The 57,671-nt window shown below is 38.4% G+C and carries 51 protein-coding genes, 1 tRNA gene and 1 pseudogene (1 of these 53 running past the window's edge); 26 read left to right on the forward strand and 27 right to left on the reverse strand.

Translation table 11 applies throughout. The annotated features are described in order from the left end of the window. Positions 1-81 precede the first annotated feature (81 nt). Positions 82-675 carry a hypothetical protein gene (locus tag N7931_RS05745; protein ID WP_262792580.1) on the reverse strand — a complete coding sequence of 198 codons (594 nt, stop codon included), beginning with the start codon at positions 673-675 and terminating at the stop codon, positions 82-84. Between the two features lie 198 nt (positions 676-873). On the opposite strand from N7931_RS05745, the gene N7931_RS05750 reads away from it, so the two are divergent. From N7931_RS05750 to cyoE, 6 genes are all read left to right on the forward strand, one after another. Continuing rightward, positions 874-1,299, forward strand: coding sequence for a hypothetical protein (locus tag N7931_RS05750; protein WP_262792581.1), 426 nt, complete (start codon positions 874-876; stop codon positions 1,297-1,299). Between the two features lie 317 nt (positions 1,300-1,616). Next, positions 1,617-2,531 carry a ubiquinol oxidase subunit II gene (gene cyoA / locus N7931_RS05755; RefSeq protein WP_262792582.1) on the forward strand — a complete coding sequence of 305 codons (915 nt, stop codon included), beginning with the start codon at positions 1,617-1,619 and terminating at the stop codon, positions 2,529-2,531. Between the two features lie 2 nt (positions 2,532-2,533). Further along, positions 2,534-4,528 (forward strand): cytochrome o ubiquinol oxidase subunit I, encoded by a 1,995-nt coding sequence (cyoB, locus tag N7931_RS05760; protein WP_262792584.1) that lies wholly within the window; start codon positions 2,534-2,536, stop codon positions 4,526-4,528. Next, positions 4,525-5,154 carry a cytochrome o ubiquinol oxidase subunit III gene (gene cyoC / locus N7931_RS05765; RefSeq protein ID WP_262792586.1) on the forward strand — a complete coding sequence of 210 codons (630 nt, stop codon included), beginning with the start codon at positions 4,525-4,527 and terminating at the stop codon, positions 5,152-5,154. The genes cyoB and cyoC overlap by 4 nt, the downstream gene beginning before the upstream one ends. Continuing rightward, positions 5,154-5,513, forward strand: coding sequence for a cytochrome o ubiquinol oxidase subunit IV (cyoD, locus tag N7931_RS05770; protein ID WP_262792588.1), 360 nt, complete (start codon positions 5,154-5,156; stop codon positions 5,511-5,513). The genes cyoC and cyoD overlap by 1 nt, the downstream gene beginning before the upstream one ends. 29 nt (positions 5,514-5,542) lie before the next feature. Continuing rightward, positions 5,543-6,430 (forward strand): heme o synthase, encoded by an 888-nt coding sequence (cyoE, locus tag N7931_RS05775; protein WP_262792590.1) that lies wholly within the window; start codon positions 5,543-5,545, stop codon positions 6,428-6,430. 201 nt (positions 6,431-6,631) lie between these two features. Here the strand turns inward: cyoE and N7931_RS05780 are convergent, their stop codons facing one another. The 3 genes from N7931_RS05780 to N7931_RS05790 all read right to left on the reverse strand — a co-directional run bounded on the left by N7931_RS05780 (position 6,632) and on the right by N7931_RS05790 (position 9,170). Then, complete coding sequence (locus N7931_RS05780) at positions 6,632-7,234, reverse strand: DNA-binding response regulator (RefSeq protein WP_262792592.1); 603 nt, start codon at positions 7,232-7,234, stop codon at positions 6,632-6,634. Positions 7,235-7,244: 10 nt separating this feature from the next. Beyond that, positions 7,245-8,354 (reverse strand): sensor histidine kinase, encoded by a 1,110-nt coding sequence (locus N7931_RS05785; protein ID WP_262792593.1) that lies wholly within the window; start codon positions 8,352-8,354, stop codon positions 7,245-7,247. A 114-nt stretch (positions 8,355-8,468) separates the two neighbouring features. After that, complete coding sequence (locus N7931_RS05790) at positions 8,469-9,170, reverse strand: hypothetical protein (RefSeq protein WP_262792595.1); 702 nt, start codon at positions 9,168-9,170, stop codon at positions 8,469-8,471. Between the two features lie 264 nt (positions 9,171-9,434). Between N7931_RS05790 and N7931_RS05795 the strand changes: the two genes are divergently transcribed. The 5 genes from N7931_RS05795 to N7931_RS05815 all read left to right on the forward strand — a co-directional run bounded on the left by N7931_RS05795 (position 9,435) and on the right by N7931_RS05815 (position 17,680). Continuing rightward, the gene (locus N7931_RS05795) at positions 9,435-11,924 is read left to right on the forward strand and encodes a GGDEF domain-containing response regulator (RefSeq protein ID WP_262792596.1); all 2,490 of its coding nucleotides are present in this window, start codon (positions 9,435-9,437) and stop codon (positions 11,922-11,924) included. Between the two features lie 36 nt (positions 11,925-11,960). Then, positions 11,961-13,736 carry a thiamine pyrophosphate-binding protein gene (locus tag N7931_RS05800; RefSeq protein WP_262792598.1) on the forward strand — a complete coding sequence of 592 codons (1,776 nt, stop codon included), beginning with the start codon at positions 11,961-11,963 and terminating at the stop codon, positions 13,734-13,736. Positions 13,737-13,893: 157 nt separating this feature from the next. Continuing rightward, positions 13,894-15,999 carry a TonB-dependent receptor plug domain-containing protein gene (locus N7931_RS05805; RefSeq protein WP_262792599.1) on the forward strand — a complete coding sequence of 702 codons (2,106 nt, stop codon included), beginning with the start codon at positions 13,894-13,896 and terminating at the stop codon, positions 15,997-15,999. After that, entirely contained in the window at positions 15,999-16,853 is an 855-nt protein-coding gene (locus N7931_RS05810) for a citrate/2-methylcitrate synthase (RefSeq protein ID WP_262792601.1), read from the forward strand. The genes N7931_RS05805 and N7931_RS05810 overlap by 1 nt, the downstream gene beginning before the upstream one ends. 17 nt (positions 16,854-16,870) lie before the next feature. After that, positions 16,871-17,680 (forward strand): hypothetical protein, encoded by an 810-nt coding sequence (locus N7931_RS05815; RefSeq protein ID WP_262792603.1) that lies wholly within the window; start codon positions 16,871-16,873, stop codon positions 17,678-17,680. Here the strand turns inward: N7931_RS05815 and N7931_RS05820 are convergent. The 5 genes from N7931_RS05820 to trxA form a co-directional block, all read right to left on the reverse strand. Then, entirely contained in the window at positions 17,664-19,214 is a 1,551-nt protein-coding gene (locus N7931_RS05820) for a sensor histidine kinase (RefSeq protein ID WP_262792604.1), read from the reverse strand. The genes N7931_RS05815 and N7931_RS05820 overlap by 17 nt on opposite strands. Before the next feature lie 5 nt (positions 19,215-19,219). Beyond that, positions 19,220-20,185, reverse strand: a complete 966-nt coding sequence (locus N7931_RS05825; protein WP_262792605.1) for an ABC transporter substrate binding protein — start codon at positions 20,183-20,185, stop codon at positions 19,220-19,222. Between the two features lie 257 nt (positions 20,186-20,442). Further along, positions 20,443-20,519, reverse strand: a tRNA-Arg gene (locus N7931_RS05830). A 152-nt stretch (positions 20,520-20,671) separates the two neighbouring features. Then, positions 20,672-21,934: a transcription termination factor Rho gene (rho, locus tag N7931_RS05835; RefSeq protein ID WP_262792607.1), complete on the reverse strand. Its 1,263-nt coding sequence runs from the start codon at positions 21,932-21,934 to the stop codon at positions 20,672-20,674. Between the two features lie 196 nt (positions 21,935-22,130). Then, positions 22,131-22,460, reverse strand: coding sequence for a thioredoxin TrxA (trxA, locus tag N7931_RS05840; protein ID WP_262792608.1), 330 nt, complete (start codon positions 22,458-22,460; stop codon positions 22,131-22,133). A 107-nt stretch (positions 22,461-22,567) separates the two neighbouring features. Here trxA and rhlB point away from each other — a divergent pair, with 107 nt between their 5' ends. From rhlB to N7931_RS05860, 4 genes are all read left to right on the forward strand, one after another. Continuing rightward, positions 22,568-23,839 carry an ATP-dependent RNA helicase RhlB gene (rhlB, locus tag N7931_RS05845; RefSeq protein ID WP_262792611.1) on the forward strand — a complete coding sequence of 424 codons (1,272 nt, stop codon included), beginning with the start codon at positions 22,568-22,570 and terminating at the stop codon, positions 23,837-23,839. A gap of 38 nt (positions 23,840-23,877) precedes the next feature. After that, positions 23,878-25,371 (forward strand): guanosine-5'-triphosphate,3'-diphosphate diphosphatase, encoded by a 1,494-nt coding sequence (gene gppA / locus N7931_RS05850; protein WP_262792612.1) that lies wholly within the window; start codon positions 23,878-23,880, stop codon positions 25,369-25,371. Between the two features lie 287 nt (positions 25,372-25,658). Further along, positions 25,659-25,871, forward strand: a complete 213-nt coding sequence (locus tag N7931_RS05855; protein ID WP_262792613.1) for a DUF2061 domain-containing protein — start codon at positions 25,659-25,661, stop codon at positions 25,869-25,871. Next, positions 25,862-26,062, forward strand: coding sequence for a DUF4250 domain-containing protein (locus tag N7931_RS05860; protein ID WP_262792614.1), 201 nt, complete (start codon positions 25,862-25,864; stop codon positions 26,060-26,062). Before N7931_RS05855 ends, N7931_RS05860 begins: the two co-directional genes overlap by 10 nt. On the opposite strand, the gene N7931_RS05865 is transcribed toward N7931_RS05860, so the two are convergent. Further along, positions 26,043-26,621 carry a hypothetical protein gene (locus tag N7931_RS05865; protein ID WP_262792616.1) on the reverse strand — a complete coding sequence of 193 codons (579 nt, stop codon included), beginning with the start codon at positions 26,619-26,621 and terminating at the stop codon, positions 26,043-26,045. The two genes, N7931_RS05860 and N7931_RS05865, sit on opposite strands and share 20 nt — an antisense overlap. A gap of 526 nt (positions 26,622-27,147) precedes the next feature. Between N7931_RS05865 and N7931_RS05870 the strand changes: the two genes are divergently transcribed. Further along, positions 27,148-28,968 carry a DEAD/DEAH box helicase gene (locus tag N7931_RS05870; RefSeq protein ID WP_262792617.1) on the forward strand — a complete coding sequence of 607 codons (1,821 nt, stop codon included), beginning with the start codon at positions 27,148-27,150 and terminating at the stop codon, positions 28,966-28,968. Positions 28,969-29,160: 192 nt separating this feature from the next. On the opposite strand, the gene ybaK is transcribed toward N7931_RS05870, so the two are convergent. The 8 genes from ybaK to N7931_RS05910 form a co-directional block, all read right to left on the reverse strand. Beyond that, the gene (gene ybaK, locus N7931_RS05875) at positions 29,161-29,628 is read right to left on the reverse strand and encodes a Cys-tRNA(Pro) deacylase (RefSeq protein ID WP_262792618.1); all 468 of its coding nucleotides are present in this window, start codon (positions 29,626-29,628) and stop codon (positions 29,161-29,163) included. 12 nt (positions 29,629-29,640) lie between these two features. Beyond that, complete coding sequence (locus N7931_RS05880) at positions 29,641-29,973, reverse strand: hypothetical protein (RefSeq protein ID WP_262792620.1); 333 nt, start codon at positions 29,971-29,973, stop codon at positions 29,641-29,643. After that, on the reverse strand, positions 29,960-30,619 hold the full coding sequence (locus N7931_RS05885; protein ID WP_262792621.1) for a hypothetical protein: 660 nt from the start codon (positions 30,617-30,619) through the stop codon (positions 29,960-29,962). Before N7931_RS05885 ends, N7931_RS05880 begins: the two co-directional genes overlap by 14 nt. A gap of 210 nt (positions 30,620-30,829) precedes the next feature. Beyond that, positions 30,830-31,522, reverse strand: a complete 693-nt coding sequence (locus tag N7931_RS05890) for a PspA/IM30 family protein (RefSeq protein WP_262792622.1) — start codon at positions 31,520-31,522, stop codon at positions 30,830-30,832. Between the two features lie 18 nt (positions 31,523-31,540). Further along, positions 31,541-31,954: a YjfI family protein gene (locus N7931_RS05895; RefSeq protein ID WP_262792623.1), complete on the reverse strand. Its 414-nt coding sequence runs from the start codon at positions 31,952-31,954 to the stop codon at positions 31,541-31,543. Positions 31,955-32,104: 150 nt separating this feature from the next. Then, complete coding sequence (locus tag N7931_RS05900; protein WP_262792624.1) at positions 32,105-33,829, reverse strand: polyamine aminopropyltransferase; 1,725 nt, start codon at positions 33,827-33,829, stop codon at positions 32,105-32,107. Between the two features lie 26 nt (positions 33,830-33,855). Then, a complete protein-coding gene (locus tag N7931_RS05905) occupies positions 33,856-34,758 on the reverse strand; it encodes a DUF350 domain-containing protein (RefSeq protein WP_262792626.1) in 903 nt (300 codons plus the stop codon). A 19-nt stretch (positions 34,759-34,777) separates the two neighbouring features. After that, positions 34,778-35,764 carry a hypothetical protein gene (locus tag N7931_RS05910; protein ID WP_262792627.1) on the reverse strand — a complete coding sequence of 329 codons (987 nt, stop codon included), beginning with the start codon at positions 35,762-35,764 and terminating at the stop codon, positions 34,778-34,780. A gap of 110 nt (positions 35,765-35,874) precedes the next feature. On the opposite strand from N7931_RS05910, the gene glnE reads away from it, so the two are divergent. The 5 genes from glnE to N7931_RS05935 all read left to right on the forward strand — a co-directional run bounded on the left by glnE (position 35,875) and on the right by N7931_RS05935 (position 41,241). Then, on the forward strand, positions 35,875-38,790 hold the full coding sequence (gene glnE, locus N7931_RS05915; protein WP_262792628.1) for a bifunctional [glutamate--ammonia ligase]-adenylyl-L-tyrosine phosphorylase/[glutamate--ammonia-ligase] adenylyltransferase: 2,916 nt from the start codon (positions 35,875-35,877) through the stop codon (positions 38,788-38,790). Position 38,791: 1 nt separating this feature from the next. Further along, complete coding sequence (locus tag N7931_RS05920; RefSeq protein ID WP_262792629.1) at positions 38,792-39,541, forward strand: NUDIX hydrolase; 750 nt, start codon at positions 38,792-38,794, stop codon at positions 39,539-39,541. Positions 39,542-39,572: 31 nt separating this feature from the next. Then, complete coding sequence (locus tag N7931_RS05925) at positions 39,573-39,779, forward strand: DUF3565 domain-containing protein (protein ID WP_262792631.1); 207 nt, start codon at positions 39,573-39,575, stop codon at positions 39,777-39,779. Positions 39,780-40,102: 323 nt separating this feature from the next. Then, positions 40,103-40,498 (forward strand): metal-dependent hydrolase, encoded by a 396-nt coding sequence (locus N7931_RS05930; protein WP_262792632.1) that lies wholly within the window; start codon positions 40,103-40,105, stop codon positions 40,496-40,498. 467 nt (positions 40,499-40,965) lie between these two features. Further along, complete coding sequence (locus N7931_RS05935; protein WP_262792633.1) at positions 40,966-41,241, forward strand: hypothetical protein; 276 nt, start codon at positions 40,966-40,968, stop codon at positions 41,239-41,241. Between the two features lie 229 nt (positions 41,242-41,470). On the opposite strand, the gene glpK is transcribed toward N7931_RS05935, so the two are convergent. Continuing rightward, entirely contained in the window at positions 41,471-42,943 is a 1,473-nt protein-coding gene (glpK, locus tag N7931_RS05940; protein WP_262792726.1) for a glycerol kinase GlpK, read from the reverse strand. Between the two features lie 137 nt (positions 42,944-43,080). Here glpK and glpD point away from each other — a divergent pair, with 137 nt between their 5' ends. Next, complete coding sequence (gene glpD, locus N7931_RS05945; protein WP_262792634.1) at positions 43,081-44,625, forward strand: glycerol-3-phosphate dehydrogenase; 1,545 nt, start codon at positions 43,081-43,083, stop codon at positions 44,623-44,625. On the opposite strand, the gene N7931_RS05950 is transcribed toward glpD, so the two are convergent. Together N7931_RS05950 and N7931_RS05955 are read right to left on the reverse strand one after the other, a co-directional pair. Then, positions 44,622-45,176 carry a TMEM165/GDT1 family protein gene (locus N7931_RS05950; RefSeq protein ID WP_262792636.1) on the reverse strand — a complete coding sequence of 185 codons (555 nt, stop codon included), beginning with the start codon at positions 45,174-45,176 and terminating at the stop codon, positions 44,622-44,624. The two genes, glpD and N7931_RS05950, sit on opposite strands and share 4 nt — an antisense overlap. A 251-nt stretch (positions 45,177-45,427) precedes the next feature. Beyond that, positions 45,428-46,330, reverse strand: coding sequence for a class I SAM-dependent methyltransferase (locus N7931_RS05955; protein WP_262792638.1), 903 nt, complete (start codon positions 46,328-46,330; stop codon positions 45,428-45,430). A 161-nt stretch (positions 46,331-46,491) separates the two neighbouring features. On the opposite strand from N7931_RS05955, the gene N7931_RS05960 reads away from it, so the two are divergent. From N7931_RS05960 to N7931_RS05970, 3 genes are all read left to right on the forward strand, one after another. After that, positions 46,492-46,974 (forward strand): CreA family protein, encoded by a 483-nt coding sequence (locus tag N7931_RS05960; RefSeq protein WP_262792639.1) that lies wholly within the window; start codon positions 46,492-46,494, stop codon positions 46,972-46,974. 84 nt (positions 46,975-47,058) lie between these two features. Beyond that, positions 47,059-47,406, forward strand: coding sequence for a ribonuclease E inhibitor RraB (locus tag N7931_RS05965; protein WP_262792640.1), 348 nt, complete (start codon positions 47,059-47,061; stop codon positions 47,404-47,406). Positions 47,407-47,614: 208 nt separating this feature from the next. Then, positions 47,615-49,744 carry a phosphatase PAP2 family protein gene (locus N7931_RS05970; protein WP_262792642.1) on the forward strand — a complete coding sequence of 710 codons (2,130 nt, stop codon included), beginning with the start codon at positions 47,615-47,617 and terminating at the stop codon, positions 49,742-49,744. Positions 49,745-49,828: 84 nt separating this feature from the next. On the opposite strand, the gene N7931_RS05975 is transcribed toward N7931_RS05970, so the two are convergent. Genes N7931_RS05975 through N7931_RS05985 form a run of 3 tightly spaced genes read right to left on the reverse strand, consistent with a single transcriptional unit; the run spans position 49,829 to position 54,160 of the window. Further along, a complete protein-coding gene (locus tag N7931_RS05975; protein ID WP_262792644.1) occupies positions 49,829-52,690 on the reverse strand; it encodes a TonB-dependent receptor in 2,862 nt (953 codons plus the stop codon). Next, on the reverse strand, positions 52,677-53,660 hold the full coding sequence (locus N7931_RS05980; RefSeq protein ID WP_262792645.1) for a FecR family protein: 984 nt from the start codon (positions 53,658-53,660) through the stop codon (positions 52,677-52,679). Before N7931_RS05980 ends, N7931_RS05975 begins: the two co-directional genes overlap by 14 nt. A gap of 11 nt (positions 53,661-53,671) precedes the next feature. Then, the gene (locus N7931_RS05985) at positions 53,672-54,160 is read right to left on the reverse strand and encodes an RNA polymerase sigma factor (protein ID WP_262792646.1); all 489 of its coding nucleotides are present in this window, start codon (positions 54,158-54,160) and stop codon (positions 53,672-53,674) included. Between the two features lie 253 nt (positions 54,161-54,413). Between N7931_RS05985 and N7931_RS05990 the strand changes: the two are divergent. After that, positions 54,414-54,719 (forward strand): annotated as a pseudogene (locus N7931_RS05990) (GreA/GreB family elongation factor); the annotation flags it as partial. Between the two features lie 146 nt (positions 54,720-54,865). Here the strand turns inward: N7931_RS05990 and N7931_RS05995 are convergent. The 3 genes from N7931_RS05995 to N7931_RS06005 form a co-directional block, all read right to left on the reverse strand. After that, on the reverse strand, positions 54,866-55,735 hold the full coding sequence (locus N7931_RS05995) for a YicC/YloC family endoribonuclease (protein ID WP_262792647.1): 870 nt from the start codon (positions 55,733-55,735) through the stop codon (positions 54,866-54,868). Between the two features lie 153 nt (positions 55,736-55,888). Further along, positions 55,889-57,517 carry a ubiquinone biosynthesis regulatory protein kinase UbiB gene (gene ubiB, locus N7931_RS06000; protein ID WP_262792649.1) on the reverse strand — a complete coding sequence of 543 codons (1,629 nt, stop codon included), beginning with the start codon at positions 57,515-57,517 and terminating at the stop codon, positions 55,889-55,891. Next, positions 57,514-57,671, reverse strand: partial view of an SCP2 domain-containing protein gene (locus N7931_RS06005; RefSeq protein ID WP_262792650.1) — the 3' end only. Its footprint extends 466 nt past the window's final position; the window shows 158 of its 624 coding nt (coding positions 467-624); its start codon lies off the right edge, out of view; the stop codon is at positions 57,514-57,516. Before N7931_RS06005 ends, ubiB begins: the two co-directional genes overlap by 4 nt.

Below are 57,671 nucleotides of genomic sequence, written 5' to 3' on the forward strand. Positions count from 1 at the left end.
CATTTGTGTAGCTCACTACACGTCAATCGCTATGCCTTGGATAAATACCAAACAAACTGCTGCAAAATTGTACTCAAAAGATCAACAGACCCTAGCTCTTCTCACTATTATTATTGCAATCAAACCAATACATGCAATAGCAACTGCCAATGGAAACAAAACTGTTGTTACTGAGTAGCTTTCCAGCGCTGCTATCACTAATAAATTTCGGGTTAAAAACAAGCTAAAAAAGAAAATGCTTTCTTGCTCTGGGTACTGGTATGCTTTACGAATAGTAGGAGCAAAACCTAATAGGTCAATAATGGTTAAGAGGATAACAGACCACAAAGGTTGCTGCGAAAAATACCAGAGTGGAATAGCAGCCAGTGCTGCTATAAAAAAACTCCAGTCAAGCAATGTAATTTGCACATCTGCTCTGTTTTTGTATGCCAAAAACGCAATAAATATCGTAATACAGCCTGAGATACCTATCGGCCATGCGCCAATTCCGCCTCCGGCATCCATTTGAGCAAAAAATATAATTAATGTCGTTAATCCCCAGATCACCCAAGAGAATACATGCGGTGTAATACTTTTATTTAAAATGCCTTTTATGTACGGAATAAAACCATACAGAGTTAATAAAAGTGCCAGTACGCTCAATCCAATTTTAATATTTAACTCTATATCTGACATACACTTAGCCTAAAAATAATACAATTTCTTTGATCTGGATTAATTAAATATTGAACAGTTTAGTTTCTTTGATATAATTTATTTGGAAATTTCAGTAAATATTGAAACTTCAATAATCTTTGTTTAAACAATCGTTTGTTATTAGTGAATGATAAGCTGTAATTAACACTGAGTTATCGATTATTTTATAGGTTTAAGATGTTGAATACACCATTTATGCTTAGCAAAAATAGCTTGATTGGCCTTGCCCAACAAGTATTTTGCGCACGCTTAAATAAAGCCGAGCGTGGTGTATTATTAATGGCAAAACTCATGCTACTTAACTCTTTGATTATGTTAAGTGGTGGTGCGGATAGCTTAGTCAGTCTTGAAACCGGCCTGTTAGATCAATCTTTTTACGATCCTCTTTTTTACAATTATTCCGAATTTTTAGCCGATCCAAACCTTGCCAGCCAGTTATTTTTTGGCTTAATTTGCATTACATTTGTATTGGTATTTAGAAAACGCTTAGGTTTATTTTTAAATAAAGCCGCTTTTACGTTTCGTCAAAATCCAATTAACCAACCAGTGCACCATGCACACGGTTGCCGTGCTCCACCTGCTTTTTTGGTTGTTTGTAACTAAACACTTAATTGCAGTTTGGCATTTCTCTTTTATAACTAGCGCACTGAGCTGTGTGAGCTGCAATAAACGTTTTAATTATCAAACAACTACCCTTTCGCCCCAAGCTTTCTTGTACGCTTTGTTCGCTTAAATTTCAGTTATCTATTTAAAAAATCGAATAAACCGTATACGTCACCTTGGGGATCTTCCGGCTTAGCCGATCACTAGCGTTGCTTTATGTTTGATTAAATTTAACTGAGTCCACTCAGCTAATCAGGATTTTTGTGCTTTTAATCAGCAAAGCAGCAATTATTAACTCTAGGTTTTAGGATAGTCCCTTGTTAATTCGTAACCTTTGCAAACTTGCTTTAGCTGCTATGGCTTTGACTTTGTCTGGCTGTAGCGGTGGCATACTCGATCCCAAAGGGCAGATAGGTATAGATGAGAAAAATTTAATTATCATCGCTACTGTACTTATGCTGCTGGTTGTTATTCCCGTCATTGTGATGACTTTGTATTTCGCTTGGAAATACCGAGACAGCAGAACAGATGAAATTTATGCACCTAAGTGGGCTCACTCAACCAAAATTGAAACTATTGTTTGGATTATTCCAATTATTATTGTGGCAGTTTTGGGGGTTATTACTTGGCAATCAACTCAAGATCTCGACCCTTATAAGCCGCTTGAAGGTAAAGGGGAGCATTTGGTAGTTGAAGTTGTTTCACTTAACTGGAAATGGTTATTTATTTATCCAGAGCAAGGCATTGCAACGGTTAATGAGCTTGTTTTTCCGGCTAATGTGCCTGTGCAGTATAAAATCACTTCTGAAAGCACAATGAACTCCTTTTTTATTCCACAACTTGGCAGCCAAATTTATTCAATGGCCGGAATGGAAACCAAATTACATTTGATTGCAAACGAAGCCGGTAGTTATGACGGTTTTTCTGCAAACTATAGTGGTGCAGGGTTTACCGGAATGGAATTTAAAGCGATTGCGACTCAAAGCGAAGCCGACTTTGATACTTGGGTTGCTCAGGTTAAAGCCGAAAAAACCTTATTAAATAAAGCGAGTTATCAAACACTTGCTGAGCCGTCAGAAGATCATCCTGTTACTTATTATGGCGATGTTGAGCCGGGGTTATTCCATTCAATTGTGATGAAGTATATGCAAGCTCATGACGATATGGACAAGCCACATCAGGCTATGCATCAGCATTCTGCCAATCAGTTACACAGTGAACACGAGGAATAATCATGTCGTTGTTAGGAAAATTAACTCTTGACGCAATACCGTTTCACGAACCTATTTTGGTTGGTACTTTTATTGCTGTCGTTTTAGCTGGTTTGGTTGTGGCTGGCTTAATTACTAAATACAAAAAATGGGGGGTTATCTGGAATGACTGGATTACCTCTATCGACCATAAACGCTTAGGCGTTATGTATATTATTGTTGCGTTGATCATGCTGCTGCGTGGTTTTTCAGACGCAATTATGATGCGAACCCAATTAGCCGCGGCAACCAATGGTGCAGCTGGCTATTTACCACCAGAACATTACGACCAGATTTTCACCGCGCATGGTGTCATCATGATTATTTTTATGGCAATGCCATTTATGATTGGTTTGATGAACATTGTATTGCCACTGCAAATTGGCGCGCGTGATGTTGCCTTTCCTTTTTTAAATAATTTAAGTTTTTGGTTAACCGCTGGCGGCGCTATTTTAATTAATGTGTCTTTATTTGTCGGCGAGTTTGCTAAAACCGGTTGGGTTGCGTATCCGCCATTGTCTGAGTTGGCATACAGTCCCGGCGTGGGGGTCGATTATTATATTTGGGCACTGCAAATATCCGGACTTGGCACACTGTTAACCGGCGTAAACTTTTTAGTGACTGTATTTAAAATGCGTGCGCCCGGTATGACCTTAATGAAAATGCCAATTTTCACTTGGACTTGTACTTGGGCCAATATCTTAATTGCTGCCTCATTTCCAATTTTAACTGCGGTGTTAGCTATGTTAACGCTCGACAGATATTTAGGATTCCACTTTTTTACCAATGCCGCAGGCGGCAACGCCATGATGTACATCAACCTGTTTTGGGCTTGGGGACATCCAGAAGTTTATATTTTAATTTTACCTGCTTTCGGGATTTTCTCTGAAGTAGTTTCCACCTTTGCCGGTAAACGATTATTTGGCTATAAATCGATGGTTTATGCCAGCGGTGCAATTTCAATTCTGGGTTTTATTGTTTGGCTGCATCACTTTTTTACTATGGGTTCAAGCGCCAATGTAAATGCATTTTTTGGTGTGATGACCATGGTTATTGCGGTACCAACCGGGGTTAAACTGTTTAACTGGTTATTTACCATTTATCGCGGCCGTCTACGTATTAGTACCCCTATTTTATGGACTTTAGGCTTTATGGTGACTTTCACTATTGGCGGTATGACAGGGGTATTATTAGCTATTCCGGGCGCAGACTATGTGCTGCATAACAGCTTATTTTTAATTGCGCATTTTCACAATACGATTATTGGTGGTGCAGTATTTGGTTATTTAGCTGGTTTTGTTTTCTGGTTCCCGAAAGCAATGGGCTTTAAGTTAGATGAGCGCTGGGGTAAAGCCTCTTTCTGGTGCTGGTTAATCGGCTTTATTTTTGCGTTTGTCCCGTTATATGTTTTAGGTTTCCTTGGCATGACCCGCCGTTTAAATCACACCGATAATCCTGACTGGAATATCTGGCTATACATAGCTTGTGGCGGTGCGGTTATTATTATGTTCGGCATTCTTTCGCAGTTAATTCAGTTATTTGTCAGTTTTAAAAACCGCAAAGCTTTAGCTGATACCACCGGCGATCCTTGGAATGGTCATACGCTTGAGTGGTCAACTGCGTCACCTCCTCAATATTACAACTTTGCCAAAATTCCGCAGGTTCGAGATATTGATACTTGGACAGACTTTAAAGAACAAGGCAAAGCTTATCAAACTGAGCAAAGCTATAGCCCAATTCACATGCCCAAAAATACCCCAACCGGCGTGTTAATGGGTATGAGTTTAACGCTATTTTGTTTTGCGATGATCTGGCATATCTGGTGGCTGGCAGGATTAGGTTTTATCGCCGCGATTACTTTCTTTATCAAACGCTGTTATTGCAACGATGTGGATTATTACGTTCAACCAGATGAAATTACGGCTATTGAACAAGCCCATATTAACCAAGCCAGAGCAGCTCAGGAGGCAAGCGCATGAACTCAATCGCAACTAACTTTGATGCCATAAAAATTGATGATACGCACGATCACGCACATGAGCATCATGATTCAGGCGGTAATACAGTATTTGGTTTCTGGTTATATTTAATGACCGACTGCTTATTGTTTGCCTCGTTTTTTGCCACCTATGCCGTGTTATTTATGAATACCGCTGGCGGTGTATCCGGTAAAGAAATATTTGAACTGGACTTTGTGGCTGTTGAAACCGCCGCACTGTTATTAAGTAGTATCACCTTTGGTTTTGCGATGATCACAGCGCACGCGAAGAAAAAGTCACTGACTTTACTTTGGCTCGTTGTCACTTTTGCATTAGGTGCAGTATTTATCGGGATGGAAGTCTATGAGTTTCATCACTTAATTGAGCATGGCAACGGCCCGCAGCGCAGCGCATTTTTAACCTCATTCTTTTCATTGGTTGGCCTGCACGGGTTGCACGTAACCGCTGGTTTAATCTGGATGACGGTCATGATGCTGGAAGTCAGCCGCCGCGGGCTAACCAGCCAAACCACGACTCGCTTAAATTGTCTGAGCTTATTCTGGCATTTTTTAGACGTGGTCTGGATTTGTGTATTTACCGTTGTTTATTTAATGGGAGCTATGTAATGAGCCACAGTGAATCCAAAATTATCGAGCAGCTTCATTCAGATCATCACCATGAGCAAGCTCATGGCAGCGTAAAGTCGTATTTAATCGGCTTTGCCTTATCTGTGATTTTAACTGTTATTCCATTTTATGTGGTTATGACGGGGGATTTTTCAAAAACCACAACACTTTGGACCATAGTAACGCTAGCCATAGTACAAATTTGGGTGCATTTAAAATATTTTCTGCACCTTAACTTTGTGACTGAAGATGGCAAAGCCAGCTCAATGTCGTTTTTATTTAGCGCATTGATCATAGTGATGGTTGTTGGATTATCGGTTTGGATTATTTATGAATCCAACGCCATGATGATGTATTAAAAGCTTTAGTTGTTTGTAGGAGCTACCCTATGTTTCGCCGTTATTTATCTGTGACTAAACCCGGCATTATATTTGGTAATTTAATTTCTGTTATTGGGGGGTTTTTACTCGCCGCTCGCGGAAATATAGATATTAGCCTAATGCTGGCTACCGTAATTGGTTTATCTTTGGTGGTTGCATCTGGCTGTGCGATTAACAATTTAATCGACAGAGATATTGACGCAGCCATGCAGCGAACCCGCAGCAGAGTGACAGTAACCGGCGAAATGTCTGGGCTAGCAGCTTTTGCTCACGGCATTGTATTAGGCGTAGCAGGTTTTACCCTGCTCGCAATTTACACTAATCCGATCACCGTATTTTTTGCCGCTTTTGGCTATTTTATTTATGTCGGCGTTTATAGCTTGTATATGAAACGCCACTCCGTTTATGGCACTTTTGTTGGCAGCTTTTCTGGTGCTGTTCCACCTGTTGTCGGTTACTGCGCTGTCACCGCACAATTTGATATGGGCGCACTCATATTGCTGATAATGTTTAGCTTATGGCAAATGCCTCACTCATACGCCATCGCTATCTTCCGTTATCAGGATTATAAAGCTGCCAACATTCCCGTTTTACCTGTCGTAAAAGGGATTAATAAAGCCAAACAACAGATTGTTTTATATATCGCAATTTATGCCTTGGTAGTCATGCTATTACCACTCAATGGTTATACCGGCGCAGCGTTTATGGCTGTTGCCTGTACCACCAGCTTTTGGTGGTTGATGATGGCATTAAAAGGCTACCGTCAAGATATTGAAATTACAGGTTGGGCACGCAAAGTATTTGCATTTTCAATTGTAAACATTACCGCACTTTGCATTGCGATGGCTGTCGATTACCACACCACTCCGTCTACGCTGTTAGCGATGACGGGATAAAACACACACGATAAACATTAACCGTAACTAAGGAGGTCGCAACAGCAAAAACAAGTTCAAAAAATTAAATTAAAGTTATAAAAAGCCAATAAAGTAAATGAAACCAAAATCCGGTGCCTGCCTGCACCGGATTTTTATTTTTAACCTATCAATTTTATGTTGTTACGATTTGCTAAATGGCAATCAGCATAATAACCCATGTTAAATCCAACCTTTTTGTTTAGCGATCCGGGCTGCATCAACTCGGTTAACCGCGTTTAATTTTGCAATCGCGTCTGATAAATAGTTACGTACTGTTCCTTGCGATAAATACAGTTTGTCGGCTATTTCGGCAGTTTTTAATCCTTCAGATGCCAGTTTAATTGCTTTGCTTTCTTTATCTGATAGCGGGTTATGATCATCTAAAGCCATTAAGGCCAGTTCGGGATCTATTACCCTTCCACCCTGTGAAATTTTTATCAGTGCACTCACTAAATAATCCGTTGGCGCTTCTTTTAAAATAAAAGCTTTCACTCCTAAGTCCAGTGCTCGTTTGATATAACCCGATTTTGAAAAAGTGGTCATAATCGCTACTTTTATTTGTGGGTATGTTTGCTGAACAATTTGTGCTAGCTCTAAACCAGACATTTTGGGCATTTCAATATCGGTTAAAATAATATCGGGCTGTGTTTTGTTAAGTAACTCAAGCGCTTGTTCGCCATTTTGCGCCTGCCCAATGACTTGAATATTAACTTCTAGCGACAATAAGCTACAAATTGCGCCCAATACTAATGCCTGATCTTCCACCACTATAATATTCATCATCAGTCCTTGTTTATTTATGCGTATGCGGCAAATTCACCAATAGCTGCACGCCTTGTTTAAACTGAATGTTTAACTCGCCATTTAATTGCTCGGCTCTGGTTTTCATTCCTTCAATGCCATTTCCGGCAATGATTTGTTTAACTGTGCCGTTATCAGTAATTGTTAACTTAACCTTATCTTCTGTCTGAATAAGCTCAATCAATACCTGATTACCATTACTATGCCTTAAAATATTGGTGATCCATTCACGACACAGCATGATCAAACTAGATTCAAGTTTGGCTGATAACTCGGTTATATCCAGCGTTAATTGAGTTTTAAATCCTAATTGATTTAGCCGTGTGGTTAACTGAGTTAAATGAGCCTGTAAACCTTGTTGTTTTAATCCGCTTACCGCATGGCGCACCTCAGATAAACTTTGTCTGGCTAATTCCGCTACTTCTGCAATTTCTTTATGTGCCTCTGAATATTGAGATTTTTCAATTAACTTTTTTGCCAATTCAGATTTAAGTGCCAGCGAAGATAAAGAGTGCCCTAATAAGTCGTGCATATCACGGGCAATTCGTTCGCGTTCTGCAATGGTAGATAACTGCTCGATCTGCTCATTTTTTTTGTCTTGCTCAGCTTGATGAAGATGCTCTTTTTGGCTAAAAACGCCAAAAACCATCAAACCCAAAGTGACAACAGCCGACGTTGCCAGATAAAACGGACTATATAAGTCAAACCAATACACGCTAATGACTTGCCCAGCTAAATTTAGGCCAAGTAATAATAAGGCAGCGCTAATTCTAAAATAATAACCAGCTAAAAACGCGGCATAACCAAATAATGCATTTGCTCCGGGATGAAAATAGGCGGTGGCAGTAGATAACACAATAATCCCAATAATAGGATAAGCCACTGTGTAGCCTTTTTGGTAAATCGCTAAAATATACAACCCAATAAATAGAGCATAATTCACACAAGCCAAAATCACTTGTGCTGTTGTATATTGCCCAAAATTAGCCACTAAGCTAATAAAATAAAACAGTGAAAATATTAACGAAAAATATCCCCATTTAGCGCCAGTGGTATTGGCAACCGAGCTGCTAATGGCAACTAATTTTTGAATTTGCATCATAGTTGTGCTCTTAATTATTCTCTTAATTATAAAAAGAGGACACAGGAAACAGCCGGTATCACTGCTACCAGCTATTTCTGCTGAGACTGGTCTGAAAATAAATACCGGCTTTAACTACTCAGCCTGCCCTAGTAAACTTTTTGCCCAGCCATAGTCGGCATCTACCGCGAGTGCCTGTTGCCAGTTTTGTTTAGCTTGTTCGGTATTTCCCAACTGCTGATTAACCAACCCTTGCCATGTATAAGCTTCGGCATAACCCCACTGATAAGTTAAGTTTTGCTCACTGGCATACGCTTGCGCCGCACGCTCAAACAAACTCAATGCGGCATTAATATCACCACCAAACATAACTGGTGTTGTATATTTGCTAATCCCCTGTACCAATAAAACCCTTGGATTATCGGGAGCAAGTGCTTGTGCCTGTGCTAATTTTTCTCCGGCTTTAGGGCCATAATAAGCGGCTTTTTGTGGCTCTATTGATATTTTGTATCCATAAACCTGAGCCAATAAAGCTTTAATTTCTACATTGTCAGGTGACTTTTTATCTAACGCTTCAAGCGTATTGATTGCCTGCTCAATTGTATTGTTGGCTAGTTCAGTCTGTCCGGTCACATTGGCACTTAATGCCAAACGATATTGAGCTAAAGCTAAGTCATATCCAGTTAAAGTATTGACCATTTTTTGCAATTGGCCGACATTTACTGTAGCTGTAGCGTCTTCAATTTTTTGCACCTCAGCCTGACCAGCTACTACTAAGTTAGAACATAAAACAGCAGAAAAAATAATAGGTTTAATGCAAGATTTAAAAGTTGTCATGTCTGTCTCCTGTTTGTGAATGACAGACGTATTATTAACCTCTTCAAGCTTTGTTTTTAGAGTCATTTGTCATCAGTTTCAGGTGACAAATGTCATATAAAATCCCTTCAGTAGAATTAGACATATAATATTATCTTTTATTACAAGGTGTTATGCTTGGTCTAATTAATTTTTCATTAACTTGAGTTCAAAGGTTGATTATTCAACTCACTTACTACTAAACTCAGACCACAATAACAAATAAAACAGAAAGTTGGTTAGCTTTTGATCATATTAATTATTTTAAAAGATGAAATAGCTAGATTTAAAACCCAAGATTTACTAGAGGAAAAAGGGCATCAAGTTATTTCAACATCTAGTAGTGTTGATGGTATTTCATTTCTAAAATCCAAATATGTAGACTTTATAATTACTGAAGTAGAAATTGGAGAAATTGATGGTTGGCGCCTCTCTCGGTTTGTAAGAACTGGGATTTTAGCAACTGATGCCGATGTTCCTATTTTATTAGTCACAGAAAACCATAGCGGCCGCTTGGCAGAAACAACAGCTCAGCTATTTGATATTAATAAAGTTATTTCTTTTCATGAATTACCACTCATAAATTCTATTGTTGACTTAGTTAATATAGACAAAGCAAACCTTTTAGTATGCCCTAGCATTTTAGTCATTGAAGATACCCAAGATACAGCTAACTTGATTAAACGAATTCTTCAACATAGATTTACCGTTAATATTGCTGAAGATGGGTTAGTTGGATTAGATGCCTATCGACATAAAACCTATGATATCGTTTTATTAGACATTCAATTACCAGGTTTATCCGGTGAACAGGTTTTAGACGAAATAATAAAAATTAATCCAAAGCAAGTCGTCATAATTATGACTGCTCATGGAACTGCTGACTTGGCAGAGTTAGTATTGGTAAAAGGTGCAGCAGATTATATTCAAAAGCCATTTAAAGCAGAACAACTGAGAAAAGTTTGTGATATTGCAGCCAAGCGAGAAGATTTTTTAATTTCAAACCAACAATTTTTAGCTAATTCAAATGCGCTTAAAGCAGAACAACAAAAGTACGATTCGCTTGCCAAAACACATTACCGAGTATTGGATAATTTAACCAGTATTGTGATGGAGCTAACACCGACAGGCCGAATTAGTTTTTTAAATAACGCTTGGCAAAGTAAAACAGGCTTTTTAGTTTCTGAATCTATTGGGAAATATTTCGTTGATTTTATAGATAAAAGTCATTCCCACTTAATCTCATACATAGAAGAAAGTATTCAATCGTTATTAAATAAACAAACCAACAATAATTCTATAGAGTTAAAACTTAAGCACAAACACCATGTACATTTTTGGTGTGAGATTAACTTAGCGCCATACTATGACGAAAATAATAAACTGGCAGGTATCGCTGGCTCTATTGATGATATTAGTATTAGGAAAAAAGCAGAAGATAACCTAAAGCATTTAGCACTTCATGATACCCTGACTGGTTTACATAACCGTTATTATTTTGATAACGAATTAAAAAAAGTATCCAATATTGCATTCCACTCTAAACAAAGCTTTCCATTACTTTATATCGATTTAGACCATTTTAAGGTAATTAATGACACTCAAGGGCATAATCAAGGTGATTTAGTTTTAAAAGAAATAGGAAAATTATTAGCCGAAAGTGTCACCAGCAAAGACATTTTATGCCGGATTGGGGGAGATGAGTTTGCCTTATTACTAGCAGATACATCCTTGATGGAAGCTGAAAGTATCGCAAACCAATTTTGTAACGCAATAGCAAATACAAGCTTTCAGTTTGAAGATAAGATTTATAAAGTCAGTTGTAGTATAGGTATAGCAGATATAAACGGACAATTCCCTGATAGCGATTTATATTTACAACGCGCAGATATTGCTATGTATGCAGCAAAAGAAAAAGGTAGAAATCGAGTTCATGTTTTTCAAGATAATGACCAAATTACAGATGCCTTAAAGCAAAGCTTTGACTGGGTACAAAAAGTGCAATCGGCATTAATTGCAGACCAGCTTATTATGCATTTCCAACCTGTGCTAGATTTAAAAACTAACCGAATTGCTTATTTCGAAGCTTTGGTCAGATTAATAATCGATAATCAAATTGTATACCCTGGTCAATTTATTCCGCCTTTAGAAAAAGCGAAGGATATGGATTTACTAGACAGACATGTGGTGGGTAAAACCATTTATATGATGAAGCAATATCCAGAATTAAAATGTGTCGCAATTAACTTATCCGCCCAAGCATTTACTGACGATAAATTTCTAGAGTATGTGGAAGAAAAATTAACGTATTACCAAATTGAACCATCACGTATTATTTTTGAATTAACGGAAAGTGCTAGCCTTTCTAATATTACAGGAACTCAAAGGATTGTTAACAAGCTTAACCAACTAGGTTGCAGCTTTTCTATTGATGATTTTGGCACAGGCTTTAGTACATTCACCTATTTAAAACAACTTCCGGCACAAAGCGTCAAGATCGATGGCTCATTTGTAAAAGATATGGAGCATGACCCTATTGATGCAACCTTAGTTAAAGCCATTCATGACACTGCCGTAGCACTTAATAAAAAAACAGTTGCTGAGTTTGTAGAAAACGCAGAAATTTTAAATAAGCTACGCCGGATAGGGGTTCACTACGCACAAGGTTTTTATATTGCTAAACCAATGGATATAAAAGCTTTAATTGACCAATTAGCTGAAAAAGAAAATATTTAACCTATTCCTATTTATAAAAATAATAAGAGGTAAACAGTGGGTGATTCAAATACTCAAGTAAATGATAAACAATTAATTATCTCTGATTATGCAGATCTGATTCTTGAATATTTACGCCAATTGAACGTTGAATATATCTTTGGTGTGCCAGGTGGTGCAATTGAACCTCTTTTTAATGCATTAGCTCGTTCGGCAAGAAATGGAGGCCCTAAAATAATCATTGCTCGCCATGAATGTGCTGCCGCTTTTATGGCTGATGGATACTATAGAGAAACAGGTAGATTAGGCGTTGTGTGCTCAACAACAGGCCCAGGGGCAACGAATTTAATTACAGGTGTTGCATCAGCTTCTGTTGATAAAAGCCCAATGTTAGTAATAACGGCTCAAACAGCCCTGCCAAAATTTGGTAAACATGCATTGCAAGACTCAAGCGAAACTGCGATTGACACTGTTAGCATATTTAGGAGCTGTACAAAATTTAACACCCTGATTTCTCATGAACAACAATTAGAAAGTAAATTAATATCTGCCTTAATGAATGCAATGCAAGCCCCTAAAGCCCCCGTCCATTTAAGTATTCCATCTGATATTTTGCGTTTACCTTATAAGCAAGAGTCACCCAATATTCATTTAAATTATCTAACGAGCCAAACTTCATTTGAAGATATATTTGCTGTTGAACAGCTTATAAATCAAGTACTAAGCGCAGACAATATTGTCCTTTTTGTTGGGCATAACTGTGAGCATGCCTATGAACAAATTGAAATGCTGGCAGAGGTACTCAACGCCCCCTTCGCATCTGGACCTATGGGGAAAAGGTGGGTAAACGAAAAGCACCCTTTATACCGTGGCGTATATGGCTACGCCGGCCATCAATCTGCAAAAGATTTGTTCAAAAACCCTAACATACAACTTATTCTAGTATTTGGAGCAAGTATTACAGAAACAGGTATAGGTGGTTTACCACAAGATATCTTAAATGAGAAACTCATTCATATAGATACATCTGCAGAAAGCTTTAGTCGCACACCAATGGCTAAATTACATGTTTGTGGTAATTTAGCCGGAATAACTAACCGCTTACTCAATAAAATATCTCAATATAGCTGGAAAAGAACCTGGCAAGGAGTTGAATTTGAATGTCATAAAAATGCCCTAGGAGGATTTACCAGTTTACTCGAAGAAGAAAAAACACTAAGTAATGATACACCAATAAAACCCCAACGCCTGATGGGATTTTTATCGACTAAAATGCCTGATTCCACACGTTTCTTTATCGATGCTGGTAACGCATGGGCTTGGGCTACACACTACCTTATAACGCCATCCAATACTGGAACTTATCGAGTAGCGATGGGTTTTGGTAGTATGGCTTGGTCAATCGGAGCAGTTATAGGATCCGCAATAGCACAGAAAAATGCCCCCCATGTATGCATCGTAGGGGACGGTGCTTATCAAATGAGCTCGCATGAAATTGGCGTAGCAGTACAATACAAACTCCCTGTTTTATTTATTGTATTAAATGATGCCGCATATGGAATGGTAAAATTTGGCCAAAAAATGAGTCAAGCAGAATCGATCGGTTGGGACCTTAATTTTGTTAATTTTTCAGAGCTCGCTAAAGCACAAGGAGCCAATGGTTATATCATTGAATCACCAACACAATTAAATGAACTCGATTTACCCAAATTATTTTCAGATACTAAACCAACGCTGCTGGACATTAGAATAGATAAAGATGAAATACCTCCGATGATGGATAGAGTAAAAAGCTTAAATCAAGATACCGTTTTTTTAACATCATCCCAATAACTTTATTAGTTTGATATTCAACGGTTTGAAAATAATTTCAGTGTGTTTACCTTAAATGGCTATACTTACTTTAAACCTGACACAATTCAAAAAATGAGCTGGTATTAGGTATTAAATTGCCTATTAATTTATAAAAATAATAACTATAGGAACAACAATGAAATTCAAACTACTTACTACCGCTACTTTGCTGTTACTACTCCCCAATACGTACGCTGATGTTTACAACGATACCATAGATGAATCTGCAGATTTTTTTGATGACTTTTACGGTAGTGAGCAAATGGTTGAAATTGCAACCGGTATAAAAACTCAAATATATAAAGCACCTGCTGTTGCAACTGTTTTTACTGCTGAACAGATAAAAAATATGGGCGCAACGGATATTGATGATGTGCTGGAGACAGTTCCTGGCTTGCATATATCCCGAAATGCTATCGGCTATAACCCAATTTATTCATTCAGAGGGATCTATTCTTCAAATAATGGGCAAGCTCTAATGATGATTAATGGCACCCCTATTACGAATAGTTTCACAGGAAACCGTAACCAAGTATGGGGTGGGATGCCAGTTGAAGCAATCGCTCGAATTGAAGTAATGAGAGGCCCCGGTTCGGCTATTTATGGCGCAGACGCTTTTGCCGGAGTAATCAATATTATTACTAAAAATGCAGATGATATAGCGGATAACCAAGTTGCTTACAGAGCCGGGACGTTTGATACTCACGATGTTTGGTTAACTTTGGCTGGCCATAGTGGCAATTTTAAATATGCTAGTATTTTTGAATACCATAAAACAGATGGCTCGGACAAAATAATAACAGCTGACAGGCAAACCTTAAATGATATAGCACATGGCACTTCGGTTTCAAATGCACCCGGCCAAGTTAGCCGCTATACCGAAAACTATGATTATAGAGGCGAACTCAACTATCATGATTTAACTATCAGAGCGGGCATACAAAAACGTTTACGTGGGATAGGGATAGGTTTAGCTGAAGCTTTAGATCCAAGCAGCCGACAAAGTAGCACCCGTTGGAATTTTGATATCTCATATGATAAACAATTAACACCTAATTTTGAGTATCAAATAAAAGCCAGCTATTTTGATACAACACAGGAAGTAGAAAAAGATTATATTATTTATCCATCAGGTTATGCTAATTCCTATCCTGATGGATTAATTGGTAACCCTGAAGTATTTGAACGCCATAAACGTTTAAATTTTAATGCTCTCTATTCTGGATGGAGTACACATAAAATTAGATTTGGTATGGGTTACCATAATGCTGATTTATACAAAACTAAAGAAACCAAAAACTTTTCTTTTGGTGCAAATGGCGAAAATATTCCACCCGGGTCCCCCCTGCAGGATGTCTCAGATACTGACTATATTTTTTTGAAAGAAAGAGCACGGGATAATACATATTTATTTATTCAAGATGTGTGGAATTTTACTAATGACTGGGAATTAACTACAGGTATACGCTACGATCAATATTCAGATTTTGGTTCAACAACTAACCCTAGGCTTGCTCTTGTCTGGTCTACATCACTCAATTTATCTACTAAACTTCTATATGGAAAAGCATTTAGGGCCCCATCATTTTCAGAGCTAGGAAATATCAATAACCCATCTCAATTAGGCAACCCTAATTTAAATCCTGAAACAATTGAAACTACAGAACTTGTTTTTGATTACCATCCAGCAAATAGTATGAGTGCAATAGTAAGTTTTTATCAATATAACTGGGATGAGATAATAATTCTAATTCCAGACAATGACGAAGAAAATATACTCACCTCACAAAACTATGGGAAACAAAGTGCCCAAGGTGCGGAACTTGAACTTAACTGGAAATATAACGATATATTAAATATCTCAATAAATTACGCTTATTCTGATGCTAAAAACGATTTAACAAATCAAAAAGTTTTATATGTTCCAGCACATCAGTGGTTTATTCAAACAGAGTTGAACCTTTCAGAAAGCCTACATTTGAATATCAGAAATAATATAATTCAAGATCGTCAACGAGCACTATCCGATTCTAGAAAAGATATCGATGACTATTTGCTGACAGACTTGGCTTTAAGATGGTCACCAGTAAATATCCCTATAGAGCTTGCTCTTATTAGCAAAAACATTTTTAATGTCGACGCAAGAGAGCCTTCCTTAAATCGAAAGGAAGTAGTCTATTTACCCAACGATTTGCCTCTCCCGGGACGGACTTTATTTGGCGAAATAAGATACAGGTTCTAATGACTAAAAATACCTCCCCCCAAAATAATGATTTACCCCATACTCAAGATTTTGTTTATGCAGGTAAAACGCAGACAAGTATATTGTTAGAAACTGCATCAGATAAAAATCCGTATATTAGTCAAAAACATTACTTACATGGTTATGAACTAACCGATTTAATTAAACAAAAAAGCTTTATTGATACATTAATTTTATTATTTACAGGTGAGTTACCTACACTGAAGGATAGCCAGTTATTAGAAAGATTAATGATAGCTTTGATTAATTTAGGGCCAAGACATCCTGCAGTAAAATCAGCTATGGTAGCCGGCGTAAGCAAAACTAACCCTGAACATTTATTACCAATTGGCTTATCCGTTTTAGGAGGTCAGAAAAATGGGGCTTTAGAAGTTTCTGAGTCAGTTAATTTTATTTATCATCATGTCGAATCTTGTCCTGAATCTGTTATCGAATCAATTCTAAGCCAGACAGATTTAACCAAAAATGAAGGCGAAATTCATCTCGCACCAGGTTTTGGTAATCAATATGGTGGATGTGACGAACACTGCTTAGCCCTGAGTCAAATAGTATTTGAGCCTTACTTTACACAACCCCCTGAGAAAAACACTATTTTGCAATGGGTTAAACAATTTTCATTGTTGCTCAATAAGCAAAACCAAGGATTATTAAAAACCGGATTAGCGGCAGCTGTTTTTTGTCAGCTAGGTATACCAGCCAGGGAAAGTATTGGTTTATTTCAACTCATCTGCGCACCTGGTATTTTTGCTCAAGGAGTAGAGCAAACCCACAAACCAATAACAGCAATGCCCATGCTTACAGATGAACAGCACATATATCCATCAAAACTATAACCTAAAGAATACAAAATATGGCAAACTCAGACTTTTGGGATAAACGAAATCAAACTATTCACAGTAATGTTGGACACTGGCAAGGTGGCAAAGATGTAACAATTGAAGGCTACTCTTTAATACATGAATTAATGGGAAATGTATCTTATATGCAGTTGCATATCTTAAATGCAACTGGAAAATTAGTTGATAAAAATATAGCCGATTGGATAGAAGTTTGTTTTATGGGCTTGAGTTACCCCGATAGCCGTATTTGGTGCAATCAAATAGCATCCTATTCCGCAGATACTCATTCTAGTGTAGTCGCAGCGGCAGCCGCCTCGATTTTAGCGGCAGATTCCCGCGGTTATGGTGGTAGCCATGCCAGAAAGGTCAGTATGTCTTTTCAGAAACAAGCATTTAATCAATTTAAATCCGGTTTTTCATTTGAAAAAATTATTGCTCAAGCCAAATTCAAAAATGGTAAACCTATCATCGTCGGCTTTGCACGTCCTATCGATAGAGAAGATGAACGCCTAAAGCCTTTTGCACAAATCCAAAAAGCATTATTCATTGTTGAAGGTGAATATCTTAAATTTGCTAAATTACTCAGCAAATATTTATTTACTCATTATAAGCTGTCGATCAACTGTGGTGGCTATGCTTCAGCTTTTTTACTCGACCAAGGATTTAGTCCCGAAGATGGCTATAAAATTAATTCTTTTTCAGTAATAAGTGGGGCCATTGCTTGCTACCGAGATCAAATTCCCCACTCTCCAAATTCATTTTTACCAATGAAATGTTCAGATATAGAATATATTGGAACACCTATCAGAAAGGTAGAATAACAGAGAAACAAGAACCTTCACCTAGTTTACTTTTTAGTTGAATTTGTCCACCCATTAATTCAACAAACTTTTTGGAAATAGCTAACCCTAAACCCGTACCACTAAATTTTCGATTTTGCCCGCCATCGACTTGACGAAATTCTTCAAAAATATAACTTTGCTGTTCTTCACTTAAACCAATCCCTGTATCTGTGATTTTAAAAATTAAATATTGTGCTGATTTAGAAATAACTAAACTGACTTCACCATTTTCAGTAAATTTACAAGCATTACTTAACAAGTTTATCAGCACCTGCTCCAACTTATCTTTATCAGCAAAAAACTTAAAGTTTTTAACTTGAGAATTAATGACTAGCCTATTTTTATTTTTTGCTGCGAGTGGCGGTATAACATCTTTAATATCTGCAACAATTCTATCTATATTTAGTTCAATCAATTGCAAATCTAGCTTGCCAGCCTCTATTTTCGCAAGATCCAAAAGTGAGTTAATCATTGCTAATAATCGTTCTGCATTTTTAGTGATCTTGTCCATATCGTCCAGCAGTTCAAAATTTTCATCTAGCATTAATGATTCATTAATTAGCTCCCCATACCCTAAAATAGACTGGATAGGAGTTCTTAGCTCATGGCTCATGTTGGCCATAAATTCTGTTTTATGCCGACTAGCAGTTAAAGCTGAGTCTCTTGCCTGAGTTAATTCTCGAGTTCTCAGCTCAACTTCTTTTTCTAAAATATCTTTATGCGATCTTAATTGTTCTTCATGCTCAGCTAATACCCTCATCATATTATTATAAGAGTGAGCCATATTACGAACTTCTTTAGCTCCAGTTTCGTCAGCATAAGTATGCTCTGATGTTTTTTGAGCGTGAGCCATTGCTTTTGCTAGCCGATCTAATGGGCTGAATAGCCTAACTAGCGCAATATAAAGCAAAACGGAAAGCGCTGCGCCCGACACAATGCCAATCAAACTAATCGTGAATGTGATTCTGTTTTGAGCTTCAACCAAATTTTGTTTACTATATATAACCTGCGCATAACCAATAATCTCTTCTTGGTGAGTAGCATTTAAATAATCTATCTGAGATTCATTTTCTTCCCCATTATTTGTATTCAAAAAAACTGGAGAAGAAATCAGCCAAAATTGATTCGTTTCAAAAGTAATTTGAGCGTTCTCCAAGTTCGACACTGCCGCTTGTATTGGAAAATCAAAGGATCCACCAAAAATGAAGTTACTTTGACCATCTCCAAGTATAATACGAGCGGCTAATACTGATTGGAATCCTAGAACTTGCTCCATTGCTGACTGAGCATTTTCTTTAGAACCTGACAATATTGGGTAAATACTTTGATTAGCTAACCCCTGTGTAATTTGATACGCATTTTTAAGCATCAGTTGCCTAGACTGCTGATTAACCGCTTTTGTTGTGACAATACTTAAGATCACCATCATCAAAATAATCCCAGTAACCACGATTGCTGTAGCTTGGCTTTTAATACTTAATTGAGAATTCATAACATAAACAAATGTTTTCAAAATAACTATTCAGGAAATGTAAAAGCAAAATTAGCCTTTTGTTTATTACTATAATTTAAACCAAGATGAGCCGCTGTCCTTAGATTAACAGCAAGCTTAATTACCTTCATCGGTTTAACAATTGGCTTTTGTTGCACATCTAGTTGATTTAGTAAGTTTACTAACTCCATTCCAATAAATTTATTATCTGGTACAGCAGCAAACAATGCACCTCGGCGAGCATGGTTTGGCTTACTTGAAAATACAACAACTTTATGACTCCAAGCTTTTTCTAAAATAATAGGAACAATAATCTTATCATTTGCAGTAATGGGATCTAACGGTAACCAAATAGCTGTATCTGCTAAATTTGTAACTGAAAATAGATTATCGTATGCTTGAACAGCTTCTTGAATATTATTCACGCGAATAGCTTCTAACTGATATTCCATTTGAATAGCATCATTTTTGGCTTGCTCAACGTTCCAAGAAGAGGACGAGCTGTATAAAACAATAATTTTTTTTACTGTTGGAGCTAAGCTCTTAAGAGAAGAAAATAGACTTTTAGGCGAAGCAACTAAACTAATACCGGAAAGTTCATCAGGTTGGATCGGCAATGCACCAACCACAACAGACTTGCTTTGATTTATCTGCTTAGCAACAATCCAACCACCTTTACCTAAAGCAATTACTTTATGAGTTTTAATTTGTTTTTTAACGAACTCCGTTTCAAATTTATTAGCTAATTTTAGTTCTGAGATTTGGCCAGGAAACCCCTCTGCAATACCATCTCTAATTTGATTAAAGATTTCATCGTAAGGAGGTTTTACAACAGGGTATACAACTGTTAATTCATCGGCTTTTAGTTGCAAGCTAAACAATAAAAATGTATTGGATATAAAAATCACAAACCATTTAAATAGACTAAGCCACAAATTAACGCGAAACATATAGCTTGTAAAAACCCAAGGAAGGAAAGTTAAATAATTCAAAACTACACTATTTAACCAAATTAGATATTATTTTTTTATTTTTCATTATATTAAAGTCTTTAAAACACATACAAGATACCAATAAAAATAGCATTTAATCACTACAATACAAGGCATAAAATGTAGATATAGTTAGACCTTAATTATCCATGTGTTAATACAAGCTTTCAAGAATAGAGCCTTAATAATAAATATATTGAAAATATAGCTAATGAGCTTGCAATAGAGATTTAAGACACAAATTTAAAAATAAGAAATGGCGCGCCCGGAGAGATTCGAACTCCCGACCAAGTGGTTCGAAGCCACCTACTCTATCCAGCTGAGCTACGGGCGCATTTTGAGGTTAACTCGAATAAGTTAACTGAAGCTGATTCTATCTATAATCTGCTAAGTTTCCAGCTTTTTTTGAAAATAAGCGGTTAACTGCTTAAAAATAAAGCGATTAAATCTCAGACTTAATCGCTTTTAAATTTTTATATCGGCAAATTACTTTTGACGTCTCATTGCATCAAAAAATTCATCGTTGGTTTTTGTCATTGATAATTTATCAATTAAAAATTCCATCGCATCTGTTTCTGTCATTTCATGAACTATTTTGCGTAAGATCCACATTTTTTGTAGTTCATCTTGACTGGTTAACAGTTCTTCACGACGCGTGCCTGAACGATTGAAGTCAATGGCTGGGAATACACGTTTTTCCGCAATTTTACGGTTTAAGTGAATTTCCATATTACCTGTACCTTTAAACTCTTCGTAGATCACTTCATCCATTTTAGAGCCGGTATCAATTAATGCAGTTGCAATAATAGTTAAGCTGCCGCCTTCTTCAACATTACGTGCAGCACCAAAGAAGCGCTTCGGTTTGTGCAGTGCGTGTGCGTCAACACCACCGGTTAATACTTTACCTGATGATGGAATAACAGTGTTGTATGCACGCGCTAAACGAGTAATTGAGTCTAATAAAATGACAACGTCTTTTTTATGCTCAACCAAACGTTTAGCTTTTTCAATCACCATTTCAGCAACTTGTACGTGGCGGCTGGCTGGTTCATCAAAAGTAGAGGCAACGACTTCGCCTTTAACCAAACGCTGCATTTCTGTTACTTCTTCAGGTCGCTCGTCAATTAACAATACCATTAACTGGCACTCTGGGTGGTTAGCTGCAATTGCCTGTGCAATATTTTGCAGTAACATGGTTTTACCTGCTTTAGGCGGTGCAACCACTAAACCACGCTGACCTTTACCAATTGGCGAGGCTAAATCTAATACACGGGCAGTAATATCTTCGGTACTGCCGTTGCCTCGTTCCATGCGTAATCTTTCATTAGCATGTAGCGGGGTTAAGTTTTCAAATAAAATCTTATTACGCGAGTTTTCTGGCTTATCAAAGTTAACTTCGTTAATTTTTAATAATGCAAAATAACGCTCACCTTCTTTTGGTGGACGAATTTTACCGGCAATAGAATCGCCTGTGCGTAAGTTGAATCGGCGAATTTGCGAAGGAGAGACATAAATATCGTCAGGCCCCGCCAAAAACGACGAATCAGCAGATCGTAAGAAACCAAAACCATCTTGCAAAATCTCTAAGACACCATCACCAAAAATGTCTTCACCACTTTTAGCGTGTTTCTTTAAAATTGCAAAAATAATATCTTGTTTGCGCAAACGCGCCATGTTGTCGAGTCCCATAGACTCTGCAAGTTGAACAAGCTCGTTAATGGGTTTGTTTTTGAGTTCCGTTAAATTCATATTGGTGGGTTCTTATCTCAGAGACTGGCTGAAACAGTACAAGTACATAAATGATTTGATTAAAGTTTTAATGGAGTTTTCGGGAAGTTGGGAGTATTCCCAAAACAACTGTATGATAAGTTAGCACTTAAAGGAAAATAGATCCAGAAAAAAGAAGCTCTTTTTGAGCTTCTTTTCAAATTAATTTAAAAACAACTTATAAACTTTCGTCTAACCATTGTTTTAATTGTGTTTTAGACAAAGCGCCTACTTTAGTTGCAGCTACGCTTCCGCCTTTAAATAATAATAAAGTAGGGATACCACGAACACCATATTTAGCTGGTGATGCGTTGTTTTGATCAATATTTAGCTTACCAACAACAACTTTATCTTGATATTCAGTCGCAACTTCATCAAGAATAGGCGCAATCATTTTACAAGGGCCGCACCACTCTGCCCAAAAATCGACTAGGACTGGCTTTTCAGAATTAATTACATCTGTTTCAAAGCTTGCGTCTGATAAAGTTAAAATAGCTTCAGAGCTCATTGAGTTCTCCAGGTTTTGACGGCTTTTGCCGGTGAAAATAAAACAAAGTGTTTTTTTAATCGATTCAGATTCTTTTTGCAAGCTTAAACTGATATGCTTGGAACACTATGACAATACAAACACACTTATCACAGGTTGAATTTGCATCACTTTCGATGCACCCAAAAGTTCAACAAGCGTTAGCAGAAGCTAACTATAAACACTGCACTCCAATCCAAGCGCAGAGCTTACCTTTAGCTTTAGATGGACAGGATGTAGCCGGTCAAGCACAAACTGGCACAGGCAAAACAATGGCTTTTTTGGTTGCAGTTTTCAACCAGTTATTAAAGCGGGAAGTCCCGTCAGATAAGCCAGCCAGCCATGTTAGAGCAATTATTTTAGCGCCAACCCGAGAGCTAGTTGTACAAATTCATAAAGATGCAGCCTTGCTTGCAAAACATACAGGCTTAAAACTGGCACTGATTTATGGCGGTGACGGATATGACAGCCAAACTCAGCAGTTAGAAGCAGGTGCAGACATTGTAATTGGCACAACCGGACGTATTATAGATTACTATAAGCAAGGTCTAATTAATCTAAGCAATGTTGAAGCAGTTGTCTTAGATGAAGCCGACAGAATGTTCGATTTAGGCTTTATAAAAGATATTCGTTTTTTATTCCGCCGCATGCCGCAGCCATCCGATAGATTAAATTTATTATTTTCTGCCACCTTATCTATGCGAGTGCAGGAATTAGCGTATGAACACATGAATAGCCCAACTCATGTGCATATTGCGCCTGAAGAAATGACCAATAAACGGATCACCGAAGAGCTATTTTATCCGGCAAACGAACATAAAATGTTGTTACTTCTGACTTTAATGGAAGAAGAATGGCCAGATAAAGCAATTGTATTCTCTAATACTAAACATGGCTGCGAAAGCATTTACCAATGGTTAAAAGCAGATGGTCATCGTGTTGGCCTATTAACTGGCGATGTACCGCAGAAAAAACGTTTGAACATTTTAGAGAAATTTACCAAAGGCCATTTAGATATATTAGTAGCCACAGATGTAGCCGCCCGCGGGTTACATATCCCATTGGTTACGCATGTATTTAACTACGACTTACCGGATGACAGAGAAGATTATGTTCATCGAATAGGTAGAACAGGCCGCGCAGGTGCAACAGGCCATGCAATTAGTTTTGCCTGTGAAAAGTATGTTTATAACTTACCAGCAATCGAAGAATACATAGATCACAGTATTCCGGTTTCTAATTATGATGCCAGCGCGTTATTAGACGATGTACCAACGCCAAAAATATCGCCAAAACGCAAAATGCAACGAGGTCGCCAGTCGGTTAACCGTAAACCGCATCATAATAAAACAAATAGATAGCACTTTATGTTGTAATTTTAAAAGGAAGCCAAGCCTAAATGCCAGAGCAAAATTATCCGGTGTATGCCGCCATTGATTTAGGTTCAAATAGTTTTCACATGTTAATTGTTCGCTCGGTTGAAGGTAGCGTTCAAACAATCGGAAAAATAAAACGCAAAGTTCGTTTGGCTTCTGGATTACAACAAAATGGAACACTTGACCAAGCTGCAATGTTAAGAGGATGGGATTGTCTATCTTTATTTGCAGAGCGGCTTCAAGACTTACCGGTTCAAAATGTCAGAATTGTAGGTACAGCGGCGCTTCGCCTTGCGACCAATAAAGCTGAGTTTCTACAAACCGCAGAACAAATTCTTGGACACCGAATAGAAATTATCAGTGGCGAAGAAGAAGCTAAGCTGATCTATGTTGGTGTAGCACATACCTCTGGCACCTCTAAAACCAAATTAGTCATAGATATAGGTGGAGCAAGCACCGAAATTGTTGCCGGTGAGCGCTTTGAACCTAAAGTGGTTAATAGTTTAAATATTGGCTGTGTTACTTTCCGCAACCGCTTTTTTGCCGATGGCAGTATCACCTTACGTAATTTTGAATTAGCCAGCGAAGCTGCGCAGGCTGAATTAAGTGGCAAAATCCAGCCTTATATGGCTTTTGGTTGGCAAGCTTGTTTAGGCGCATCCGGTACACCCCAAGCGATTCAAGAAATTTTAATTGCTCAGGGTGAAAATGAAATGATCACCCTCGACAAATTACAAGCCCTTAGGCAAGCCTGTATCGATTGCGGCGATATAGATAAATTAAGCCTACCTGGATTGTTAGAAGAAAGACGTCCGGTATTTGTCAGTGGTTTAGCCATTTTAATCGCCCTGTTTAAAGCTTTTCATCTTGATTATATGGTGGTTGCTGGCGGTGCACTACGCGAAGGTATAGTTTATGGAATGATCCCTTGCCTGCAAAATCAGGATATTCGCAAACGTACTTTAACCAGTTTTATAGAAAGATATCGCCTCGATAAAGAGCAAGCATTAAGAGTGCGGGATATGGCTTTAAATATATATGATCAGCTACATATTCCTTGGTCGCTTGAACAACATGACAGTAAAGCAATTCTTGAAGCCGCGGCCATACTGCATGAAGTTGGTTTAACCGTTGACTTTAAATTTGCCAGTAAACACGGCGCTTATATTTTATCAAATACAGCGATTCCGGGGTTTAGTTTAGCTCAACGAAAACTATTAATTTCACTGGTACAAAACTATCGTGAAGATATTTTTATAAGCGAATTAAACCGACAAACCATGACAAGCCCAGTGTTAGCCGGGCAGTTAGCACGTATTTTGCGGCTTGCCGTTATTTTAACCATGCGCCGCAAAGACGAAGTTTTACCCAAAGTAAAAGCCAGTAGTCACCATATTAATGAGCTGGATATTCAATTTGAACAAAACTGGCTGGCAAATCATCCATTAATGGAAAGCGAATTAAAACAAGAGCAAACTTATCAAAAAATGGTTAACTGGCAACTTAGCTTTAGTTAACAGCGTTGCTATTAAATTTTGAATAGCTACTCATATATACTCATCTGTAGTTCGTTTTTTTGCCCGCTGACTCCTGTGATTTAATGGCGCAAGCGCCGCTTCACAAAGCGATTTACATCGAACAAACCTTTATACAAATACTACGAGTTGAGCTTTATATGAATAAAACGCTTTTTCCGATAATCCACATCGAATTAATCTGTTTTTAAACTTAAATGATAATGACTACTATTAACACATAGAGTTAATTAACTCTTCAATATTAAGTTAACCAAGAGGTCACTATCATGATTAAAACAATTACTTTCGCAATTATGCACTTTTCAGTCGCTTTTACAGTTGCTTGGATTTTAACCGGAGATATTGTTGTAGGCGGTGTTGTTGCTATGGTTGAACCAGCCGTTAACACAGTTGCTTTTTACTTCCACGAAAAAGTTTGGACTCGTATTAAAGCTAAAGCACCCGCTCAAATAACACCTAAGGAAGCAGTATGTATTTAACTAAATTTGAAACTATGGATATAAACTTATTGTTGTCTATGGTGAATATGAAACTACGCAACGACTATGCAAATCTCGACGAGTTGTGTATTCAAAACGAAATTAATAAACAAAAGTTATGCGAGCGTCTAGCGCAAGCTAGTTTTGAATATCATCCAACATCTAACCAGTTTAGGTTGCAATCAGCATAAAAGTGGCAAGCGCAAATAAACTGGTATAGCTTGCTCCGGCAACTACACACAGCCAATTAAAGCTGGTAAATTTATGATTTGCCCAACCTGTTGGATCATGCTCAGTATAATTAATTACTTTTTGCATTTTCACTATTGGTAGCAATGCACACACCGCAGACAAAACACCTAACCAAGTTAAATAAAACACCCCAGAGCTAATCAGAGCCACTGCACTTATCGACAATAAAATACAAGCCGCAGCCAAATGCCATGCACTAAAGCTCATTCTCACTTTTTCTTGTTTTGCTTTATTTTGAATACAATTAAATAAAACTGGCAAATAAAAAAAGCTGAAGATAGCTCTAACCAGCGGATTACATTGCGCATATTTAGGATTATGTTGCTTTACCACACTCCAGTTTTTATAACTCCAATAAATCGTATAAAAACCAAATGTTATCATTAGTAAGGCAATTAACTTTTTAATTGAAACAACATAAAAAGTGTTATTAGCATGTCGCTTTTTATTTAAGCTATAAGCATGCGCTGGTGGAAAATAAGCGGTTTGTTGAGGCATAGTAATATAAAACCTTAAAGGATTTTAAAATCAAAAATAACAACAAAAAATTAACACAAAGATTATAAGCACAACATCTAATTTACTCAACCTAAAAAGACAATTCTAAAAGCTTCAACTTATCTTTATTTTTGATTAAAAAACCACCACCTTTGCTTGCAAAGCAAATTTAAATCTGTATAGTGCGCACTCCCAGCCAATGGCTTTTCCAGTAAGGCAGATGATCTGCCCATCCATGAAGCACAGCATAAGTTGCCTGCACATGAGCAAAAGTAAAAGTCGCGCTGGTTCGTCGAGGTAGTAACGCTGCCCGTGTAACTGGTTATTCTGCGTCTGATTAAACCTGAATACCACAGTAGTTTGAAAGTGAATGCCCGAACAAATAGCGAGCATAGTTAAAGCTACAACCACAACTGAAGACTGAGAGATGTTTCTCTTTATTCGAGATCCTTCAAGGGGATGTCTTCGTACGCGTTTACCTCAGTCATAACCTGGTGTTATAAGCACCAATTGATAGAGAATATATATGCAAAATAATGAGTCTACAGTTCTATTTAACGAACTGGGTTTACCTGCACCAATTTTACAAGCAATCGAAGCGATGGGGTTTACTCAACCAACTCCAATCCAAGCACAATCAATTCCTGCTTTATTAGCGGGTAACGATATTCTTGGTGAAGCTCAAACTGGTACAGGTAAAACCGCAGCTTTTGGTTTACCTTTATTAGCCAAGCTAGACGCCAGCGTACGTGAACCTCAAATGTTAGTAGTTTGTCCAACCCGTGAATTAGCGATTCAGGTTGCTGATGCGTTAACTGAGTTTGCCAGCCAAATTAAAGGTTTAAAAGTTGCTACGGTTTATGGTGGTCAATCTTATACGCCTCAAATTCGTGATTTACGTGCAGGCCCTCAGGTTGTCGTTGGTACACCAGGTCGTTTAATGGATCACATTGATAAAGGTCGCTTAAAGTTAGATAACTTAAAAGCGTGTGTTTTAGATGAAGCCGATGAAATGTTAAACATGGGCTTTTTAGAAGACATTCAATGGATTTTAGAACACGTACCAAGCGATACTCAAATGGCGTTTTTCTCTGCGACTATGCCACCGGCTATTCGTAAGGTGACTCAACAATTCTTAAAATCACCAGTGCATGTAAAAATTGCCGTGGTTAGAGAAGCCAAAGCCAATATAAGCCAACGTGCATGGCGTGTTAACCGCATTGGTAAAACAGCAGGTTTAGAGCGTTTGGCTGAAACGTTAGATTACGATGCAATGATCGTATTTGTGCGCACCCGTAACGATACTTTAATTTTAGCAGAGCACTTATTAAGCAAAGGTTTCCCTGCTGCTGCATTAAATGGTGACATGAATCAAAGCGACCGTGAACGTATTGTTGACCAGTTAAAAAATGGCAAAGTATCTATTTTAATTGCAACTGACGTTGTAGCCCGTGGTTTAGATGTACCAAGAATCAGCCATGTAATTAACTACGATTTACCAACTGATGCAGAATCTTATGTTCACCGAATTGGTCGTACAGGTCGTGCTGGTCGTAGTGGTGAAGCCATTTTATTTGCAAATAGCCGCGAAATGCGCAGCTTATTCCGTTTAGAGCGTGCAACTGAAGGCAAAATTGAAACATTTGAAATGCCAGATGCAAAACAATTGGGTCAAGTACGTATGGAACGTATGCAAACTCAATTAAAAGCAACATTCGAGAATCAGGATCTAGCTAAGTTCCGTGACGTAGTTGCCAGCTTTACAGCTGATAATGAATGGAGCGCAGAAGATTTAGCAGTTGCCTTATTATTCCAACAGCAATTAAAACAACCTTTATTCCCACAAGCCGATCCGGTTGATAATGGCCGTGACCGTAGAGACCGTGGCGATCGCCAAAATACCCGCGGTCGCGGTGATCGGTTTGAGCGTGGAGATCGTGGTGCTCGCCGTGGTGATCGCAACGAAAGAGGCGGTGATAGAGGTTCAAGAGCAGATCGTGGTCAACGCAGAAACCCAGGTGATTTTGATACTTTCCGTTTTGAAGTTGGACGTGAGCACGGTGTTGGCCCAGGCGATATCGTTGGTGCGGTAGCAAACGAAATTAACATCGACAGCAGCAATATTGGTCACATTAAATTATTTGATCAACACGCTTATGTTGATTTACCAAAAGGCATGCCAAAACCGGTGTTCCAAAAACTTCAGCAAGTTGCTATTCGTGGCCGTAAAACATCGCCATCAATCGCATCTGAAAAAGAAGTAGCAATGGCAGCTAATTCAGAGCGCAGAGCGCCTCGCGGTGAGCGTGGTTCACAAGCGCGTCGTGAGCGTCGTCCATTTAACTAAATATCAATTTAGTTAATATCAGACTTAGCTGATACTCAATATTAAAAAAGGCTTTCAATTGAAAGCCTTTTTTATATCAAAAATCATTTATTTCTCTATAACAAAGAAATAGTAGAAACGAATTTAAAGCGAAATCTCTAACACTTGTAATTCATTTTGATCATACATTTTTAAATTAAGACAGAAAAAGAGTTATGATGTAATTTCGGAGAAATGAGCAAAAGTAAGTTTCAATAAATCCTGTGGGGTGAGTTCAATTTCTAGGCCTCGTTTGCCACCACTCACAAACATGGTTTCAAGCTTTTGAGCTGACTGGCAAATAAACGTTTTAAGTCGCTTTTTTTGTCCCAGCGGGCTAACGCCCCCTAACAAATAACCGGTTGTGCGCTCAACATCAGTAGGGTTAGCCATGACTGCTTTTTTACTTCCGGCCGCTTTGGCAAGTAGCTTTAAATTTAATTGCTGATTTACCGGTAAAATTGCTACAACTAAGTCTTTAGTATCTAACTGAGCCAATAAGGTTTTAAATACATAAGCGGGTGCTACCGCCAGTTTTTCGGCCGCCTCTAAACCATAAGAGGCGCTGGCAGGATCATGCTCATATTGATGCAGATTAAATTTAATTTTTTGTTTTTGGGCAAGTTTGACTGCGGGGGTCATAGCTGCAAATATCTACTCTAAAACCTGACCGGCATGATGAGTTAATTCCTGCATTACCCGCTTTTTAATTTCAAGCTGTTCAGTGGCCGCAATGCCATAACGTTCAGCTAATAATTGATAATCATCGCCAGATAAAGACACAGTTAATCTTGGCCGTTTAGGCCGTTTAGTGACTGGCAACTCAAGTATTTTTCGGATTTGATCAGATGGGCCTAAACCTGCATCTAACGCTTCTTTTCTGATCACATATTGTAGTTTTTCGTCCATATCAAAAGCAACCTGAACCGCTTTGATTGCTTTGTTACTACTTGCCCATTTTTGTTTATCGTTTTTAGGGGTTGTCACTCGCCTCTCCTGGGTAAATCTCTACAATTTCAGATATTGGCAAATGAATCGTTAATAACACATCGGTATCGCCATCCTGCCAAACTTCAACTTCTACAGAAAATGACTCATCACTGCTGGTTAAACAAAAATAATCCAAAGCTTCGCTACCATCCTCTTCTTCCAGAGGGGGTTTACCCGGCCTAAAGTCCTGCTTATAAAAATAACCACGTTCAGCAAATTTACGTTGAAAATAAACTGGAGAAACCCAGTTCGCAAAATCGTGCTGCTCGTTTTGCAGTGCCAGTTCTGTATTGGTTGTTTCGTCAAAAATATCTGAAAATTGCTCTAAGTCAAATAAAGCTGAAACTTGATCGTGATTAATTTTAATTGAAACATTTAACCACTCTTCATCGTCTTGCAACACAGCTAAATATACCTGAGTATTACTTTGCCCAAGCAATACAAATTCAGTATAGCCAGTATGTTCAAACTGATAAGTATGTGTTTTTTCTACCCGAAAGCTTTGTTTCCGTAATAACTCTGGCAGGGCAAAAGAATCAGAAAAACCTATCACATCACCTACTTTCAATGCTTTGGGATGCGATACCTGCCTGCTTTCGGTTTGTGTATCTTTATTGGAGAACCAGCGACTAAACAAGCCCATTTTTATTCCTAATTAAAGCAAACGCTATAAATTATTAAAGTATACCCTATGTCATTCAAGATGCGAGAGAAGCTTGCTTTAAAAGCTTAGCTTTACAAAACATTTGGGCTTTTCTGAATTCATCCAGAAAAGCCCAATACAGTTCATCATTCGCAATATGCTGTACCATTGGATTTTTACGATAAGTTAAATCAATGTACAGTCGTGATTTTATTGCTGCTGTTTCGCTTTAATTCTGTCTAATACAGAATTAGCCGATGAAGCTTGATCACCAATCCCAGCCGCTTTTAATTTAGCTTCTAACGAAGCATCGCCAGATTCAGCTTCTAACTGCTCAGATGCTTTTAATCTGTCATCAAAATTTTGCTGTTTAGCTTTAATGCGCTCTAACGACTCTTTCGCATTTAATAACTTACTATTACCAGAAACAAAGTTATCGGTAATAGCAGCCGTTGCTTTGTGCACGCTGTCAGTTGTTTTAACCACACTTAACTGGCGTTTGTAATCAGCAACCTGACGCTCAGACTTTTTAATTAACTCTTTTAAACGAGCAACACTCGCGGTAAAGTTTTCAAGTGCACTTTGCTGAGCGCTTAACTCAGTTTCTAAACTCGCTACTTTTTCCGCTACTTCTAATGCTAATGCTTCATCACCTTTATTTAAAGCTTGTGCAGCATAACCTTCGTTTGTGCTGATTTCACGCTGAATACGTTCAACTTCACGTCCGGCTTGCATTTGCTTCGCCATCACATCGGTTAAATCGCGTTTCGCTTTGGTTAAATGATTTTCCGCATCTCGTATTTCTTGTTCAAAAATACGAGTTGAGTTTGCATCAACAATGGCTTCACCAGCTTCGGTTACACCACCGCGGATCGCTGTGATAATTTTTTTAAAAATACTCATGGTTTAATACTCCGCCGGTTAAACTAAAAATTCACTAAAGTCGTCAATCACATCAATCGCATTGTCGCTTAAAACTGCCAACTCATGCTCAATTTCAGCTAAGCTGGAAGTAATCGCCAAAGCGCCAAAAACGGCATATTTATCATCAATTTTTGCAAATGAAGACAAAGGCATTGGCATATTCATTTCTAACATGGTTTCCATCATTGCCAGACGTTTGTCTGTTACAATTTCAGATTCGTCCCATAAATAAGTAATACATAAAATTTGATCATCAGTAACCGATACAAAAATGGGCAATTCTTCGCGTCCGATAATACTGATTTGCAGTACGTCAACTTCACCCGCAATTGGCTGGCAATCAAAGCTGTGACCAGTGACAGAGCCATCGCCCAAATCATTTAGATACTGCGCTATCTTATGAATATTCATTTTTTTCCTCTGTTAGTCTGTATTAAATTACCTAAACTCTGAATCATAGTAACTTGCAAAGTTCCGGCAAATAACAAGACATAAAATGTCTACGCTCTAACTTTAGCCAAAAGACATAATATGTCAACCTTTAATTTGTTTAATTTTGAATCAGTTTGATTCTGTTTTCCCCGATGTAATTCTGCCGCGTTCGGTTTGCCACGCATTAAAATGATATTCAAACAAAACTTGCGATCCTAACTGGTTCACTTTAATTGTTTGATAGTCATCATAAAAATGAGCCGGAAACTCAAAACTAGCTTGAATAATGTTAGCGGTTATCCAGTTCATTCCCTGTGGTAATGTAGAGTTTTGTTGCAGCCTTTGCCTTGCTGATAAACCTTGCTTCACCCCAATAGTCCAACCCCATTCGCCAAAACTCGGCACATTTTGATGATATTGCTCAACCGAGCTAAATCCAGCCTGCTTGAGTGTTTTACCAATAGCAATAAACGCCTTTCTGGCATGATAAGGTGAGGTTGACTGAATAACCAAAGCACCGTCAGCATTTAATAGCTGATTCAGCCTTAAATAAAAGTAATTAGTATAGAGTTTATTTAAATCAGGGTGATTTGGATCGGGCAAATCGACAATAATCACATCATAATTTTTGCCATCTGCCAGTAATTTATCAACCGCATTAAATGCATCATCTATTTTAATATCTACTGTCGGGTTTAAAAAAGCAGAGCCGGTTATGTTTTCAATGCGTTTAGCAAGCCTTGGTTTTAAATGCGCCTGCGGATGAGTAAATAGATCAACAACCTGATCATCTAAATCAATCAGTTCAATCGAATCAGGCTGCCACTTTAATATTTCACGAACCGCTAAGCTGTCACCGCCGCCAATCACCAAAATATGCTTTTGTCTGGCAGCAGCAGCCATGGCCGGATGAACCAGCATTTCGTGATAAATATGCTCATCTGCCGACGAAAATTGCAAACGCCCATTTAAAAATAAATTCACCACTGACGGAATTTCAGCACCTAAATAGCGCTCGGTTAACACCACTTGCTGAAACTGAGTTTGGGTTTGATAAACTGCTTTATCCAGATACAGCATATCGGTAAAGTTTTGCATCCAGCGATCACCAGATTTAGCCAGCATTAAAATAATCGCTAATAAAATAAAATGAAAAACCGCCAATACTTTTTTAAAACCAATATGCGGCCAAAATACAATGAGCACAATTAATCCGGCAATCCAGTTTAAACTGGCTGTTAATACCGCGGCCTGATTAATCTCCAGCGTCATCATCCATAATACCCAAATAGCAGCCCCAACACCGGCACCAATATAATCGGCGCCATAAATAGTGCCGGCATTATGAGTTAAGTGGCGCTGATATAAATGCTCGCGAACACGGGCAATGAGCGGAATTTCCATGCCGATAAACAAGCCTAAAATAGCGGCAAAAATATAAGGGCTATAACGCGAAAATTGATAAATGCCTTGCATAAACCCGCCTCTTGGCAAGGCATCGGCAGGAATACCATAAGTATCGGCTAATAATTGAGGCAAACTAAAACTAAACCCCACCATAGCCGCAATCATTAATACCGCACTACAACCAATCAACGCGATGATGCTTTCGAGCCAAGCAAATCCGGTATAGGCATTTTTTATTTTACGGGCAGCAAACGAGCCTAAACCCATAAAAACAATCATTAAACCTATGGTGGTATAAATGGCATGCTCAACCGCACCTAATACCCGACCAGCATAATGAGACAATAAATATTCGTAAATTAGGCCACACCCGGCAAGTATGGCCATAATAGAAATGATAAGCGCATCCAATAAAAACAGGCGCTTATTAGACAGGTTATTTTGCATTATTGGTTTAAATATAAATTAAAATATTACGCCATTAATGCAGTTAAAATTAAGGCGATAGAAACCACAATAGCAAACTCCGCTGCTGCCACACCTATATTATCCTGCTTATCAACTTCGGCGCTGGTGTCTATCCCGATTAAAATAATTCTTCTGGCAATTTTGTTTAATACAAAAATTAAAATCGTCATTACCAGCGAAATGCTAAACCAGCCAATTAGGTTAGTCACAATACTGGTTGGCTCGTAAATTAAAAAATAACTTGCCGCTTTTACCGCAAAAGCCGTTGCCAGCATGTGGCCGGCATGACGAATGGCCACCGCGATTTGACCATTTTGCAAAGCTTCCTGAAACGAGGCATTTTGATTATTACGAGCATAATTTTTTTCTCTAATCCGGGTAACCGCAACTAATACAGTTTGCGACACAGCAAAGCCGGTTAATACCGCAACTAAAGTGTAAATATTAATGCCTTCAACCCATAATAAAACCGAACGAATAATAATAGCCGTCGCAATCACCGCAGCGGCATCTACTATTGCGACCGCCACGTTTTCAGCCAAAATGGCTTCAACTTTATTAATTCGATTTAATGAGATTTTATCGTGAATATAACGGCCAATTTTAATTAAAATTAACCCCACCAAACCGTATGAAGCAACCCCAACGGCTTCCGTTAAATAACTATTGGCAGACTCACCCGTTATTGCGCCGGTTAAGACAATCCCCATCGCAATAATGCCACCAGCCATGCTAATACCAAAGGCAAAGTTATCTTTTTGCGATAGCTCTTCGGTTGAATTTACCTTTGCCCACAAGCCTGACACTAAGCGCATTGCCGACAACAAAACAATCGCAATTGCTAAATCAATTGCTAATAAAGTAATCAGCTCAGGTCTGATATAACTAAATACATTTAAACTATTCATTGTTTCATCCATTTGTTAATTATTTACCGCCAAAACCGCCACGGCTAAAACTGCTTGAGCTACTACGAAAACTTGAGCTGCCAAAACTTGAAGACTTTTTAGGGGTAGACCCTAACCCACTGCTTGGTTTTTTCTGATAACTGCTCTGGAATCTTTTAGTGGCACTTTGTGCTGTTCGACTTGCCGATGAAACACTGGTTGCACCGGTTCGGTTTTTAGCATAAGCGCTAGAAAACTTTTGCCCTGAGAAAGACTTTTTCGCTTTTTCTTCAACATTATATTGCTTGCGAATTTGATTAGGGGACGAATAACGATAACGGCCATAATCATTATAATAACTATAATCGCGTCGCCCTGCCCAGTCGTGATAATTCACCCGGCCATAACTGGTTAGGTTGCTGAATAAAGCATACATGCCGTACCATTCCCAAAACGACATACCGTTACTACCGGTTGACCATTGCCCATAAGCAGGGTTGCCCACTAACTGGCTGCCAGCGCCAAAATCTTCGGCCTGATTAGCCTGCAAACTGGCCGCGCGGCTCACCGCATTAACTCTAGGCAATTCACCACCACTTAAATCAGCTAACACATTAAGCGGATCAGATAACGCGTCATTAAATAACTCGGGACTGGCTGCTTCGTAAATATTTTCAAGCTCCGCCAAGCGCTCCTCTTTAGACTGAAATAACTGCGGCTGTTGTGCAGCGCTTTGATATCTGTCTAACAAACTGGTGTACAAAGGGCCAGAGGTTGTCGCATCTCGTGCCATTTCATTTACTATGGTTTGCATTTGTGGTTTTTGATTTTGCAAATGCGCTGCATATTGTTTGATTAAATTTGCATTGCGGATCTGGCCGGATTCAATTCGCTGAGCCAGCTTTTGAATCTGCATTTGCGAAAATTGGATCTGATTTTCTATCTTGGCATCTAAAGGATCACTACATCCCCAAATTCCTAATAAGATGAATAAGATCAAAATTTGGCGAATCAGTGTTGCGCCCATACTATCCCCTGTTTTTTTATTGAGATAATGTTATTTTTTACGTACTGTACAGAGCCAAACTCTGTAGTCAATAATCAATCACAAGCAATAACAATTAAAGGTACAAGCCTATGGCTTCAAAAATAACCAATTTATTCACTCCTTGTGCCACGCATCTATCTGAAATGCCAGCAGAATTACAACAAGCAGCGGAACAAGCCTGGCAAAAAATTATATATCGACATAATCAATTTGAACAGCTTAGTCCTAAACTACAGGAAAAAATAAAATGGCACTGTGCGCTCAGCGATTTTATTTGTGACGCGATTTTAGCCGAACCCGACTTTATCTTAGAACAGTTAAATAACCCGTTATCGCCCGAGCAGCAGTTTAGTCAGGCAAAACAAGATTTTGTTCAAAAATGCCAGAATATTAATGATGAAAACAGCTTACATAAAGTTCTGCGCAAATACCGCAAACAACAAATGATGTGGATTGCGTGGCAAGATTTTAACGCAAGCATTAATTTAGATCAGGCATTTGAATTTATTTCTGATTTAGCCGATCAGCTCATTAGTCAGGCATTAAACTGGTTATATCAAAATTTATCATCCACCTTTGGTACCCCAACCAGCGCAGCAATTGACGATAATACGCCGGGGCAAGAGCAGCCATTTTTTGTATTGGGTATGGGTAAATTAGGCGGTGGCGAACTGAACTTTTCATCCGACATAGATTTAATTTTTTGTTACCCAGAATCAGGCCAAACTCAAGGCGCAAACCGCAGTTTAAGTAACCATGAGTTTTTTACCCGTTTAGGCCAAAGGTTAATTAGCTCGCTGCATCAGGTCACTGTAGACGGATTTGTTTACCGAGTTGATATGCGTCTGCGCCCTTATGGCGACAGTGGCCCTTTGGTTATGAGCTACAACATGCTTGAAGATTATTATCAGGAACAAGGACGCGACTGGGAAAGATACGCAATGCTAAAAGCGCGCGCCATTGTCCCTGAACAATGGCAAAACCATCCTGAGTTAGATTATTTAAATCAGTTAATTCGCCCATTTGTTTACCGCAGATATATTGATTTTTCCGCGATAGAATCATTACGCAAAATGAAAAAATTAATCGCACAGGAAAACCGCCGTAAAGGTTTGCATAACAATATCAAACTGGGTGAAGGTGGCATTCGTGAAGTAGAGTTTGTGGTGCAGGCATTTCAGCTTATTCGCGGTGGCCGCGAACCTGAGTTAAGAACCCGCTCAACCCGCAAGGCGTTAACCCGCTTATTAGAAGCTGGCGAACTAAACCAGCACGAAATTGATTTATTGACCGACGGTTATTATTTTTTACGAAAAGCCGAGCATGTTTTACAGGCAATTGGCGATAAACAAACGCAAACCTTACCGGAAAACGAACTGGATAAACACAGGCTGTGTTTTGCAATGGGATTTAACGACTGGGATTCGTTTTATCAGGCATTGAGTTTACGCATGAGTCAAATTCATCAAATTTTTAATGATGTAATTCGTGATGAAAACGAAGATGACGAAGAGTCAGTTAATTTTGATTATTGGATTAATAACTTAAATGACGAAATTGCGATTGAACAACTCACGCAGGATTACCCTAATTTAGATGCTCCGGCTTTTTGGCAGCAAATAAAAGATTGCCAGCAACACACTGAAAAACGCGCAATTGGGCCAAGAGGCGCAGAGATAATGAATAAACTCATGCCTCGCTTAATTGAGTTATGTTTGCAAGCTCAAGAGCCAGTAACCACTTTATCACGAGTTCGAGAACTCATTGTCGCTATTTGTACCCGCACCGCTTATTTAGAGCTGCTATACGAAAATCAGGCAACCTGTAAACAACTATTAATTTTTTTACAAGCCAGCCCGTGGATTGCACAGCAACTTAATAAACAAGCTTTTTTATTAGACGAACTGCTTGATCCGCGTCAGCTTTATCGCGAACTAGACGCCAACCAATATAAACAGGATTTACGCGAGCGTTTATTACGGATTGAAGAAGACGATTTAGAGCAACAAATGGATGCGCTACGCCAATTTAAACATGCCTACCAATTACGAATTGCAGCGGCAGATGTGATGGGCTATTTACCATTAATGCAGGTAAGTGATCATTTAACTTGGCTGGCTGAGGCAATTTTAGAACAAGTCGTTAACCTTGCGTGGTGGCATGTGGTGGATAAACACGGCGCGCCAGAATCACTCAATGGCGGAGATAAAGGATTTGCCGTATTAGGTTATGGCAAATTAGGCGGGCTGGAATTTGGTTACGGCTCTGATATGGATTTGGTGTTTGTTCATAACCGCAGCAGCGACGAGCAAACCAAAGGCGAAAAATCGATAGGGATCACCCAATTTTATATTCGTCTTGCGCAGCGAATTATGCATATTTTTTCAACTCAAACACCGGCAGGTATTTTATACGAGTTAGATTTGCGTTTACGTCCGTCTGGTAATTCCGGCTTATTGGTCGCAACCATTAATGGTTTTAAAAATTACCAACAAGAAGAAGCTTGGACATGGGAGCATCAGGCATTAATCAGAAGCCGCGCAATTGTTGGTGACGAGGATTTAGTTGACGCGCTCAACCAAATTCGTAATCAAATTCTGACTAAAGAGCGGGATTTAACCAAATTAAAAACAGATGTGACCGAAATGCGCAGTAAAATGTTCAGCCATTTAAGCCAAGGCAGCGAAGGCTGTTTTGATTTAAAACAAGGCCGAGGCGGCATTACCGATATTGAATTTATCACCCAATATATTGTTTTAGCTTACTCTCATCAGTATCCGCAGTTAACCAAATGGTCGGATAATATCCGAATTTTAGGTGTTGCTGCCGAAGTTGGCGTGATCAGCGAAGCTGAAGCAGACAGCTTAATTGAAGCCTACAAGCAATTTAGAAATGAAGGCCATAAATTAGCACTAGCACAGAAAAAAGTCGTAAGCGAAATTGCACCATTTACCGAGGCAATTGAGCAAGTTCAGGCCATTTGGCACAGATTATTTGAGGTTTAATTTGTTTAGTTTTGAGTTTAATACATTTGGTGGTGTTCATCTTAAATTAACCGAAACAGAGCTGGATGCAGAGCAGTTTTCAGCTTTATTAATTCCGTTAATTGAGGAGTTTAAACAGGCAGATAAAAAAATTATCTGGCTAACGTTAGCAATTGAATACGCAGAATATATTCCACTTTGTACTGAGTTAGGCTTTGAGTTTCATAACTGCCTGCCAAACCAAATCACCTTAATTTACAAACTGCAAAACAATGCTTATGCGCCTTTTGTACCGACTCATACGGTAGGGGCTGGTGCGGTTGTAATAAACCAAAATAATCAAATTTTAATGGTCAGAGATAACTTTGGCCATTATCGCGGCTTTAAATTACCCGGCGGTCATGTTGAACTAGGCGAAGATATTCAGCTTGCCGCCGAAAGAGAAGTTTTGGAAGAAACAGGCGTTGTTGCAAAATTCAGTCAGGTAGTTGGTTTTGTACACAAACACCCGTACCGATACGGTAAATCTAACTTATATTTTATTTGCCAGTTAACCGCAGTCACAGCAAATACCAGCATTCAGGATGCTAACGAAATTGCGGAAGTAAAATGGTTAGATATTAATGAGTTTATTGCCGACAATACCCAAAGTGAATTTGTCCGTCAGGTTGTTCGCCAAGTACAAACGGCAACCGGCACAGGTTTAAAACTCACCCCCAGCGCAAAAACCACAGAAAAAGGCATTGAAAAACGCGATTTATTTATTGTGTAAACGCCTAACAATATGCATAGATAACAACAAGATGAAACAAAAAATTGTGGGATATCATTTAGATGAAGAAAATGACTGGGTCGCAGAACTGGCCTGCGATCACTTTCAGCATGTTCGCCACCAACCGCCTTTTATTAACCGCCCTTGGGTTGTTAGCGCCCAAGGGCGTAAACAAATGTTAGGGCTAGAGCTTAACTGTAAAAAATGCGACGAGGGCGCACCAAAAGATAAGCTTTAAATGCAGTGGCTCATACTTAATCTGACCGTTTTGATTGAACGAGACGCAGATATTAATTATTGATTGGATGTCGGCTTTGCAAGTTAAAGCGGTTTAATGTGAGTAATCATTCAATTATCTCGACCCAACCTACTCGGGCTTATAACTACCCGACAATCTATTGCTTTTGAATTGTAGGGTGGTTTAGCTGCGAAGCAGCGTAAGCCACCACATAAAACTGTTTCGCCAAAAATGGCGACCCTATATTTGGCTCGCTTTGGTGATAGGCTTGTTTTCTGCCCTGAGAATTGTTGTTGCGTTTTGGTTAATTAAGACTTAAGTTTATGAAATTATTTAATTTAAAACCAATTAATTCCAAATTTGCCGCATATGGCGGCCTTAGGTACTTTGTTATGTCTCCAGGCACACATCTACTTTTTAGCTGGGTTAGCACCGTCGAATTATTAAAAAATAGAAGAGAGCGTGCAGTTGTATCGGTTGCGGGAATAACTCCTGATATTGATGGTATCGGCATAATTGTTGATAAAATCACGGGAAGCACAAACTTTTACCTTAGCCATCATCACTATTTCGGGCACTCTATTTTCGCAGCTTTTTTAATTGCTATGCTGGCGGTATACATTTCCAAAGTGCAGCGAACTATGGTTTTCTTTCTTTCATTTATCTTAGTTCATGTTCACATTTTATTTGATGTAATAGGTTCTAAAAGGCCCCGATAGTTATCAATGGCCAGTATATTATTTATTTCCTGTATTACCTGATTTTCACTTAACTTGGTCAGGTCAATGGGAGCTTAATTCGTGGCAAAACCATTTGGTTATGTTAGTTTTGATTCTAATCAGTGTATATTACGCTGCAACTAAAAAAATAACGTTTTTTGAAGTTTTTAGTAACAAATTAAACCAAGAGGTCTTCAATATATATAAAAAGTACGTGCAACGAAGTACCTAACAACACCATCATGCGGCGTTGAACCTGTATAAAAAACCATTGTGTAATTTTAAGCTTGATTTATGTACAACAAATAGATTTAAAACGCGTTTTGCTACGTAAAACCTTGATAGATTAACCATTAAACAGTAAAACTTTTCGACGTAGCGAACGATAAATTTTTGAGGACGAGGTTTTTCTACAGTCTCGTTATGCGTAAAACACAACGATATAGAAAGCATAAGGATATATAAGGATGAATATAAAAACTCTACAGCTACTGGCTATTGCTGTGTCGATTACTGCTTGTGGTACTTTAAGCAATGGTGGTGTAACCACCGCCTCGTCAGCAGAAGCTCAAAAGGGCTGCCTCTATGCCAGCAAAGAGTATTCGGTTGGTGAGCGCTTGCAGTCTAAACAAACTGTTCTCACTGAATCCGGCGATGTAGAGATAAGGGACTACCCTGACGGCGATTGGTTACTGTGTACGCAAACTGAGTCGGGAGGTTACCGATGGATAAAGGACAATTAGGTTAGGTCGAACGAAGTAAATCCCAACATTTAATACAAAATGTTGGGATTCGCCTAGGCCCATTCTAACCGACCAAATATGCAAAATGTGAGTTAGGTAAATGTCAATTTTGCACCAGCCTACTGACGTTTAAAATTTATTCGAAGGCGTTCGTTTCTAGCACAAAGCTGCCTATCATGTTTAACAACTCAAGTTGTGATTTATTTGATTAAACTTCACTCACTTTACATTAAAACTGCCTAACGCTCTCAACCGCTTTTAGCCATTTGTTGTATAACTTATCTCTGAGTGAGACTTTAATTGCCGGTTTAAATGAATCCTGCATTTGATATAACGCGGTTATTTCATCCAAAGATTGATAAATGCCCGCACCTAAGCCTGCTAAATAAGCAGCCCCTAAAGCAGAGGTTTCAACCGATTGTGGGCGGCTCACTTCCACCTGTAAAATATCAGCCAAACATTGCATAAACCAAGCGTTATTCGCCATACCTCCATCCACTCTGATTGAGTCAATTTGAATGCCGTCGCTTCTTATACAAATTTGTAAATCACGGGTTTGATAAGCGACCGATTGCAAAGTGGCGCTCACAATTTCATTAATCCCGCTTGAACGAGTTAATCCTAATAAAGCGCCTCTGGCATCGGGCTGCCAATAAGGTGCGCCAAGGCCTGTAAACGCGGGGACTAAATAAACGCCATGTTGATAATCAATCTGGCTGGCAATAGCATCCGATTCGTTTGCAGTGTTAATCAACTTTAACTCATTTTTTAGCCAGCTTACGGCTGCACCAGCAATAAAAATACTGCCTTCAATTGCATAGCAGGTTTTACCTTTTAAGCGGTAACCCACCGTGGTTAATAACTGATTATTAGAATGACAAATATTTGCGCCGGTATTGGCCATTAAAAATGCACCTGTGCCATAGGTGCTTTTTGCCATGCCGGGATAAAAACAATTTTGTCCAAACAAAGCGGCTTGCTGGTCACCCGCCACGCCATTAATTGGAATAGCCTGACCTAAAATATCGGTTTCGGTTGTACCAAAGTTATCCGCAGAATCTAATACCTTGGGTAAAATCGTCGCTGGAATATCAAAAAGCTGTAGGAGTTGATCATCCCATTTTTGCTGTTTGATATTAAATAACATAGTGCGAGACGCATTAGTTGCGTCTGTAACATGCTGTTTACCTTGAGTAAATTTCCATATTAAGTAGCTATCGACCGTGCCAAACAACAATTCACCACGCGCAGCCATTGCCCTTGCACCTTTTACATTATCTAAAATCCAGCGGATTTTACTGGCTGAAAAATAAGGATCGAGCAGCAAACCGGTTTTATCATTGATTAACTCGCTATAACCCTGCTCAATTAAATTTTGACAATCGGCGGCGGTTCTTCTGTCTTGCCATACAATCGCATTGTATATCGCTTTACCGGTTTTTTTATGCCAGATAATGGTTGTTTCGCGCTGATTGCAAATACCTATACTGGCAATTTTTACCTGAGCCTGATTAATCACCTGCTGGCAAACAGCTAAAGTGCTTGTCCAGATTTCTTGCGGATCATGTTCAACCCAGCCATTATGTGGATAAATCTGGTTAAACTCTTGCTGCGCAACCTCAACTACCAGCCCTTTTTGGTCAAAAATAATGGCTCTTGAGCTGGTTGTGCCTTGATCTATCGCCAAAATATAATCTGTCATCATGCGTATACTCTTAGCTTTCATACCATAACTTTAGCAGAGTTTAAGCAAAACAATTTCTGCCAAATGTTTGCTATTAAACAATTTACTGGCTCATACTTAATTTATTTTAAGGTTCAATACGGCTGTTTAAGCTAATGCAAATAAACCAAACAGAGCTTAATGATATTGTATGGGATCTAATCGTTATTGGCGGCGGAATTAACGGTGTCGGGATCGCTAATGATGCTGCCGGACGAGGGCTTAAAGTATTGCTTTGTGAGCAAGGTGATTTAGCCTCAGCAACCTCATCGGCCAGTACCAAATTAATTCACGGCGGCTTGCGGTATTTAGAATATTATGAATTTAGGCTGGTAAAAGAGGCACTTGCAGAGCGTGAAGTTTTATTAAATAAGTCACCTCATATTATGTGGCCTCTGCGGTTTTATTTGCCACATCAAGCCAGTTTACGTCCGGCATGGTTAATTCGCCTTGGCTTATTTTTATATGACCATCTAGCAAAAAGAGACAGGTTACCCGCCTCTAAATTCATTCGGTTTGACAAAAATAGCGTGCTTAAACCTAACTTTAAAAAAGGGTTTGAATACTCAGATGTGTGGGTAGATGATGCTCGTTTAGTCGTATTAAATGCCATGTCCGCCGCTCAAAAAGGGGCGACTGTTTTAACCCGCCATCAATGTGTTAAAGCAAGCCCTTTACAATCTGGTTGGCAAGTTCAGCTTGCCGATTTAACCTCTGAGCACACACCTAAACTCATCAACTTAACCGCCAAAGCATTAGTGAATGCAGCAGGCCCGTGGGTTGAAAATTTATTTGGGCAGGTATTTGAACAAACATCGCCGCAAGCGGTGCGTTTAGTAAAAGGCAGCCATATTATTGTGCCTAAAATACATCAGCAGGAACAGGCTTATATTTTACAGCATACAGATAAACGCATTGTATTTGTGATTCCATACGAACAGGATTTTTCATTAATCGGCACAACCGATGTTGATTATCAGGGCGATCCGGCGGCGGTGAATATTGATCAAAACGAAATTGAATATTTATTAACTGTGGTTAATCAACACTTTAATTGCAAATTAGGCTTAATAGACATTGTCCATACTTATTCTGGTGTCCGCCCATTAATCGCATCCGCCATCGCACAGCACGAACACAATAAGCCAAACCATAAAGCCCAAGCGGTAAGCCGTGATTATCATTTAGAGTTAAGCAAATGCGCCAATAACTTACCTTTATTAAGTGTATTTGGTGGCAAAATTACCACTTATCGTAAATTAGCTCAGTCGGCATTAGATAAACTCAGCGACTATTTTCCAAATATAAATCCCTGCATTAGCAAAACCGAAATTTTACCCGGTGGTGATTTTAATAATCACAACGAGCTACAAAAACAACTAGAGTCAGATTTTAATTATTTGCCCAAACCTATGCTCAAACGCTTTGTTCGCAGCTATGGTACATTGAGCTATCAAATATTGGCAGATGTAAAACAAACTGCCGACCTTGGCCGCTGTTTTGCTCAGCACTTTTACCAAATTGAGTTGGATTATTTGATTCAAAATGAGTGGGCGCAAACATTAGAGGATGTTATCTGGCGACGAACTAAATTAGGGTTGCGGTTAAATAACTTTGAAAAAACTCAAATTCAAAATTATTTAACCTCTGCTATTTACTAAACCAAAATAGAAACGATACCAACAATAATAAAAATAGCGGCAGCAATTAAGCGGGTTAAATTAAGTGGGATTTTTTTCATTAGCTTATCACCGGCATAAATAACCGGCACGTTAGCCAATAACATACCAACCGTCGTGCCAATTGTAACCATTAAAGTGGATTGAAATTGCGCACCTAACAAAACTGTCGCAATTTGAGTTTTGTCACCAATTTCGGCGACAAAAAACAAAATAGCCGAAACCACAAAAGCACCATATTTATCAAATCGGTTGTCGGTTTCTTCATCTTTATCTGGGATTAATAACCATAAACCGACAGCAATAAAACTCCCACCGAGTAACCAGACACCCCAACCATCTTGTAAAAATTTGGCAAGCCATACCCCAAACCAAGCCGAAACGGCATGGTTAATTAAAGTAGCAACCAAAATACCCATCACAATGGCTAATTTATTACGGAATTTTGCGGCAAGTAGTAAAGATAACAGCTGAGTTTTGTCGCCCATTTCAGCAATTGCGACAGAAAGAGTTGAAGTAAATAAAGCTTCCATTAAAGATACCAGGCGGGAAGTTAATAACCAAAGACAAACAGCCACCTCCCGCCATCATGGGTGGTTATTTGTCTTAGGTCTCGCCAGTAACTTCATACTAATTTGTATAAAAATCACAAACTTGCCATGAGCAATGAGGCTCAAATATGTTGACAAGCTTTCTCAACGATCTCCGTGGCATATAGAGAATCGAGTTAAGTTGGCTACTCCCCCAAGAGAGAAATCACATTATACAATTAAATGAACAAAACTCAATTACTGGTTTTTATCGCGTTAAATCGATATACCTGAATTTTTAGCCCTTTACCCGCCATTGCTTCTTTAAAAATATCAGGCGCAGGTATGTTTTCAATAAATTGGCACTGAGGACAATATTCAGCCACAGTATCAGATAAAAATTGTTGATCTAAATCCGGCGAATTTAAACACAACATCACTAAGGCCTGATCCTGACAAAATTCGGGTAAGCGGCGAATAATTTTTTTATAGTCACGCTCAATATTAACACTGCCCTTTTGAAAAGCTGGCGGATCACAAATCACCAAATCGTAAGGTCCATGTTTACGCACCCGACCAAAAGATTTAAACAAATCCACCGCCTCAAACTGAACTATGCTCGGGTCTTGCTGATTTAATAAATGGTTATCCCGACCCCGTTTAAGTGCAGCTTTGCTCATATCCAAATTCACTATTTTTCTGGCACCGCCAGCATGTGCTGCAATGGAAAAACCGCAAGTGTAAGCAAATAAATTAAGTACCGCTTTATTCTGGCTTTGTTCCCGCACCCAAGCCCGACCTAAAGCCATATCTAAAAACAAACCATGATTTTGTGAACGACCTAAAGTTGCATGATATTTAAGCCCGTTTTCGTTCAGTTGTAATTCACTAATCTCGTCACCCCAAATCACACTGACCGGAGCTTGTGGTAAATATCTTTGCTGATACTGAATAGATTTAACAAAATCATTAGGTTGGCTAAAAAATGTAACTAATTGCGCCAGCAAATCAGCTTCTATAGCTTTATAAGCCGTAATCAAAATAACGGGCGCAAACCAGTCAATGCAAATATGCTCAAATCCGGCATAAGCATGGCCACGACCATGAAATAATCTTTGAGTTTGAGTAGATTCAGGTAAATTTAAATGCTCTAACATGAATTTTTATCTTATTTAGTTGTGATTTAACTTTTGCTGCGAGTTTAAAAATTGCGGCGCTATTCTAACAAACAATGATAGTATTTGTTTTATCATGTTTTGATGTTTGTTTTTTATGCGTGCTTAGCAGGCTAAAAACACCGTTTTTAAGGAGAGAATAAATGACTCAATTTTGGAAAAAGCTTTGTACAGCTTTCGCTTTAACCGCAGCGCTGAGCGCTTGTAGCGACAACGAAGTCGGTGATGTTTCACTGGGTTTATTTACCACTAAAGATATAAAAATTGAAATTTTAAACGATCCAATTGTCACCGGTGTTACTTGTCATATCGCCTCAATTGAAGCTGATTTAAGCTTGGCCGATCCAAGTGACAGTTCAATTTCCTGCCGTCAAACAGGTGAAATCACTCCGGCTATGATAGCGCAAATTGATAAAAGTAAATCTGGCAATATTGTTTTTAAAAAATCAAAAAGTATCTTTTTTAAATCAATGAAAATTCGCCGGATTTACGATCCTAAAAGCCAAACCTTAATGTATGTTTCTTATTCCACTAAAGAAACATCCGGCAGTTTTAAACATAGTTTATCCACAGTGCCACTTTGGGGTACAGCGGCTTATCAAAAAACCGCTCAAACCCAAATTTAGCAAATAAATAGCTAACTACTTTGTCTGTTAGCTATGTTAAAATCCGGTGCAGAAAACAGATTATCAGTAAAGAGTAAAACAACAATGACAAGCCAATTCCCAGATGACGAAAGCGGACAAATTTTAGCTGAAATGGCAGCAGAAGGCATAGATTTAAGCCAACCAATGCAAATTGATTTTTATGCCGCATTTGAGTTTAAAGAAACTGCTGAAGCGGTTTTAGCAAAGGTAAAACAGTTAGATTTATCCGGTCAGCATTTTGATCAGGTTAACATTCAAAAGCCGGAATTAGGCGGCGGAGTTGAGCTGGTTGCCAGTTTAACCATTGTTCCGGATCATCAAACTATCAGCCAAATTGATGAAATTTTCACTGCATGTGTTGAAAGTAATAAAGGCTATTCTGATGGTTGGGGCGCAGAGATTGTTGCTTAATCTGCTCTATATAAAAGCTAGTATTATTAACAAAGTGTTCAATAAGCGTTCAAAACTTTTTATTTATTAAATAAAAATGACATTTAAATAAAGTTTAACCGAAGTTTATTTTAAGTTTCAGTTAAACTTTGTTTTTAGCTGTCCTGTTTTTTATTTTATTTGCTCTACCTAATCGGAAACTTTAACTAATAACGATAGGAAGACAAATATGCCCTCTTCAATTTTCAAGAAAAAACACTTAACTCAAGCTATTTTAGTTGGGTTAGTGGTTAATTTAACTGCATGTGAAATTAGCTTGGAAGACGATGATACTAATACAGATCAACAACAAGTTAATAAACCTTTAATACCAACAGGCTTGGGTGCTGAGCACCAAGTAGATGCTCCAGACTCGGTATATCCTCGTCCAACAGTTTTAAACGCAGAAAATAATGCTAATTCTGATTACAGATATAATATTAATGAAAACCCAATTGCTCATATCTTAAATGGGATTAATGATATCTGGTATGGTACTGCTGAAGGTTATCAACAAAATGCCAGCGGAAATGGCCCCGATCAATATGTTGAAAACCCAATAATTGACGCTGATGCATGGCAACATAATATTCAATATGTTGTTGATGTTACAAACAACCGTAGTGATGAACAAACCATTTCTGCTTTTTTAGATGACAGACGCAGTAAGAATTACAGCGTAATTGATGGTTATGGTCCACTAACTGAAGATTATGTTGCAAACTCAGGTGCTTATGTTGAATTGAATGAGCCAACATTAGCTCAAGTATTAGAAGATGAACATTATTTACCTGACCACAATGATAATATTATTTATGCAGGCAGTGCGGATACTGAGCTGGGAGCCATTTATCAACTAGTTTTTGATTTCCGCCAAGCGTCTCCTGCATCAACCAGTGCATCAAAATATATTTATTCCACTCCTAGACCTTGGAGAATGAATGATAGTGGTGCCGTTGAATTTACTGGAACAGAAAAAGCCTACTCTTGTACCACCCCCTCGGGAGATACAGGCGAATATATAGTTGATACATATACAACAAATGTAAAAGTTGTCCCAGGATTAATTTGTGCGCGCCGTATGCATAGCGACAGCTACGTACAAAAAGGTTTATATACAGATGAAACTGAAAATCGCCGTAAAGACGGTGGTTACCCAAGTGGCCATACCAATGCTGGTTATTTAGCTGCATTTGCTTATGCTTACGCTTTGCCGCAAAGATATTCAGAAATGTTAACGAGGGCTTCTCAATTAGGTGAAAGCCGAATTTTAGCAGGCATGCATTCGCCCGTTGACGTTATAGGTGGCCGAATCCATGCAACAGCTGTGGCTGCATTTGGTTTAAGCCAGTCTCATATTTATGCTGATGCCCAAGCGGCTTATCAAAAAGCTCAATCTTATTTTGGTGAGAAGGCACAAGCAGTAGGTATGAGCTTATATGAATACGCTCACCAAAATGTTGAAGAGCCAGCAGGATTAATCAATGGCGACAAAGTCCGAACATCGGTTTATAACAATAATGATTGGGCAGATCATGATGCAAATAAAGCATTATACCGCTCAAGATTAACTTATGGCTTTACTCAAGATCCACAAAAAGCTGGGCAAGATCCAATTGTCCCTGCAGGTGCGGAACTCCTGCTTGAATCTCGTCAACCTTATTTAACAGCGGCACAGCGTCGTTCAGTGCTATATACCACAGAAATTGATTCCGGATATCCGATTTTAGACAACACCAATGGCTGGGGACGAATTGATTTAGTAACCGCTGCTGATGGCTACGGTGCATTTTTAGGTGATGTTACTGTAATTATGGATGCTAGCGAAGGAGGATTTAGTGAGCATGACTGGTGGCGTAATGATATTTCTGGCGCAGGAATGTTAACTAAAGCGGGTTCAGGCATGTTAACTTTAACTGGCGATAATAGTTACTCTGGCGGCACTGTATTAAAATACGGCACACTTGAAGCTGAATCGCCAACTGCATTTGGCAATGGAGACGTTTATCAGCAAGGGGGGACTTTGATGGTTGATTCACAAGGTTCGCTTAGTGTTAATCAACTAACGATTGATGCTGGTCAATTACACTTAATAATGGATGCAGACCAAAGCCAGATCATTGCTCAAAACACGGTTTATCTCGAAAATGCCGATTTAGTCATTGATTTTACCAACTTTCCGATTGAATCTGGCACTCAAATTACATTAATTTCGGGCGCCCAAATTGCCGGTGAATTTAATCAGGTAACAGCACAGGGCTACAGCGTGAGCTTACAATATACAGATACTCAGGTTATTGCGACTGTAAGCACCAATTAATTTAAAAGTTTTTTGATAGAACTCAACCTTAAAACTTTTAAGGTTTTCAATAAGCCTGAAATTTTTATTCAGGCTTATTTATCTTTAAAAACCAAACTGAATACCAACACTAAAAGTGCGACCATAGTAAGAGTAGTTAGTAAAATATCCGTTTAAAACATATTCACTTTCAGATTGATTAAGTAAATTGGTGCCTTCAATAAATAAATTAGCTTTATCATTTAACTGATAACTGATTCGGCTACCTAAAAAGCCAAAATGATTTTTATATCGAGCTGGTTGATTGCTTTGAGAAATTTCCAGCAGAATATCACTGGTATAATTATAATTAGCTCGAAAAGCCCATTGGTTAAATAGGTAAAACAACTCTGCATTAAAAGTATTCTTAGCTACACCCGCTAGCTCGTTATTAATAGTCTGTTGTGGGTAAATATATTGAGCATTTGAAGCAGTTAAAGTTAGGTTGAGGCTAAAACCTAATTCGCTATTTTCAGTTAATAGATCATAAAAACTTTGCTGCGCAATCAACTCTATCCCTTTAACCTCTGCTTCTGCGCCATTACTGGTCGATTCAACCCAATAATTATCACCATCGAATTCAGCGTTAAAATAAGCTGGTTGTACAAAATTTTTTAATTGTTTGATAAATCCATTCACGCCGTAATAGCGATTACCTAAGCCATAATAGTGTAATCCAAAATCAATTTGCCATGCCTGAGTGGGCTTTAAATAAGGGTTACCTTTTATTGCTGTTTTAATATCACCAGAGTTAAAAGTTAAGCGAGGTGATAAGTCTGGTAAATCAGGGTGACTTAATGTTTTAGCCAGAGCAACGCGCCACTGCCAATTATTATCAATTGCAAAAACCAAATTTAAAGCAGGTAATAAATTCTGGTATTGGTTATTAAATTTAACTGCTAGCGCCTTATTCTGCATCGAATTCAAATGATATCCCTGACTAATAACACTTGAACTGCTAGCCCTTAGCCCTAAATTACCCCAGAGGCGACTATATTCAAATTCAACCTGAGCAAAACCACTATAATTTTTTTCGGTGATATGGTAAGAATTAGCTAAATCTGCAGGTAGTGATTCACTTTGTTTTAAAGCAATTAAGTCAATATTTTGCCAAAATGTCTGGGTGTCAGGTAGCAACCATAAGTCGGGTAAACTCGTGTTAGCCTCAGCTAAAAAGTGTGCTTTTTGCAGGTTAAAATAATCAGCTGAAAAATACTGACCTTCAATTCCGTTACTAATAATACGGTCTCGTCTTTGATAAAACCGGCTGTGCCAGTTGTATTCAATACCAAACTTAATTTCATCGATAAAATAATTATCTATATTTTTTATGAGTTTTAGCGACACTGTATTTTGAGAATCATTAATTTTATTCAAACGCCATTCCAGTCGCCTACCAGGAAACATAGTTGGGTCAGTTAAATCAAGAGATTTATATTCTATTATCGGTAATTTTTGTCCATTTCCTCGGGGGTAAATAAAGCTAAATTCTACCGAATTGTCCAACCTTAGCCGAGTTCTTTGAATTGGCTCATCATTAATACTTTCGGCTTTAGAAGATGCAAAATCAGTAAATAATAGCCATGAGTTTAGCTCGGTTTTATATTGTAAAGAAAAAGTATTTACTGTATCCAACATACCTGCGGTTTCAGCACTTATTTGCACACTACCTTTTGTTGTATTTCCTTGATTTAAAACTTGCTGCTCAAATCCCAAGGAGTCAGATTCGAGTAAATCAAACTGATAATCTGCACTATAAGCAAATTCTTGATAATCAATATCTTTATGTAAAGATAACCAATTGAAATGCAGGCTAGACTGGCTAAATTGCCAAAATGCACTTGTGTTTATACCCCAGTTTTCCCTTTGCTCAAACTCCAGAGTTGGCCGTAAAGTTGCAGCATAAACAATAGGTTCTGCTAAAAAATCTGTTTGTTCAATTATATTCCAGTCAAATGATAAAGCTCTATCTTGTCTAATTGAGCGCTTCGAATAAGCTAAAGAAAAGGATACACCAGCATTTTCTTGTGAATTGAGCCAGTTTGTCCATAAAGAAAACCTTGGATTTAACTGATCGGTTAGCTCTGACTGACTTACCGAAAACTTCACCTTATTTTGAGCCCATCTGCTACCAACCGGAGTAAAAGTTTTAAGATCGACTGTGGCGCCTATCGAACTATAAGCTTGCTCTGCAACCGGGGTTTTATTTATTGATACAGACTCAATCAATTCAGCAGGCAAGATATCATAATGGAACCTACGACCATATTGAGTTGAAGTTCGAACATTTTCATTACTAGCAATCCGATGTCCGTTAATAGTTAAATGGTTAAACTGGCTAGGTAAACCTCGTACACTGACAAATAGAGCTTCACCTCGGTCACGTTCTACTGATACCCCCGGCATTCGATTAAGCGCATCAGCTAAATTAAGTGCCGGAAATTGATCCATTTCAGAAGCCAGAATAATATCTTTGTTTTGTGCCGATACTTGCTTTTGTTTTAATGCCTGTTTAACACTATCAGCATAGCTAGCAACAACCGTAACTTCTTCCATTAATGTTTTTTGTTTTGTTAACTGTTGCACTGGTGTAATAGTGACGTCAAGTTCAGGTGGGACCTTATGTTGGATGACCCAAGCGCCGTTTAATTTAACAGCCTCAAATTCTGTATTATTCAATAGAATGGAAAGTGCATCCGCAATTGAAAAAACACCGTTTAATGCTTCAGCATTTACTGAGTTAAGCTGGATAGGATCGAAAATAATTGCTTGCTTTGTTTGTCTTGCAAATACTAATAACGCTTTCCCTAAGTGCTGGCTTTGTATATTTAAGTTAAATTTATTTACTTGATTGTTTGCATAAACCGGTACTGAAAAATTAAAACAGTAAATAAATACAAAACAACCAAGCCAATTAATTTTCAACACTTTGTTGTTCATTATTTGGAGTCAGGTAAATATAATCTGATTCAGAATTTAAACTTAATACATAAGCCTGAGTTAACATAGCTAAACTTTGTTGAGTTTGTTTAAACGGAAAACGTCCAGCAACTCTTATTTTTTCAAGCTTAGGAGCAATTACAATTGGCTTATCTGAGTATCGATTTAAATGTTCAACTAAATAACCGAGCGGCTCATTATTGAGTTCTAACCAACCATAGCGCCAATCAACGATATGCTCGAATGTTTCAATATCAGATAACTGATTGTTAGCAATCTTGATGCGCTCTCCCGCCTTTAATAAACTGGTATGCCCATTCTCAGCAGCCCTAACCTCCACAGCTCCCTCATACACACTAACCAGAGTAAAGTTTCGATTACGCTCAACATGAAACTCAGTACCAACAGCTACAACTCTTGCGGCCCCGATATTCACTTGAAACGGTCGGGTCTTATCTTTCGCAACCGAAAAATAAGCTAACCCCTGTTTTAATTTAATCAACCGTATATCCTGCTGCAAACTCACATCTAACTGACTATCAGCTCCAACATCGATTACACTGCCATCATTTAAGACTGAAGTTTTATTTTGAGCAATCTGAGTAACAAACTGGTACTGTGTTTCAACATCCTGTATGGGTTGAACCTGCCAAAAATTAACACTAAGCGCTAACACACAAATTGCCAATACAGGAGCTACTAACCATTTTTTAGTTGTAATATAGTGCTGAATAGAAAATGTATTTTGCTGTCGAATATTATTTACAGCTTGAGTTAACTGCGGACTATTCCAACTAACTAACATCGCCGTCATTACTTTCTGATTGTTTGGGGATTGTTTAAGCCAGTTGTAAAAGCGACGCTTGCTCAAACTATCTAATTCTCCATCAGACAGTTTATCTAACCATTCGGCTGCTTGATGGTAAATTTGATATTCCGTTGGTTCGTTGTGATTCATCTGGCCCCCAATTACAAATAAGTATCTATATGGCTTTGAATATCAGCCATAGCACGAGTTAAATGCTTTGATACTGCAGCCTCAGATAAATTAAGTTTAAGCGCAATTTGTTGCCGACTTTCTCCCTGAATTCTCCTTAATGTAAAAACTTCACGCCGTAGCGTAGGCATTTGCAATAAACTTTGTTCAATCAATTTCATTTTTTGTTCACTGGCCAGCGTATCTTCTGGTGATGGTTGGCTACATTCAGTGTCTTCTAACACCTCAAATACGCCAATTTTATTTTTAATGAGTAGACTTTTGGCAATCTGAATAACATAAGCTATCGGATTATTAATCTGAGTTTGTTTAGCTTGCTCTAATACCCGCACGACTGATTCTTGATAAATATCCGCTGCTTCGTCAGGGTTATCCGCATGTCGATTTAAATAACGAGTGAGTTGCTGTTCAAATGAGTGAGTCGTGACTAAATTATCAAAAGAAGATTTTAATTTATTCATACTGGCATAACTTGCCTTTTTACCAAGCTTAGCCGACCTATTCTAAGGGAAATATATGACATATTTTTGTCAATATTGGATAAAACTATACTATCTTAGTTTTGCTGACCTTTTAGACTCGAGTATCCAATTAGATGCTCGGGGGGCTTACAATATCATGACACCAACATTCCTAAATGCTTCTAATACCAAGAAAGTAAACCGTTACAGTTTTTAATAAAAATATAATACAGCTAAATTAAGAGGAATTTAAAGACAGTTCAGATACTTACAAAAACACTTAGAATTATTAAAAATTGTAGACTACAACCCACAGCAAACCGGAAACGTCTATTTTGGCGCTTGGGGTGAAATAGAAAATGATGATAGTAAAACCTTAAAATTCAGAATCGTCGGCCTGGATGAAATTTACGGCAGCAAAGATTATTCATCTATCGACTCCCCGATGTCCCGAGCCCTACTCGGCAAACAAATAGATGATGAAGCCATAGTACAAACACCCGAAGGCAAAAAAGTCTGGTATATCAATGCAATTAGTTATGATATAGAGATTAAATAAATTTGCGTTAGAAATAAGTGATGACGAGTCAAATTAGTCACCATTTATTCATAACTTTAGCGTTTACCATAGAGCACTAAAAACAAAAAAACCTAACAAAAGTTAGGCTTTTCAGTATGTTGAAAATATTTAAATTCAATAAAATATTATTCAATATTCTGGATCTGCTCACGCATCTGTTCAATTAATACCTTAACTTCAACTGCTGCGTTGGTCACTGTGGTGTTAATTGATTTAGAGGCGAGTGTGTTGGCTTCGCGGTTAAATTCTTGCATCATAAAGTCTAGGCGGCGGCCGCATGCGCCACCTTTTTTAAGAATTTTTCCGCTAGTTTCTTTAATGTGTGAGTCTAAGCGATCAAGTTCTTCTGCAACGTCTATTCGTTGGGCAAGCATGATTAACTCTTGCTCTATGCGGGTTTCGTCTACTTGCTCTTTCAAGTCTGCAAGCTTGGTCTCAAGTCGTTCACGTTGCCATTTTAAAACTTCTGGCATTTCACCGCGAACAATTTCAACTTGCTCTGCAATGCCTGTTAGCCTTTGCTCAATTAAGGCTTTTAGGTTTGCACCTTCACTTGCTCTTGCAGCTAGAAAGTCCTGAATAGTTAAATCAAATTCAGCTAATAATTCGGCTTGTTGTGCATCAACATCTTGCTCTTCGGCTTGCATTACACCGGGCCAACGCATAATGTCTACCGGGTTTATTTGTGAGTCCGGTAACTGTTGCTGGATTTGCTGTGCGTGTTTACATAGCTGCGCAACTAAGTTTTGATTAAGCGTTAAATTGCCTACGCTTTTATCTGTGTCGGTGATGCGCAAATTAATTTCTAATTTTCCGCGCTGCATTGCTTGGCGTACTTTTTCACGTAAAACAGCTTCAAGGCCACGAAACTGTTCAGGTAACCTGAAATAGGTTTCTAAATATCTTTGATTAACTGAACGAACTTCCCAAGTGAATGTGCCCCACTCAGATTTTTTTTCGCGACGCGCAAATGCCGTCATGCTGTGAATTGCCATGATAATCTCTTAAATTGTTTAATGATTAATTTCGCGTTGCGGGGGTTGCCTCCGCAGCTTTTTTTAAATTTTGTCTTTTTTTCGTTCTAAAGAACAACCTACAATTTTTGTATTATTTTTAGCTCTAATTACAAAAAGTGATTGGTTTAAATTCTATTTACGTTTGGATAATGTCCAGCAAACCACAGCTACGGCTAATAATGCCAAACTCAAATGTAAGTTGTCTTTAAAACAATAAATCAGTACAGCCGATAATGCAGCTAAGTGCCCAATTTGTGGAAGCAATTTATTCTGCTGCTGTTTTTGTTGCTGTAATAAATTTAATAAAGCTTGCTGTTGATCTTGCTGCTGCCTTTGATGTTTTAAAGCATCGTAAATCAAATCCGGTAACTCAGGCAGTTTTTCGCCCCAAAAAGGCGCATTTTCTTTAACCGATCTAAATATTGCCGGTAACCCAACTTGCTGTTGAACCCAGTTTTCTAAGAAAGGTTTAGCGGTTTTCCATAAATCAAGCTGAGGATAAAGCTGGCGGCCAAGGCCTTCAATATAAAGTAGTGTTTTTTGCAACAAAACTAATTGCGGCTGCACTTCCATCTGGAAACGTCGCGCCGTATTAAATAGGTTTAATAACACATGGCCGAACGAGATTTCAGCAAGCGGTTTTTCAAAAATGGGTTCGCATACTGTGCGGATCGCAAACTCAAAATCTTCAACATTGGTATCTCTTGGTACCCAGCCTGAATCAACGTGTAGTTCAGCTACTTTGCGGTAATCACGATTAAAAAACGCAATAAAATTATCGGCTAAATAGCGTTTGTCGTTTTTATTTAAAGTGCCGACTATACCGCAGTCAATCCCGATATACATAGGGTTTTGGGGATTTTCACGCGATACAAATATATTACCCGGATGCATATCTGCATGGAAAAAACTATCACGAAATACCTGGGTAAAAAATATTTCAACACCGCGTTCTGCCAATAACTTCATATTGGTATTTTGTGCTTCAAGCGCAGCGATATCGCCAACCGGAATCCCATAAATGCGTTCCATCACCATCACATTATTACGGCATAAATCAGAATAAACCGCTGGCACATAAAGTGAATCAGAGTCGGCAAAGTTGCGTTTTAGCTGAATGGTGTTAGCCGCTTCGCGCATTAAATCAAGCTCATCAAATAGCGTTTTTTGATATTCCCGAATCACTTCAACAGGGCGCAGGCGTTTTCCGTCTGGTAATAATTTAGCCAATAAACGCGCCATGGTTTTCATTAATTCAACATCGGCCCGCATGGTTTCGGCAATTTTGGGGCGAATGACTTTAATCACAATATCTTTGTGAGCAAAATTAATATCATCTTTTAATTTTGCGGTATGCACCTGCGCAATTGAAGCAGAAGCCAGCGGCTCAACTTCAAAATGAGCTAAATATTGATCTAGTGATTCAACTTTCCAAGCTTTTTCAATTAATTGCTTAGCTTGCTCGCCATCAAACGGGCTTACTTTATCTTGTAAAAATTTAAGCTCGTTAGCAATTTCTGGCGGTAATAAGTCGCGGCGGGTTGATAACATTTGGCCAAATTTAATAAAAACCGGACCTAGTGATTGCAACGCTAAACGTAAACGTACTTCTACTGGCTCATTCGGGTAGCGGTTTCTTAACCAGAAAATACAGTTACGCGCTAATTTAAAATGCCATTTTTGAAAACGTTCAGGAATAAGTTCATCTAACCCGTAGGTTAATAAAGTTTTTAAGATGATATAAAAACGCCAGATACTCACGACTTTGCTTCTATCTTTTGAGTTAATTGTTGAATTTTAGCGCTGAGCCTATCCGCAGCCTGACGAGTTTGCTGCACCTGAGTAGCAAACTCTTCTAACTCAAGTGGATTTGGCGCTAAACGTTTTTCATCCCAAACAATATGCGAAAATATGC

This window comes from Catenovulum sp. 2E275 (assembly GCF_025515275.1).
GTDB lineage: Bacteria > Pseudomonadota > Gammaproteobacteria > Enterobacterales > Alteromonadaceae > Catenovulum.

What these genes read in the sequence shown, in the direction of transcription:
- N7931_RS05745 (WP_262792580.1), bottom strand. Translation starts at nt 675, where the DNA reads ATGTCAGATATAGAGTTAAATATTAAAATTGGATTGAGCGTACTGGCA.
- N7931_RS05750 (WP_262792581.1), top strand. Translation starts at nt 874, where the DNA reads ATGTTGAATACACCATTTATGCTTAGCAAAAATAGCTTGATTGGCCTT.
- cyoB (WP_262792584.1), top strand. Translation starts at nt 2,534, where the DNA reads ATGTCGTTGTTAGGAAAATTAACTCTTGACGCAATACCGTTTCACGAA.
- cyoC (WP_262792586.1), top strand. Translation starts at nt 4,525, where the DNA reads ATGAACTCAATCGCAACTAACTTTGATGCCATAAAAATTGATGATACG.
- cyoD (WP_262792588.1), top strand. Translation starts at nt 5,154, where the DNA reads ATGAGCCACAGTGAATCCAAAATTATCGAGCAGCTTCATTCAGATCAT.
- cyoE (WP_262792590.1), top strand. Translation starts at nt 5,543, where the DNA reads ATGTTTCGCCGTTATTTATCTGTGACTAAACCCGGCATTATATTTGGT.
- N7931_RS05780 (WP_262792592.1), bottom strand. Translation starts at nt 7,234, where the DNA reads ATGATGAATATTATAGTGGTGGAAGATCAGGCATTAGTATTGGGCGCA.
- N7931_RS05785 (WP_262792593.1), bottom strand. Translation starts at nt 8,354, where the DNA reads ATGATGCAAATTCAAAAATTAGTTGCCATTAGCAGCTCGGTTGCCAAT.
- N7931_RS05790 (WP_262792595.1), bottom strand. Translation starts at nt 9,170, where the DNA reads ATGACAACTTTTAAATCTTGCATTAAACCTATTATTTTTTCTGCTGTT.
- N7931_RS05805 (WP_262792599.1), top strand. Translation starts at nt 13,894, where the DNA reads ATGAAATTCAAACTACTTACTACCGCTACTTTGCTGTTACTACTCCCC.
- N7931_RS05810 (WP_262792601.1), top strand. Translation starts at nt 15,999, where the DNA reads ATGACTAAAAATACCTCCCCCCAAAATAATGATTTACCCCATACTCAA.
- N7931_RS05815 (WP_262792603.1), top strand. Translation starts at nt 16,871, where the DNA reads ATGGCAAACTCAGACTTTTGGGATAAACGAAATCAAACTATTCACAGT.
- rho (WP_262792607.1), bottom strand. Translation starts at nt 21,934, where the DNA reads ATGAATTTAACGGAACTCAAAAACAAACCCATTAACGAGCTTGTTCAA.
- trxA (WP_262792608.1), bottom strand. Translation starts at nt 22,460, where the DNA reads ATGAGCTCTGAAGCTATTTTAACTTTATCAGACGCAAGCTTTGAAACA.
- rhlB (WP_262792611.1), top strand. Translation starts at nt 22,568, where the DNA reads ATGACAATACAAACACACTTATCACAGGTTGAATTTGCATCACTTTCG.
- gppA (WP_262792612.1), top strand. Translation starts at nt 23,878, where the DNA reads ATGCCAGAGCAAAATTATCCGGTGTATGCCGCCATTGATTTAGGTTCA.
- N7931_RS05855 (WP_262792613.1), top strand. Translation starts at nt 25,659, where the DNA reads ATGATTAAAACAATTACTTTCGCAATTATGCACTTTTCAGTCGCTTTT.
- N7931_RS05860 (WP_262792614.1), top strand. Translation starts at nt 25,862, where the DNA reads ATGTATTTAACTAAATTTGAAACTATGGATATAAACTTATTGTTGTCT.
- N7931_RS05865 (WP_262792616.1), bottom strand. Translation starts at nt 26,621, where the DNA reads ATGCCTCAACAAACCGCTTATTTTCCACCAGCGCATGCTTATAGCTTA.
- N7931_RS05870 (WP_262792617.1), top strand. Translation starts at nt 27,148, where the DNA reads ATGCAAAATAATGAGTCTACAGTTCTATTTAACGAACTGGGTTTACCT.
- ybaK (WP_262792618.1), bottom strand. Translation starts at nt 29,628, where the DNA reads ATGACCCCCGCAGTCAAACTTGCCCAAAAACAAAAAATTAAATTTAAT.
- N7931_RS05885 (WP_262792621.1), bottom strand. Translation starts at nt 30,619, where the DNA reads ATGGGCTTGTTTAGTCGCTGGTTCTCCAATAAAGATACACAAACCGAA.
- N7931_RS05890 (WP_262792622.1), bottom strand. Translation starts at nt 31,522, where the DNA reads ATGAGTATTTTTAAAAAAATTATCACAGCGATCCGCGGTGGTGTAACC.
- N7931_RS05895 (WP_262792623.1), bottom strand. Translation starts at nt 31,954, where the DNA reads ATGAATATTCATAAGATAGCGCAGTATCTAAATGATTTGGGCGATGGC.
- N7931_RS05900 (WP_262792624.1), bottom strand. Translation starts at nt 33,829, where the DNA reads ATGCAAAATAACCTGTCTAATAAGCGCCTGTTTTTATTGGATGCGCTT.
- N7931_RS05905 (WP_262792626.1), bottom strand. Translation starts at nt 34,758, where the DNA reads ATGAATAGTTTAAATGTATTTAGTTATATCAGACCTGAGCTGATTACT.
- N7931_RS05910 (WP_262792627.1), bottom strand. Translation starts at nt 35,764, where the DNA reads ATGGGCGCAACACTGATTCGCCAAATTTTGATCTTATTCATCTTATTA.
- glnE (WP_262792628.1), top strand. Translation starts at nt 35,875, where the DNA reads ATGGCTTCAAAAATAACCAATTTATTCACTCCTTGTGCCACGCATCTA.
- N7931_RS05925 (WP_262792631.1), top strand. Translation starts at nt 39,573, where the DNA reads ATGAAACAAAAAATTGTGGGATATCATTTAGATGAAGAAAATGACTGG.
- N7931_RS05930 (WP_262792632.1), top strand. Translation starts at nt 40,103, where the DNA reads ATGAAATTATTTAATTTAAAACCAATTAATTCCAAATTTGCCGCATAT.
- N7931_RS05935 (WP_262792633.1), top strand. Translation starts at nt 40,966, where the DNA reads ATGAATATAAAAACTCTACAGCTACTGGCTATTGCTGTGTCGATTACT.
- glpK (WP_262792726.1), bottom strand. Translation starts at nt 42,943, where the DNA reads ATGACAGATTATATTTTGGCGATAGATCAAGGCACAACCAGCTCAAGA.
- glpD (WP_262792634.1), top strand. Translation starts at nt 43,081, where the DNA reads ATGCAAATAAACCAAACAGAGCTTAATGATATTGTATGGGATCTAATC.
- N7931_RS05950 (WP_262792636.1), bottom strand. Translation starts at nt 45,176, where the DNA reads ATGGAAGCTTTATTTACTTCAACTCTTTCTGTCGCAATTGCTGAAATG.
- N7931_RS05955 (WP_262792638.1), bottom strand. Translation starts at nt 46,330, where the DNA reads ATGTTAGAGCATTTAAATTTACCTGAATCTACTCAAACTCAAAGATTA.
- N7931_RS05960 (WP_262792639.1), top strand. Translation starts at nt 46,492, where the DNA reads ATGACTCAATTTTGGAAAAAGCTTTGTACAGCTTTCGCTTTAACCGCA.
- N7931_RS05965 (WP_262792640.1), top strand. Translation starts at nt 47,059, where the DNA reads ATGACAAGCCAATTCCCAGATGACGAAAGCGGACAAATTTTAGCTGAA.
- N7931_RS05970 (WP_262792642.1), top strand. Translation starts at nt 47,615, where the DNA reads ATGCCCTCTTCAATTTTCAAGAAAAAACACTTAACTCAAGCTATTTTA.
- N7931_RS05980 (WP_262792645.1), bottom strand. Translation starts at nt 53,660, where the DNA reads ATGAATCACAACGAACCAACGGAATATCAAATTTACCATCAAGCAGCC.
- N7931_RS05985 (WP_262792646.1), bottom strand. Translation starts at nt 54,160, where the DNA reads ATGAATAAATTAAAATCTTCTTTTGATAATTTAGTCACGACTCACTCA.
- N7931_RS05995 (WP_262792647.1), bottom strand. Translation starts at nt 55,735, where the DNA reads ATGGCAATTCACAGCATGACGGCATTTGCGCGTCGCGAAAAAAAATCT.